The 56333-nt window shown below is 63.4% G+C and carries 54 protein-coding genes and 1 tRNA gene (2 of these 55 only partly in view); 28 read left to right on the forward strand and 27 right to left on the reverse strand.

The features are described from left to right. From NKI49_RS03870 to NKI49_RS03880, 3 genes are all read right to left on the reverse strand, one after another. Nucleotides 1-135 carry the beginning of a hypothetical protein gene (locus NKI49_RS03870; RefSeq protein WP_352599949.1) on the reverse strand. 783 nt of this gene lie to the left of the window's left edge, so only the first 135 of its 918 coding nucleotides appear in the window; the start codon lies at nucleotides 133-135; its stop codon lies beyond the left edge, outside the window. Between the two features lie 240 nt (nucleotides 136-375). Next, nucleotides 376-2847, reverse strand: a complete 2472-nt coding sequence (gene gyrB, locus NKI49_RS03875) for a DNA topoisomerase (ATP-hydrolyzing) subunit B (protein ID WP_352599951.1) — start codon at nucleotides 2845-2847, stop codon at nucleotides 376-378. 415 nt (nucleotides 2848-3262) lie between these two features. Next, entirely contained in the window at nucleotides 3263-3832 is a 570-nt protein-coding gene (locus tag NKI49_RS03880) for an NADPH-dependent FMN reductase (RefSeq protein ID WP_352599953.1), read from the reverse strand. A gap of 189 nt (nucleotides 3833-4021) precedes the next feature. Between NKI49_RS03880 and NKI49_RS03885 the strand changes: the two genes are divergently transcribed. Then, complete coding sequence (locus tag NKI49_RS03885; RefSeq protein WP_352599955.1) at nucleotides 4022-5395, forward strand: cytochrome P450; 1374 nt, start codon at nucleotides 4022-4024, stop codon at nucleotides 5393-5395. Nucleotides 5396-5531: 136 nt separating this feature from the next. Here NKI49_RS03885 and NKI49_RS03890 read toward each other — a convergent pair whose 3' ends face one another. The 7 genes from NKI49_RS03890 to NKI49_RS03920 all read right to left on the reverse strand — a co-directional run bounded on the left by NKI49_RS03890 (nucleotide 5532) and on the right by NKI49_RS03920 (nucleotide 12042). Continuing rightward, the gene (locus NKI49_RS03890; protein WP_352599957.1) at nucleotides 5532-6509 is read right to left on the reverse strand and encodes a complex I NDUFA9 subunit family protein; all 978 of its coding nucleotides are present in this window, start codon (nucleotides 6507-6509) and stop codon (nucleotides 5532-5534) included. Nucleotides 6510-6688: 179 nt separating this feature from the next. Next, complete coding sequence (locus tag NKI49_RS03895; RefSeq protein WP_352599959.1) at nucleotides 6689-7141, reverse strand: DoxX family protein; 453 nt, start codon at nucleotides 7139-7141, stop codon at nucleotides 6689-6691. Nucleotides 7142-7586: 445 nt separating this feature from the next. Then, the gene (locus NKI49_RS03900; protein ID WP_352599962.1) at nucleotides 7587-8588 is read right to left on the reverse strand and encodes an Ldh family oxidoreductase; all 1002 of its coding nucleotides are present in this window, start codon (nucleotides 8586-8588) and stop codon (nucleotides 7587-7589) included. A gap of 110 nt (nucleotides 8589-8698) precedes the next feature. Then, nucleotides 8699-9508, reverse strand: a complete 810-nt coding sequence (locus tag NKI49_RS03905; protein ID WP_352599964.1) for an ABC transporter permease — start codon at nucleotides 9506-9508, stop codon at nucleotides 8699-8701. Continuing rightward, nucleotides 9508-10221: an ABC transporter permease gene (locus NKI49_RS03910; RefSeq protein WP_352600150.1), complete on the reverse strand. Its 714-nt coding sequence runs from the start codon at nucleotides 10219-10221 to the stop codon at nucleotides 9508-9510. Before NKI49_RS03910 ends, NKI49_RS03905 begins: the two co-directional genes overlap by 1 nt. 152 nt (nucleotides 10222-10373) lie before the next feature. Further along, the gene (locus NKI49_RS03915; protein WP_352599966.1) at nucleotides 10374-11171 is read right to left on the reverse strand and encodes a transporter substrate-binding domain-containing protein; all 798 of its coding nucleotides are present in this window, start codon (nucleotides 11169-11171) and stop codon (nucleotides 10374-10376) included. 55 nt (nucleotides 11172-11226) lie between these two features. Then, nucleotides 11227-12042 (reverse strand): ABC transporter ATP-binding protein, encoded by an 816-nt coding sequence (locus NKI49_RS03920; protein WP_352599968.1) that lies wholly within the window; start codon nucleotides 12040-12042, stop codon nucleotides 11227-11229. 215 nt (nucleotides 12043-12257) lie between these two features. On the opposite strand from NKI49_RS03920, the gene NKI49_RS03925 reads away from it, so the two are divergent. The 3 genes from NKI49_RS03925 (at nucleotide 12258) to NKI49_RS03935 (ending at nucleotide 15610) form a co-directional block, all read left to right on the forward strand. Next, a complete protein-coding gene (locus NKI49_RS03925) occupies nucleotides 12258-13106 on the forward strand; it encodes a dimethylarginine dimethylaminohydrolase family protein (protein ID WP_352600152.1) in 849 nt (282 codons plus the stop codon). Next, nucleotides 13103-14695, forward strand: a complete 1593-nt coding sequence (locus NKI49_RS03930; protein WP_352599970.1) for a 5-guanidino-2-oxopentanoate decarboxylase — start codon at nucleotides 13103-13105, stop codon at nucleotides 14693-14695. The genes NKI49_RS03925 and NKI49_RS03930 overlap by 4 nt, the downstream gene beginning before the upstream one ends. Before the next feature lie 207 nt (nucleotides 14696-14902). Next, the gene (locus NKI49_RS03935; protein ID WP_352599972.1) at nucleotides 14903-15610 is read left to right on the forward strand and encodes an SDR family NAD(P)-dependent oxidoreductase; all 708 of its coding nucleotides are present in this window, start codon (nucleotides 14903-14905) and stop codon (nucleotides 15608-15610) included. A 116-nt stretch (nucleotides 15611-15726) separates the two neighbouring features. Here the strand turns inward: NKI49_RS03935 and rpsA are convergent, their stop codons facing one another. From rpsA to aroA, 3 genes are all read right to left on the reverse strand, one after another. Then, nucleotides 15727-17424, reverse strand: a complete 1698-nt coding sequence (rpsA, locus tag NKI49_RS03940; protein ID WP_352694190.1) for a 30S ribosomal protein S1 — start codon at nucleotides 17422-17424, stop codon at nucleotides 15727-15729. 204 nt (nucleotides 17425-17628) lie between these two features. Next, nucleotides 17629-18279: a (d)CMP kinase gene (gene cmk, locus NKI49_RS03945; RefSeq protein ID WP_027023825.1), complete on the reverse strand. Its 651-nt coding sequence runs from the start codon at nucleotides 18277-18279 to the stop codon at nucleotides 17629-17631. A 244-nt stretch (nucleotides 18280-18523) separates the two neighbouring features. Then, nucleotides 18524-19882, reverse strand: coding sequence for a 3-phosphoshikimate 1-carboxyvinyltransferase (gene aroA / locus NKI49_RS03950; protein WP_352599976.1), 1359 nt, complete (start codon nucleotides 19880-19882; stop codon nucleotides 18524-18526). A gap of 206 nt (nucleotides 19883-20088) precedes the next feature. Between aroA and NKI49_RS03955 the strand changes: the two genes are divergently transcribed. The 4 genes from NKI49_RS03955 to NKI49_RS03970 all read left to right on the forward strand — a co-directional run bounded on the left by NKI49_RS03955 (nucleotide 20089) and on the right by NKI49_RS03970 (nucleotide 21986). Continuing rightward, nucleotides 20089-20475, forward strand: coding sequence for a TIGR02300 family protein (locus NKI49_RS03955; RefSeq protein WP_352599978.1), 387 nt, complete (start codon nucleotides 20089-20091; stop codon nucleotides 20473-20475). Between the two features lie 172 nt (nucleotides 20476-20647). Next, a tRNA-Ala gene (locus NKI49_RS03960) sits at nucleotides 20648-20723 on the forward strand. Between the two features lie 307 nt (nucleotides 20724-21030). Then, complete coding sequence (locus NKI49_RS03965) at nucleotides 21031-21636, forward strand: cupin domain-containing protein (protein ID WP_352599980.1); 606 nt, start codon at nucleotides 21031-21033, stop codon at nucleotides 21634-21636. A gap of 161 nt (nucleotides 21637-21797) precedes the next feature. After that, complete coding sequence (locus NKI49_RS03970; protein ID WP_352584350.1) at nucleotides 21798-21986, forward strand: DUF3008 family protein; 189 nt, start codon at nucleotides 21798-21800, stop codon at nucleotides 21984-21986. Nucleotides 21987-22058: 72 nt separating this feature from the next. Here NKI49_RS03970 and NKI49_RS03975 read toward each other — a convergent pair whose 3' ends face one another. Both NKI49_RS03975 and NKI49_RS03980 read right to left on the reverse strand, forming a co-directional pair. Beyond that, nucleotides 22059-22985, reverse strand: coding sequence for an NADP-dependent oxidoreductase (locus tag NKI49_RS03975; RefSeq protein WP_352599982.1), 927 nt, complete (start codon nucleotides 22983-22985; stop codon nucleotides 22059-22061). Between the two features lie 182 nt (nucleotides 22986-23167). Continuing rightward, complete coding sequence (locus tag NKI49_RS03980; RefSeq protein WP_352600154.1) at nucleotides 23168-23524, reverse strand: SPW repeat protein; 357 nt, start codon at nucleotides 23522-23524, stop codon at nucleotides 23168-23170. Between the two features lie 216 nt (nucleotides 23525-23740). Here NKI49_RS03980 and NKI49_RS03985 point away from each other — a divergent pair, with 216 nt between their 5' ends. Then, on the forward strand, nucleotides 23741-24220 hold the full coding sequence (locus NKI49_RS03985) for a hypothetical protein (RefSeq protein ID WP_352599984.1): 480 nt from the start codon (nucleotides 23741-23743) through the stop codon (nucleotides 24218-24220). A 99-nt stretch (nucleotides 24221-24319) separates the two neighbouring features. Here NKI49_RS03985 and NKI49_RS03990 read toward each other — a convergent pair whose 3' ends face one another. From NKI49_RS03990 to NKI49_RS04020, 7 genes are all read right to left on the reverse strand, one after another. After that, the gene (locus NKI49_RS03990; RefSeq protein ID WP_352599986.1) at nucleotides 24320-24589 is read right to left on the reverse strand and encodes a DUF3606 domain-containing protein; all 270 of its coding nucleotides are present in this window, start codon (nucleotides 24587-24589) and stop codon (nucleotides 24320-24322) included. 76 nt (nucleotides 24590-24665) lie between these two features. Next, on the reverse strand, nucleotides 24666-25766 hold the full coding sequence (locus NKI49_RS03995) for a c-type cytochrome (protein ID WP_352599988.1): 1101 nt from the start codon (nucleotides 25764-25766) through the stop codon (nucleotides 24666-24668). Continuing rightward, entirely contained in the window at nucleotides 25766-26431 is a 666-nt protein-coding gene (locus NKI49_RS04000) for a cytochrome c oxidase assembly protein (protein ID WP_352599990.1), read from the reverse strand. Before NKI49_RS04000 ends, NKI49_RS03995 begins: the two co-directional genes overlap by 1 nt. After that, on the reverse strand, nucleotides 26428-26808 hold the full coding sequence (locus tag NKI49_RS04005) for a hypothetical protein (RefSeq protein WP_352599992.1): 381 nt from the start codon (nucleotides 26806-26808) through the stop codon (nucleotides 26428-26430). Before NKI49_RS04005 ends, NKI49_RS04000 begins: the two co-directional genes overlap by 4 nt. Nucleotides 26809-26815: 7 nt before the next feature. Next, nucleotides 26816-29332, reverse strand: a complete 2517-nt coding sequence (ctaD, locus tag NKI49_RS04010; protein ID WP_352599994.1) for a cytochrome c oxidase subunit I — start codon at nucleotides 29330-29332, stop codon at nucleotides 26816-26818. Continuing rightward, complete coding sequence (locus NKI49_RS04015; protein WP_352599996.1) at nucleotides 29329-30186, reverse strand: cytochrome c oxidase subunit II; 858 nt, start codon at nucleotides 30184-30186, stop codon at nucleotides 29329-29331. The genes ctaD and NKI49_RS04015 overlap by 4 nt, the downstream gene beginning before the upstream one ends. 257 nt (nucleotides 30187-30443) lie before the next feature. Continuing rightward, on the reverse strand, nucleotides 30444-31103 hold the full coding sequence (locus tag NKI49_RS04020) for a phosphoribosyltransferase (protein ID WP_352599998.1): 660 nt from the start codon (nucleotides 31101-31103) through the stop codon (nucleotides 30444-30446). A gap of 282 nt (nucleotides 31104-31385) precedes the next feature. Between NKI49_RS04020 and NKI49_RS04025 the strand changes: the two genes are divergently transcribed. Next, nucleotides 31386-31793: a DUF6496 domain-containing protein gene (locus NKI49_RS04025; protein WP_352600000.1), complete on the forward strand. Its 408-nt coding sequence runs from the start codon at nucleotides 31386-31388 to the stop codon at nucleotides 31791-31793. An 89-nt stretch (nucleotides 31794-31882) separates the two neighbouring features. On the opposite strand, the gene dgoD is transcribed toward NKI49_RS04025, so the two are convergent. After that, nucleotides 31883-33031 carry a galactonate dehydratase gene (dgoD, locus tag NKI49_RS04030; RefSeq protein WP_352600002.1) on the reverse strand — a complete coding sequence of 383 codons (1149 nt, stop codon included), beginning with the start codon at nucleotides 33029-33031 and terminating at the stop codon, nucleotides 31883-31885. 8 nt (nucleotides 33032-33039) lie between these two features. Then, nucleotides 33040-33729 (reverse strand): FadR/GntR family transcriptional regulator, encoded by a 690-nt coding sequence (locus NKI49_RS04035; protein WP_352600156.1) that lies wholly within the window; start codon nucleotides 33727-33729, stop codon nucleotides 33040-33042. Between the two features lie 256 nt (nucleotides 33730-33985). On the opposite strand from NKI49_RS04035, the gene NKI49_RS04040 reads away from it, so the two are divergent. From NKI49_RS04040 to NKI49_RS04060, 5 genes are all read left to right on the forward strand, one after another. Further along, nucleotides 33986-34975 carry an arabinose ABC transporter substrate-binding protein gene (locus tag NKI49_RS04040; RefSeq protein WP_352600004.1) on the forward strand — a complete coding sequence of 330 codons (990 nt, stop codon included), beginning with the start codon at nucleotides 33986-33988 and terminating at the stop codon, nucleotides 34973-34975. Nucleotides 34976-35044: 69 nt separating this feature from the next. Beyond that, entirely contained in the window at nucleotides 35045-36556 is a 1512-nt protein-coding gene (gene araG, locus NKI49_RS04045) for an L-arabinose ABC transporter ATP-binding protein AraG (protein WP_352600006.1), read from the forward strand. A gap of 11 nt (nucleotides 36557-36567) precedes the next feature. After that, nucleotides 36568-37518: an L-arabinose ABC transporter permease AraH gene (araH, locus tag NKI49_RS04050; RefSeq protein WP_352600008.1), complete on the forward strand. Its 951-nt coding sequence runs from the start codon at nucleotides 36568-36570 to the stop codon at nucleotides 37516-37518. Nucleotides 37519-37532: 14 nt separating this feature from the next. Next, nucleotides 37533-38423, forward strand: a complete 891-nt coding sequence (locus tag NKI49_RS04055; protein WP_352600010.1) for an aldose 1-epimerase — start codon at nucleotides 37533-37535, stop codon at nucleotides 38421-38423. Beyond that, the gene (locus tag NKI49_RS04060; protein WP_352600012.1) at nucleotides 38416-39195 is read left to right on the forward strand and encodes an SDR family oxidoreductase; all 780 of its coding nucleotides are present in this window, start codon (nucleotides 38416-38418) and stop codon (nucleotides 39193-39195) included. The genes NKI49_RS04055 and NKI49_RS04060 overlap by 8 nt, the downstream gene beginning before the upstream one ends. 40 nt (nucleotides 39196-39235) lie before the next feature. Here NKI49_RS04060 and NKI49_RS04065 read toward each other — a convergent pair whose 3' ends face one another. Further along, nucleotides 39236-39910, reverse strand: a complete 675-nt coding sequence (locus tag NKI49_RS04065) for a GntR family transcriptional regulator (protein WP_352600014.1) — start codon at nucleotides 39908-39910, stop codon at nucleotides 39236-39238. A 335-nt stretch (nucleotides 39911-40245) separates the two neighbouring features. Between NKI49_RS04065 and ssuD the strand changes: the two genes are divergently transcribed. The 13 genes from ssuD (at nucleotide 40246) to NKI49_RS04130 (ending at nucleotide 54293) form a co-directional block, all read left to right on the forward strand. Beyond that, nucleotides 40246-41418 carry an FMNH2-dependent alkanesulfonate monooxygenase gene (gene ssuD, locus NKI49_RS04070; RefSeq protein WP_352600016.1) on the forward strand — a complete coding sequence of 391 codons (1173 nt, stop codon included), beginning with the start codon at nucleotides 40246-40248 and terminating at the stop codon, nucleotides 41416-41418. Then, entirely contained in the window at nucleotides 41415-42869 is a 1455-nt protein-coding gene (locus NKI49_RS04075) for an FAD/NAD(P)-binding protein (protein WP_352600018.1), read from the forward strand. Before ssuD ends, NKI49_RS04075 begins: the two co-directional genes overlap by 4 nt. Nucleotides 42870-43036: 167 nt before the next feature. After that, a complete protein-coding gene (sfnG, locus tag NKI49_RS04080) occupies nucleotides 43037-44140 on the forward strand; it encodes a dimethylsulfone monooxygenase SfnG (protein WP_352600020.1) in 1104 nt (367 codons plus the stop codon). A 117-nt stretch (nucleotides 44141-44257) separates the two neighbouring features. Continuing rightward, nucleotides 44258-45193: an ABC transporter ATP-binding protein gene (locus NKI49_RS04085; RefSeq protein ID WP_352600022.1), complete on the forward strand. Its 936-nt coding sequence runs from the start codon at nucleotides 44258-44260 to the stop codon at nucleotides 45191-45193. Beyond that, nucleotides 45190-46089: a branched-chain amino acid ABC transporter permease gene (locus tag NKI49_RS04090; RefSeq protein ID WP_352600024.1), complete on the forward strand. Its 900-nt coding sequence runs from the start codon at nucleotides 45190-45192 to the stop codon at nucleotides 46087-46089. The genes NKI49_RS04085 and NKI49_RS04090 overlap by 4 nt, the downstream gene beginning before the upstream one ends. Nucleotides 46090-46092: 3 nt before the next feature. Beyond that, the gene (locus NKI49_RS04095) at nucleotides 46093-47133 is read left to right on the forward strand and encodes a branched-chain amino acid ABC transporter permease (protein ID WP_352600026.1); all 1041 of its coding nucleotides are present in this window, start codon (nucleotides 46093-46095) and stop codon (nucleotides 47131-47133) included. A 79-nt stretch (nucleotides 47134-47212) separates the two neighbouring features. After that, on the forward strand, nucleotides 47213-48550 hold the full coding sequence (locus tag NKI49_RS04100; RefSeq protein WP_352600028.1) for an ABC transporter substrate-binding protein: 1338 nt from the start codon (nucleotides 47213-47215) through the stop codon (nucleotides 48548-48550). Nucleotides 48551-48629: 79 nt separating this feature from the next. Beyond that, nucleotides 48630-49421, forward strand: coding sequence for an ABC transporter ATP-binding protein (locus NKI49_RS04105; protein ID WP_352600030.1), 792 nt, complete (start codon nucleotides 48630-48632; stop codon nucleotides 49419-49421). Between the two features lie 24 nt (nucleotides 49422-49445). Beyond that, the gene (locus NKI49_RS04110; RefSeq protein ID WP_352600032.1) at nucleotides 49446-50693 is read left to right on the forward strand and encodes an SfnB family sulfur acquisition oxidoreductase; all 1248 of its coding nucleotides are present in this window, start codon (nucleotides 49446-49448) and stop codon (nucleotides 50691-50693) included. Nucleotides 50694-50760: 67 nt separating this feature from the next. Next, a complete protein-coding gene (gene msuE / locus NKI49_RS04115) occupies nucleotides 50761-51321 on the forward strand; it encodes an FMN reductase (RefSeq protein ID WP_352600034.1) in 561 nt (186 codons plus the stop codon). Between the two features lie 117 nt (nucleotides 51322-51438). Further along, complete coding sequence (locus NKI49_RS04120; protein WP_352600036.1) at nucleotides 51439-51924, forward strand: hypothetical protein; 486 nt, start codon at nucleotides 51439-51441, stop codon at nucleotides 51922-51924. 277 nt (nucleotides 51925-52201) lie between these two features. Continuing rightward, complete coding sequence (locus tag NKI49_RS04125) at nucleotides 52202-53641, forward strand: aldehyde dehydrogenase family protein (protein ID WP_352600038.1); 1440 nt, start codon at nucleotides 52202-52204, stop codon at nucleotides 53639-53641. A 76-nt stretch (nucleotides 53642-53717) separates the two neighbouring features. After that, nucleotides 53718-54293, forward strand: a complete 576-nt coding sequence (locus tag NKI49_RS04130) for a DUF1349 domain-containing protein (protein ID WP_352600040.1) — start codon at nucleotides 53718-53720, stop codon at nucleotides 54291-54293. A 301-nt stretch (nucleotides 54294-54594) separates the two neighbouring features. Here the strand turns inward: NKI49_RS04130 and NKI49_RS04135 are convergent, their stop codons facing one another. Together NKI49_RS04135 and NKI49_RS04140 are read right to left on the reverse strand one after the other, a co-directional pair. After that, nucleotides 54595-56169 carry a glycosyltransferase gene (locus NKI49_RS04135; RefSeq protein WP_352600042.1) on the reverse strand — a complete coding sequence of 525 codons (1575 nt, stop codon included), beginning with the start codon at nucleotides 56167-56169 and terminating at the stop codon, nucleotides 54595-54597. Continuing rightward, nucleotides 56166-56333, reverse strand: partial view of a glycosyltransferase family 4 protein gene (locus NKI49_RS04140; protein WP_352600044.1) — the 3' end only. 1062 nt of this gene lie beyond the right edge of the window; 168 of the gene's 1230 nt are visible here — the last part of the coding sequence; its start codon lies off the right edge, out of view; the stop codon is at nucleotides 56166-56168. The genes NKI49_RS04135 and NKI49_RS04140 overlap by 4 nt, the downstream gene beginning before the upstream one ends.

The following is a 56333-nucleotide window of genomic DNA, read 5'->3' on the forward strand; positions in this document are numbered from 1 at the left end:
GGAGCCCAGAAGCATCAAAATGAAGGTCAGCGTCGAGGCCGCGAAAGCGCCGGCCACGATCGGTCCCCAACTGACGGCAGTGGCAGAGGATTCCGTCGAAACGGGATCATCGACAACCGATAGGGTCGACTGCATGGAAGCCCCCTATCGCATGAAAAGCAGGAGGAGAATGATAATCGGGATCGGAACCCCGAGCAACCAGAGCAAGATGCCGCGCCCCATGGCAGCCTCCTTTGCAAGAAATCGTGATCGATACTGTCACAATGCTTGAAAGGGTCTTCCGTTCCGGTCGGCCTTCAAATCACTTGCTGCGGCAGAAGAGATATTGGCGCCTCAACAAGGCGCGCCAATATCGCAAACTTCACCAGCGAGACTTCAAATATCGAGATTGGCAACCGATAGCGCGTTATCCTGGATGAATTCGCGCCTCGGCTCGACTTCGTCGCCCATCAGGCGCGAGAACAAGCTGTCGGCATCGGTCGCATCGCTGACCCTGACCTGGAGGAGCGAGCGCACATTCGGGTCAAGCGTGGTTTCCCAGAGCTGCTCGGCGTTCATTTCGCCAAGCCCCTTGTAGCGTTGCATCGTCAGGCCCTTGCGGCCGGTCGCAAAGACCGCGTTGAGCAGCGCCAGCGGCCCCGAAACGGTTTCGGAGACATCCTTGCGGCGCAGCACCGGTGGCGTCCCGTAAACCTCACTGAGGCGCTGTGCGTAGCGGTCGAGCTGGCGGGCATCGGCCGAATTGATCAGCGCCATGTCGAGATGGGCATATTCCTTGACGCTGCGCACCGTACGCTCGAAGACGTAGCCGCCGCTGCCCTCATTCGAGGTCGACATGCGGCCTGTCCAGCCGCGCTCGGTGTCCTCGGCAATGATGTCGAGGCGCCGTGCAACCCGCTCGGCCATGTCATTGGCGCGGCCGAGATCGTTAAAGACGTCTGGGTTGAGCCCGCCCGCGATCGCGGCCTGTTCGACGACGCCCCTGTTGTAGCGCGTGTGCAGGCCGTTGATGAGCTGGCGCACGGCCAGTGCATCGTCGATGGCGCCGCGCAGATCCTGTCCGGCGCGAACCTCGCCGGAGCCGAGCGTAAGCGAGGCCTCTTCCAGCCCCGAGCCAATCAGGAACTCCTCGAAAGCGCTCTCGTTCTTGATGTATTGCGAGCTCTTGCCGCGCGTGACCTTATAGAGCGGCGGCTGGGCGATGTAGAGATGGCCGCGCTCGATCAGCTCCGGCATCTGCCGGAAGAAGAAGGTCAAGAGCAAGGTCCGGATGTGGGCGCCGTCGACATCGGCATCGGTCATCAGGATGATCTTGTGATAGCGCAGCTTGTCGGCATTGAACTCGTCCTTGCCGATCGATGTGCCGAGCGCGGTGATCAGCGTCCCGATCATGTCGGAGCCGAGCATGCGGTCGAAGCGTGCCCGCTCGACATTGAGGATCTTGCCGCGCAAGGGAAGAATGGCCTGGTTCTGGCGCGAGCGGCCGCCCTTGGCCGAGCCGCCGGCCGAGTCACCCTCGACGATGAAGATCTCGGATTTCGCCGGGTCGCGCTCCTGGCAGTCGGCCAGCTTGCCGGGTAGCGAGGTGACGCCGAGCGAGCTCTTGCGGGTGATGTCGCGCGCCTTGCGCGCGGCTTCGCGCGCCGCCGCGGCCTGGATCACCTTGTCGATGACAATCTTGCCTTCGGCCGGATGCTCTTCCAGCCAGGTGCCGAGCGCCTCGTTGACCAGCCCTTCGACCACCGGACGGACCTCCGAGGAGACCAGCTTGTCCTTGGTTTGCGAAGAGAATTTCGGGTCGGGAACCTTGACCGAAAGCACGGCCGTCAGTCCTTCGCGGCAATCGTCGCCGATCAGCGACACCTTTTCCTTCTTGGTCAGGCCCGAAGTATCGCCGTATCCGGTGACCTGGCGGGTCAGCGCGCCGCGAAAACCGGCCAGATGCGTGCCGCCGTCGCGCTGCGGGATGTTGTTGGTGAAGGCCAGCACGTTTTCGTGGTAGCTGTCGTTCCACCACATCGCCACTTCGACGGTGATGCCGTCGCGCTCGGCCTTGATGGCGATAGGCTTCACGATCAGCGGCTTCTTGACCCGATCGAGATATTTGACGAATTCCTCGAGGCCGCCATCATAGTGCAATTCATGGCGCACGATGTCGGCATGCCGGGCATCGGTCAAAACGATGCGCACGCCTGAATTGAGGAAGGCGAGTTCGCGCAGCCGGTGTTCCAGCGTGCCGAAGTCGAACTCCACCATGGTGAACGTTTCGGCTGACGGAAAGAACGTGATTTCGCTGCCGCTGCGTCCCTCATAGGTGCCCGGCTGCTTGTTCTGCTCGTAGGTGCCGGTCACCTTCAGCGGCGCGTCGGCATTGCCGTGCGTGAAGCTCATCTCGAAGATCTGGCCGTTGCGGCGGATTTTCAGCCTCAGCCATGCCGAAAGTGCGTTGACCACGGAGACGCCGACGCCATGCAGGCCGCCCGACACTTTGTAGGAGTTCTGGTCGAACTTGCCGCCGGCATGCAGCTGCGTCATGATCACTTCGGCCGCCGAGATGCCTTCGCCGGTGTGGATATCGGTCGGAATGCCACGGCCATTGTCGATGACGGTCACCGAACCGTCGGGGTTGAGCGTCACGGTTACGAGGTCGGCGTGCCCGGCCAGAGCCTCGTCGATGGCGTTGTCCACCACCTCGTAGACCATGTGATGCAGGCCCGAACCGTCGTCTGTGTCGCCGATATACATGCCAGGCCGTTTGCGGACGGCATCCAAGCCTTTCAAAACCTTGATGGAATCGGCGCCGTACTCGGCTGCCGCGCCGTTGGCGTTCTCAGTCTGGTCGCTCATGAAAACCTGTTATCTAGATGCCGCTTGTGCTGCGCGAAAATTGGTCCCGAATCGGGCCTTTGATATTGCCTAGATATAGGCGCTAAAGGCGGTTTTTCCAAGGTTTGCAGGCATTTCCCCAGGACAACGAATCCGGGTTGACGGGTTGCTCCTGAGCGTTGGTTGAGAAGCATCAACCATGGATAGATATCTACCATGGCGGAGGTCACGAAGTCAAGGAAAAAAATCCTATTCATGAAAAGCTGCCGGTGCCGTCTGGCCTTTTTGCCAACCTGAGTTCGGAGCCCTGGGCATTTCCTACGGGACGGGCCGACTACGGAACGACGCGCGTCGATCTTCGCCAGCCGGTCCCTGAAAAACTTGATCATGAACTTGTATCTTGGCGCCAGCCGACCGCTGCGGTCGAGTTCCAGCGTCATATCGAGCGCATCGGTTTCAACGACTGGCTCCAGCGCGACAGTTCGTCCAGCATGGTCTTGGCACCGCCCCGCACGTGTTCGCTCGGCAGGAAAGAGCCGTCAGTCTCGAGCAGTTTCTGATAGAGCGGCAAGGAAACACCTTCAGGGATCGGCATTATTCCCACGGCGGTCAGCAGCGGCTTGACCGCTTGCGCGGCGCGCAGGCCGCCGGAGACACCGCCATAGCTGAGGATGGCGGCGGGCTTGTATTTCCATTCGCGTGCGAGATAGTCGATCGCGTTGACGATCGCAGGCGCCACGAAATAATTGTATTCCGGCGCCACGAACACAAAGGCGTCGGCGGCGTCGATCGCCTTCGACCAGGCCTTGGTGTGGTCGTTCTGGTAATTGCCGAGCCTCGGATGATGCGGCTCGTCCAGCACCGGCAGCTTGAAGGTGTCGATGTCGGTCAGCACCGGTTCGAATTTCCCGTGCTCGCGCGCGAATGCCTCCAGCCACTCGGCGAAAACCGGTCCGGCGCGGCCGGGCCGGGTGCTGCCGATGATGATGTTCAACTGGTGCTTCAAGGCTGGCTCCTTCGACTGGCGGTATCCGTTGGTAACTGTCACTACGGCAGCGCGTGCCGGTGGACAAGGTGCGACGTTCGGGGGAGCGGTCACGATCGGATGAACGGCCGTCCGCCTTCACATTTCGGCCTCGGTCGCATGGACGCCCGGAGTGCCAGTCACTACATTGGTGCATCAGCGGAGCACTCCATGGATACGCAGCCCGCCCCCTTCGTTCCTCCAGCGCCGAAGCCGCGCACATCGCCGCCTTCGACGCTGGAGATGATCCGCATCGTCTATCGCAATCCGCTCGAACTGTGGGGCGAGCCAACCTACAACGAGCCGTGGATTTCGGTGAATGGTGTTGGTGGGCATCTGGTCATTGCCAACGATCCCGGCCTTATCCGCCATGTGCTGGTCGACAATGCCAAGAACTACAAGATGGCGACGGTACGCCAGAAAATCCTGCGGCCGATCCTGCGCGATGGCCTGCTGACCGCCGAGGGCGAGGTCTGGAAGCGGTCGCGCAAGGCGATGGCGCCGGTGTTCACGCCGCGCCACATTTTTGGCTTTGCCCAGCCGATGTTGAAGCGCACGCTGGAGTTCGCCACCCGCTACGAAGACGGCGGCACGTCCGATATCGCCCAGGACATGACGCTGCTCACCTACGACATCCTGGCAGAGACGCTGTTCTCAGGCGAGATATCAGGCGAGCCGGGCAGCTTCGGCAACGAGATCGACCGTCTGTTCGAGACCATGGGCCGCGTCGATCCGCTCGACCTGTTGCGGGCGCCCGACTGGCTGCCGCGGCTGACCCGCATCCGCGGCCGCAAGACCATGGCCTATTTCCGCAAGATCGTCACCGACACGGTCAAGATGCGCGAAGCAAAGTTCAAGCGTGATCCCGATGCCGTGCCGCAGGATTTCCTGACGCTGCTGCTCAAGGCCGAAAGCCCCGACGGACTGACGCGGGCCGAGGTCGAGGACAACATCATCACCTTCATCGGCGCCGGCCACGAAACCACGGCGAGGGCGCTGGGCTGGACGCTTTACTGCCTCGCGGAATCCCCATGGGAGCGCGACAGGGTCGAGCGGGAGATCGACCAGGTGCTGGCGCGCGAACCCGATCCGACGAAATGGCTCGATGCGATGCCGTTGACCCGCGCTGCTTTCGACGAGGCGCTCAGGCTCTATCCGCCGGCGCCGTCGATCAACCGCGAGCCGATCGTACCGGAGATGTGGAAGGATCTTTATATCTCAAAACATGCTGCGGTGCTGGTGATGCCGTGGGTCGTGCATCGCCACCGTAAGCTGTGGGACAGGCCCGACGCCTTCCTGCCCGAACGCTTTCATCCGGGAAACCGCGAGAAGATCGACCGCTTCCAGTATCTGCCGTTCGGTGCGGGGCCGCGCGTCTGCATCGGCGCCAGCTTCGCCATGCAGGAGGCGATCATCGCACTGGCCATCCTGCTGTCGCGCTTCCGCTTCGATGTCACGGCCGAAACGAAGCCCTGGCCGGTACAGAAACTGACCACGCAGCCGCAAGGCGGTTTGCCGATGCGGATCACGCCCCGCCATCGCTAGAGCAATTCCAGGAAAAGTGTGAAACGGTTTTCCGTCCGGAATTGCGTAACAAAGAGATAGAGCGGTTCGGCGTTTCCGTGAAGCGGTGAACCACTCTAAGGCCTGCCATCGCTGAGAGTTGAGATCCCTGCTGGAACTACGCTGCGGGCCTGCGCTGCTGGAACTGGCCGGCGGCGCGGAAGCGCCAGAGGTAGCTCGGCAGGATGCTCCCGATCGACTGCGGCTGGATGCCCAGCCCCGCGAGTGTCCGGTTGGCCTTGTTGGCGGCATCCGAGACGATGTTGTGTACGCGCAGCTGCATCACTTGGTCCTTGGTCAGCAGCGGATTGGGCAACAGGCCGAGGATCGAGGCCTGGATGTTGGCCACCCACCACGGCACGGGCACCAGCAGGCGCTTGCGCTCGACCACGGCGAGCAGCTCTTCCATGCATTCCTTGAAGGTCAGCACCTTGGGGCCGCCGAGCTCGTAAATCTGGCCGCGATCGATCTTGCCATCGACCGAGAGTGCCACCGCTTCGGCGACGTCGCCGACATAGACCGGCTGGAATTTGGTCTGGCCGCCGCCGATCAGCGGCAGCACCGGCGAATAACGCGCCATGTTGGCGAAGCGGTTGAAGAAGCCGTCCTCCGGCCCGAAATTGATCGACGGCCGGAAGATCACGGCATCGCTGATCGTTTCCAGCACGGCCTTTTCGCCAAGCGCCTTGGTGCGGGCATAGTCGGATGGGGACTGAAGATCCGCCCCCAGCGCCGAAACATGGGTCAGGCCGGCGCCGACGGCGCGCGCCGCTTCGGCCACGGCCCGTGCGCCGAACTCGTGGACGGCGGAGAATTTCTGCCGGCCGCTCTCGTGCAGGATGGCGACAAGGTTGACGACATGGTCGGCACCTTGAACGGCGCGGTCGACGGACCAGCGCACGCGCACATTGGCTTGCACCGGCTGGATCTGGCCGACATTACCGAGCGGCTGCAGGTGCCCGGCGAGATCGGGCCGCCGGCAGGCGACCCGGATGCGATAGCCGCGCTTGGCCAGTGCGCGCACGACATGGCGGCCGACAAAGCCTGATCCGCCAAAGACGACGACGAGCTTCGGGGTCTGCAGGATTTCGGTCATGGCTGGCTCCGGCGCTCGCAAGCTTGGCTGAAGCCGTTTCATAATCCGTTTCGCGCCAAAGGCAAAGGGCGACGCGTGGTCGCTGCCATCCTCTGAGCAATTCCAGGAAAGTGCGAAGCGGTTTTCCCGGGAAAGCGCATGGCGCTTTCCCTTTGGAATTGCGTCAGGACAAAACCGGTTCAGAACGCCTTGCCGATCCGGGCGTCGACCGAGTGGCGGTTGCCGCCGCGAATGACGAAGAAGAGCAGGATCGCGGCCCACAGAAGCGACTTCTCGGCTCCTGAATAACCCTGACCCATCGTGACCCAGTGGAACCAGACGGTGACCAGCAGCACGAACAGGCCGGCAAAGGCGGCCGGGCGCGTCAAAAAGCCGATCGCGATGAAGATGCCGCCGAAGAATTCGGTGCAGGCCAAAAGCAGCGACCAGAAGGCGCCGGGATAAAAGCCGAGGCTTTCGACCATCTCGGCGGCGCCAAAGGGATTGGTGATCTTCTGCGAACCATGGATGGTGAGAAATCCACCGGCGAACACGCGGAGAATGGTTTCTCCACCATCGTGCAGGGCTGCGTAGAACCGGCCAAGGGGCGGGATGATGAGGCTGTTGCGGGGATTGTCCGTGCTTGCCGACATTGTGACTCCTCTGGTTGCCGATCGACTCAAAACGGCCGATCGGATCGCTCGAAGTCAAATAAACAAAAGTTGACCAGAATTGGCAGGTTTTGTTGACGCATATGGCGCGGAGGATCAGACGCAGAAAACCCCGCCGAAGCGGGGTTTTCCGGGTGACATCCATGCGAAGCCAGGGGCCGACGGAGCGGCCTGACCTGAGACGGTATCAGGAGGGCGTGAAGCAAGTACGCCCACCCCAGCCCTGAACATCCGACATGGTGCCGCCAACCTTCTTGCAGGCCGTGACGAAGTCGGCGCTGTGTTGGTCCTGGTGATTTTCCTTTTGCCCTGGACAAAGCTGGGTCGTCGCGACGCGCAAAAAGGTTCAGCGGCGCGGATAAAAAATCGCACCGCGCCGCGCCGCAGGCGGGCAGCCTTCAGGTAACCAGCTGAAATAATGGGTTATTCAGGCCGAATAGCGCTCGGCGAATTCGGAAATGCGCTGCACAACCGCTTTGGACGCGGTGATTCCGCGCGCTTGCGCCTTCTCGGCGGCTTCGGCGCGGGCACGACCGGGCACATGCACGCCGAAGCGCCGCCGCAGCCGGTCGAGCTGGTCCTTCATCCGCTGTTCGAAATCTGGATCGAGCAGCTTGGGTTCGACGGCAAGCACGAAAAGGCCGGTTCCAGGGCTATCTGTGCCGCCGCTGAACCATGGCGCGTCGAGTGACCAGTTGGCGCCCGACAGGCCGGCCGCCAGCACCTCGACCATCAGCGCGATGTTGGCGCCGCGCTGGCCGCCGAAGGCGAGCATGGCACCCTTCATGGCGGCCGCCGGATCGGTGGTCGGGTTGCCGCTGGCGTCCAGCGCCCAGCCTTCGGGGATCTTCTTGCCGTCCTCGGCCGCCTTGCGGATATTGACGAAAGCAGTCGCGCTCGACGACTGGTCGATGACCAGCGGCGCGCCGTCGGCGGCGGGTGCCGCAAACGACATCGGGTTGGTGCAGTAGACCGGCTTGACCGAGCCCGAACCGGCAAGGACGGCCGGGCCGTTGGTGGCGGCGAACGATACCAGCCCCAGAGCGGCCAGCCGTCCGGTGAAGTAGCCGAGCGCGCCGCATGTATAGGCGTTCTTCTGCGAGAAGATGGCGACGCCGAACAGCCTTGCGGCTTTGGCGAGGTCGTCGATGGTGCGGTCGAAGCCGGTATGCGCCAGCCCGCCGCGCGCGTCGGAGAGGTAGACGGCAAGCGCCGGCCTGGTGATGACCGGATCGGCATTGCCGTCGATGCGTCCGGCCTCGAGCGCTTCGAGATAGTCGATGAAATGCGACAGTCCGACGGTCGAAAGCCCTTCCGCCTCGGCTGCTATGATCGACGCAGTGAGCGATTGCGCCGCTTCCTCGTTGGCGCCGGCGCCAAGTGCCGCCATCCGGCAGAGCCCTTTTGCCTGATCGAGACTGAGTTGCATGGTCGTCCTGAATTCCTGAGCGAATAGCGAGTAGTCGGTGCGGGATGGGGAACAAGCATAGCAGCGAGCCGTTCGCTACTCACTACTCGCTATTCGCTATTCGCTAAACCCTAACCAATCTTATTCGGAATCCGCGCCTCGATCCTGCCGAAGGCGAAGACGAGGATGCCGGTGATCGTCATGTAGATCAGCGCCAGCAGCAGCAGGGGTTCGTAGGTGAGATAGGTGTCCTGCCGCACCTTGGACGAGACGGCGAAGATGTCGATGACGCTGATCGTCGCCACCAGCGGCGTCGATTTCAGTTGCAGCACGGTTTCGCCGGTCAGCGTCGGCAGCGCACGGTAGAAGGCCTGCGGCAGCCAGATGCGGCGGAAGATCTTCCAGCGGCTCATGCCAAAGGCACGGGCGGCTTCCAATTGCCCCTTCGGAACGCCGGCGAAGGCGCCGCGCATCACCTCGCCTTCATAGCCGGCGAAGGACAAGGTCAGCGCCAGCACGCCATACGGCCAGGCTTGCCTGAGATACGGCCACATCCAGGATTCGCGGACCCACGGATATTGCGGAAACAACGAGCCGAGCCCGTAATAGAGCAGCCACAACTGGATCAGCAGCGGCGTGCCTCTGATGACCGTGCAGAAGGCCTTGGCGGGTGCGGCGAACCAGAAGGAGCCGGTGGCCTGCGCCAGCCCCAGTGGCACGGCGAACAGGAAGCCGAGCGCGCAGGTGACGGCCAGGATCCACAGCGAGCGCCAAAGGCCGATCAACCCCATTTCGTAATATTGCGGCAGCCAGTCCCAGCGCATGAAAAAGGCGGCACCCAGAACAAGGCCGAGCGCGATCAGCATCAGCACGATCCGGTGCGGCTGCAGCCATAGCGATGTTCGTGCGACGACGTTGATGATGGCCGCTTCGTTCGCCATCAGCGCGCTTCCTTGAGCGAAGGCATGCCGCGCCGCGACCAGGCTTCGACCCGGCCGATGATGAGGTTGGAAAACAGCGACAGCAGCAGGTAGAGCACGCCGGCGGCGAAAAAGAAGGTGAAATAGGCTTTGGTGACGCCCGCGGCCTGCCGCGTTGCCAGCGCCAGTTCGTAGAAACCCACGACCGCCAGCAGTGCTGTGTCTTTGGTGGCGATCAGCCAGAGATTGGCGAGGCCCGGTATGGCGAAGGGCAGCATGGCCGGCAATGTTATGCGCCGCAGCATCAGGCCGGGAGACATGCCATACGCGCGCGCGGCTTCGATCTGGCCCTGCGGAATAGCCAGGATGGCACCGCGGATGACCTCGGTCGAATAGGCGCCCTGGACAAAGCCCAGAACGGCGATGCCCGCCGCTAGCCCGCTGACGTCGACGCGCTGATAACCCATGGCCGTCAGCGCCTGGTTGATCAGGTCGGTACCGGCATAATAAAGCAGCAGGATCAGCACCAGTTCCGGCACGGCGCGCACGATCGTGGTGTAGACCGCCAACAGGTCACGCACCACCGGCCCGCCATAGAGCTTGCCATAGGCGCCGCCGGTGCCGATCAAAAGGCCGAGGCACGTGGCGCCGAGCGCGATCTCGATCGAATGGAGCAGTCCGACCAAAAGAGTCCCGCCCCAGCCGGGCGGGTAGGGCGAGAGAAGTTGGATGATGCCGGCCGCCGAGGCCGAAAGGAATGCGTCGATCAGCGTCGCCCCCGAATTGCTGGCGTCGGCCGCAGACTAGCGGTCAGCGGCAGGCATGCGTTGCAAGGCCGTCAACGGAGGCAGGGCTGCGCCGTGCCTCCGTTGCTCGCGTGCGGGCGTCAGTTCGACTGCGTCGAACCACCATAAATGTCGAAATCGAAATACTTCTTCGAGATCTCGTCATATTTGCCGTTGGCGCGGATCGTTTTGATGCCGGCGTTGATCTTTTCCTTCAGCTCGGTGTCTTCCTTGCGCACGCCGGCGCCGACGCCCGGTCCGAGCACCTCGTCATCGGCAGCGACCATGCCCTTCAGGTCGCAGCAGGCCTTGCCCTGATCCGACTTGAGGAACTCGCCAAGCGCGATCGAATCGGCCTGCACCGCGTCGAGGCGGCCGGCGGCGAGATCCTGGTTTGCCTCGTCCTGCGTCTGGTATTCCTTGATCTCGGAAGCTGTGGCACCGAAGTGCTTCTTGGCGTAGACGGCGTGCACGGTCGATACCTGGACGCCAAGGATCTTGCCCTTGAGGTCGTCCGGGGTGGCGCCGAACTTTTGGTCCTTCGGTCCGATGATCGCCGTCGGCGTGTTGTAGTACTTGTCCGAGAAGTCGATCGTCTTCTCCCGTTCCGCGGTGATCGACATCGAGCTGACGATGAGGTCGATCTTCTTGGTCGTCAGCGCCGGGATGATGCCATCCCAGGCAACAGGCGTAATGACACAGTCGAGCTTCTCCTCGGCGCACACCGCGTCGATAAATTCGACTTCCCAGCCAACCCATTTGCCCGAAGCATCCGGCGAGGTGAAGGGCGGATAGGGTTCGGCGGCAATGCCGATCTTGACCGGATCGGCCTTGGCGACGCCCATCGCGGCGACGCCCAGCAGCAGCGCTGCGGCGAATGTCTTCAAAACGGTCTTCATTTCACGACTCCCAGTTTGTTGTAGGTTCCCGGTTTCTTCGTCCACTCTCGGTCTGCTAGCCGATATTGCGGATGAATTGCTTCAGCCTTTCGGATCGGGGCGCGCCGAAGATCTGCTCCGGCGGGCCTTCTTCCTCGACCAGCCCGTTGTAGAGATAGACCACGTGGGTCGCGACCTCGCGGGCAAACTTCATCTCGTGGGTGACCAGCACCATGGTGCGGCCTTCGCGCGCCAGATCGCCGATCACCTTCAGCACTTCGCCGACCAGTTCCGGGTCGAGCGCCGAGGTCGGTTCGTCGAACAGCATGACGCGCGGATTGATCGCCAGGGCACGGGCGATCGCGGCGCGCTGCTGCTGGCCGCCCGACAAATAGGCCGGATAGACGTCGCGCTTTTCGGCAAGTCCGACGCGCGCGAGCAGCTTTTCCGCCTGGGCGATCGCGTCGTCGCGCTTGACGCCCAGCACGTGCACGGGAACCTCGATGACGTTCTCGATCAGCGTCATATGGCTCCACAGATTGAAATTCTGGAACACCATGCCGAGCTTGGAGCGGATGCGTTCGATCTGCCTGCGGTCGGCCGGAACGGTGTGGCCGTGGCTGTCCGCCCGGAGCTTGATCTCCTCGCCATTGACGCGGATGATGCCGCTGGTCGGGTTTTCCAGGCAGTTGATGCAGCGCAGCAGCGTCGATTTGCCCGACCCTGAGCCGCCGATGATGGCTATGACCTCGCCGTCGCGCGCCGACAGCGAGACGCCCTTCAGCACATGCAACTCGCCGAATTTTTTGTGCAGGTTCTCGACATGAATGGCTTCGGCGGCGCCGTTATGCGCCGTGTGGTTCAATGCGGGTGCGGCGCCCTGCGCCGTCATCCCTTCGACGCTCCTCGGAGCGTCCGAGTCCATCGCTGCTGGATTGTTTTACCCATTACCCGTCACTGACAGAGTTCCCATTCTCAAGATGGACCGTTCCGCTTGCCTCCGTCAACCATGGTTTTTGGACCATTGATCACGGCTGGCTGTAGTGATTAGTGGCGCACAGGACATCTCAGGAGAATTTAGTGGGCAAAACATACGGGTCGCAGTCCATGGCCGGACCGTTGAAACGCGTGCTGATGCGGTCCGCGTCGAGTGCCATGCGCCGTGCCAGCGCGTCGGAGTGGCATTATGGCCCGGGTTTCGAGCCGCGCGCGGCCGCCGCCCAGCATGACCATTTGACGCAGCTGGTCGCGGCCGCGGGCGCCGAGATCGAATGGCTGACGGATGCCGATGACGGGCTGGCCGATTCCGTGTTCACGCACGACCCGTCGCTCGTGACCGATCACGGCGCGATCATTCTTGCCATGGGCAAGGCACTGCGCCGGCCCGAGCCCGGCCTGCATGAGGCCGCCTACAAGCGCATGGGCGTGCCGGTACTGGGCCGCATCGAGGATCCCGGCCAGGTGGAGGGCGGCGACTGCGTCTGGGTGGACGCAAACACGCTGGCCGTCGGCCGTGGCGTGCGCACCAACCAGGACGGCATCCAGCAATTGGCCAACCTGCTGGCGCCCAAGGGCATACAGGTCTTCGGCTTCGACCTGCCCCTGTGGCACGGAGAGGAGGCCTGCCTGCACCTGATGTCGGTGATCAGCCCGCTCGCCGACGATCTGGCGCTGGTCTACGCCCCGCTCTTGCCGGCGCCTTTCTACCAGATGCTGCGGGCGCGCGGCATCAAGCTGATCGAGGGCGATGCCGAAGAGTTCATGGCTTCCCACGGGCTGAGCCTCAACGTGCTGCCGACCGCGCCGCGCCAGGTGATCGCCGTTGCCGGTTTTCCCAAAACAGCGGCGGCCATGGAGGCGGCCGGCTGCACGGTAGCGACCTTCGAGGCGGACGCGCTCTGCATCGCTTGCGAGGGTGGCCCTACCTGCCTGACACGCCCGGTGTTGCGCCAATGACCGCCATCGGCACCACAGTCGGCGAAGCGCTCATTTCGCTGCTCGAAGCCCATGGCGTCGATATCGTCTTCGGCATTCCGGGCGTTCACACGGTCGAACTTTACCGGGGACTGGCGCGCTCGAAGATTCGCCACGTCACGCCGCGCCACGAACAGGGTGCCGGCTTTATGGCCGACGGCTATGCGCGCGCCAGCGGCAAGCCGGGCGTCGCCTTCGTCATCACCGGACCCGGGCTGACCAACACCATCACCGCCATGGGACAGGCGCGCGCCGATTCGGTGCCGATGCTGGTGATATCGGGGGTCAATGCCACGCCGACGCTGGGCAAGGGCCTGGGCCATCTGCATGAGCTGCCCGACCAGCGCGGCATGATGGAGAAGGTGGCGCTGGTTTCGCGGCGCGTCACCGAGGCCAGCGAATTGCCCGATGCACTGGCACAAGCCTTTGCGCTGTTTTCATCCTCGCGGCCCGGCCCGGTCCACATCGAGATCCCGACCGATGTCATGGTCAAGCCGGCTAACGGGGTCGCTGCCCTTTTGACGAATGCCGCACCTCCCGCGCCGGATGGCGTGGCGATCGCGATTGCGGCCGAACTCATCGCCGCCTCCCGTCGCCCGCTGATCCTGGCCGGAGGCGGTGCCAAGCGTGCCGAGGCCCCATTGCAGCGCCTGGCCGAGAAACTGGGTGCGCCGGTCGTCCAGACGACCAATGCGCGCGGCCTGCTGCACCGCCATCCGCTCTGCGTACCGGCAAGCCCGAGTCTGAAGGCGGTTCGGGCGCTGATGGCGGAGGCCGATCTGGTGATTGCCGCCGGCACCGAATTTGGGCCGACCGACTATGACGGCTATGGCGATGGCGGTTTCGTGCTACCCCCCAATCTGATCCGCATCGACATCGGGGCCGACCAGCTCGCCCGCCGCCCGGTGACGGTCGCCATCCAGGCGGATTGTGCCGAGGGGATCGAGGCCTTGCTCGCCTCGACGGGCCCCACTCACCTGGCGGCGTCGGACGGCCACAGCCGAGCTGCCGTGGCGCGAAAGGCGGCTTTGGCCGAGCTGAGCCCGGCCTATGCAACGCAGGTGCATGCAGTGGAAATGATCCGCGACGCCTTGCCGGGCGCGATCATCGTCGGCGATTCGACCCAGCCGGTTTACGCCGCCAACCTGTATTACGATCACGACCGGCCGGGCGGCTGGTTCAACGCCGCTACCGGCTTCGGTGCGCTTGGCTATGGTCCGCCGGCGGCGATCGGCGCGGCTCTCGCCACGCCCGGCGCCCCGGTTGTCTGCCTCACCGGCGACGGCGGTTTCCAGTTCACGCTGCCGGAACTGGGCGCGGCGCTCGATGCCGCGGCACCGGTCATCTTCCTGGTCTGGAACAATCGCGGCTATCGCGAGATCGAGACCTCGATGCTCGATGTCGGCGTGGAACCCGTCGGCGTGTCGCCGGCGCCGCCGGATTTCTGCAAGCTGGCTGAAGCCTACGGCATCGGCGCCGAACGCCTTGTCGACATCGATGCCTTGCCGCAGGCGCTGAAACATGCCCGGGCAACTGGACTGCCGCGCGTCATCGAGATCACGGTCGATTGATTTTTTCCAGCCTGCATCGGACCGCTCGCCGGCTTCGCTCTCGCAAGGCATGCGCCGCGAGGCCGGCGGAATGGCTGCCTGACGCATGCAAAGACGCAACACTGCCATGTCGAGATATCTGTTGAGTGATCGTGCGAAAGGCGCGACGCTTTGCGTCGGCGCGGCAAACAAGCGACATAATCATAAAAAAGGCAGGAGCGGTCCAGGATGACGGAAACACTTCAAGGCAGGCATATCGTCGTGACCGGCGGAACCGGGGCGCTCGGCGGCGCGGTAGTCGGCAAGCTGCTGGGTGAGGGCGCGATCTGCCACGTGCCGAATGCGCACGCCGCGGCACCCCAGCATTTCCCCTTCCCCGCGCATGAGAACGTCAAGCTGGCGCACAATGTCGATCTCTCGGATTCCGCCAAGGTCGAGGCTTTCTACAGCCAGGTCCCGGGCCTCTGGGGATCGATCCACCTCGCCGGCGGCTTCACCACGGCGCCGGTGGAAAAGATCGAATCGGCGTCCTTTGCCGAGATGATGGACACCAATGCACGCACCGCTTTCCTGTGCTGTCGCGCCGCGGTGCGCTCGATGCTGGCGTCAGACACTGCCGGCCGTATCGTCAATGTCACCGCGCGCGCCGGGCTCGACCCGCGGCGTGGCGCCGGCATGGTCGCCTATGCCGCCAGCAAGGCGGCGGTGGCGGCAATCACGGTGGCAATGGCCGAAGAACTGAAGAGCAAGGGCATCCTGGTCAACGCCGTGGCGCCGTCGACGCTCGATACGCCGGCAAACCGCGCCGACATGCCGGATGCCGATTTCGCCAAATGGGTCAGCCTTGAAGCGGCGGCCGAGGCCATCGCCTATCTCGCCTCGCCCGCCAATCAGGCGATGAGCGGCGCGCTTGTCCCGCTCTACGGACGCGCCTGAGCCATCGGCACAGTTCTTCAGTTTCCGACGTAAGCCAAAGAAAAAGACCCGCCGGATCGCTCCGGCGGGTCTTTTCGTGAGGCCGCACGCGAGGCGTGCTGCCGATGACTGAAGCCTTAGCTGCCCTGCTTCTTCAGCGCGGCACCCAGGATATCGCCCAGCGAAGCGCCGGAGTCGGTCGAGCCGTACTGGGCGACCGCTTCCTTCTCTTCGGCGATTTCCAGCGCCTTGATCGAGACCTGCAGCTTGCGGGTCTTCTTGTCGAAGGCGATGACGCGGGCGTCGACCTTCTGGCCGACGGTGAAGCGCTCGGGGCGCTGCTCGTCGCGGTCGCGGCTGAGGTCGGAGCGCTTGATGAAGGTCTCGATGCCGCTGTCGACCAGCCGCACTTCCAGACCGCCATCCTTGACGCCGATGACTTCACAGGTGACGACGGCGTTCTTGCGCAGTTCGCCCGAAGTCGACGCTTCGCCGACGGCATCCTTGGCCAATTGCTTGATGCCGAGCGAGATGCGCTCCTTGTCGATGTCGACGTCGAGCACCTGCGCCTTGACGATGTCGCCGCGGTTGTACTCTTCGATGACCTGCTCGCCCGGACGGGTCCAGTCGAGATCGGACAAGTGCACCATGCCGTCCACATCGCCTTCGAGGCCGATGAACAGGCCGAACTCGGTCTTGTTCTTGACCTCGCCCTCGACCTGGCTGCCGACCGGATGGCTGCTGGCGAAAGCCTGCCACGGGTTCTCGAGCGTCTGCTTGAGGCCGAGCGAGATGCGGCGCTTGGCCGGATCGACTTCGAGCACCACCACGTCGACTTCCTGGGTCGTCGACAGGATCTTGCCGGGATGCACGTTCTTCTTGGTCCACGACATTTCCGAAACGTGGATGAGGCCTTCGATGCCCGGCTCCAGTTCGACGAACGCGCCGTAGTCGGTGATGTTGGTGACGGTACCCTTGATCTTCTTGCCGATCGGGAACTTGGTGCCGATCTCGGACCACGGATCGCTCTCGAGCTGCTTCATGCCGAGCGAGATACGGTGGGTTTCCTGGTTGATGCGGATGATCTGCACCTTGACCGTCTGACCGATATTGAGGATTTCGGTCGGATGGTTGACGCGGCGCCATGCCATGTCGGTGACGTGCAGCAGGCCGTCGATGCCGCCGAGGTCGACGAACGCACCATAGTCGGTGATGTTCTTGACGACGCCTTCGACCACCTGGCCTTCTTCGAGGTTCTGCACGATTTCCGAACGCTGTTCGGCACGGCTTTCCTCGAGCACGGTGCGGCGCGACACCACGATGTTGCCGCGGCGGCGATCCATCTTGAGGATCTCGAAGGGCTGCGGGTTGTGCATCAGCGGGGAGACGTCGCGGATCGGGCGGATATCGACCTGGCTGCGCGGCAGGAAGGCCACGGCGCCGTCGAGGTCGACGGTGAAGCCGCCCTTGACCTGGTTGAAGATGACGCCTTCGACGCGTTCACCCTTGGTGAACTTCTCTTCGAGACGGACCCAGCTCTCTTCGCGGCGGGCCTTCTCGCGCGACAGCATCGCTTCGCCAAGCGCGTTCTCGATGCGCTCGACATAGACTTCGACCGTATCGCCGACCTTCAGTGTCGTGTCCTTGCCCTTGACGCCGAATTCCTTCAGCGGCACGCGGCCTTCGACCTTGAGGCCGACATCGATGATCGCCATGTCTTTTTCAATGGCGGTGATGATGCCCTTGACGACCTGGCCTTCGCCGGAATGGCCGGCGGTAAATGATTCTTCGAGCAGGCTCGCGAAATCATCGCGAGTGGGATTGGCAACTGACATTGTTTCTCCTGGAATGTCCCGCATCTCAAGCGGGACGGGCGCCGTGGGTTAGCGTTGCGTTGGCCTGCCGGCGTTCCGGGCTGCAAAAGCCCTGGCCGCCTAAAGCGGCTATTCCGGCGCATGAAGAATGCTGGCAGGCTGGTTCGTGCCCGATATGGGTATTTTCTTCGCTTCCGGCAACGGAAACACGATGGAAAACCCGGATCAGGCCTTGTTTCTCTTGGCCAGCACGTCGTCGATGATCGCTCTGGCTGCAAGAAACGCGGCTTCTATAGCCATTTCGCTGGTATCAAGCAAGTGCGCGTCGGAGGCCGGCTTCAGCGGAGAGTCGGCGCGGCCCATGTCGCGCTCGTCGCGCCGGACGATATCGGCGAGAATTTCGGTGAAATCAGCGGTGCCGCCGATGCTCTCGATTTCGGCCAGCCGGCGCTGAGCGCGCACCTCCGCGCTCGCGGTGACATAGAGTTTTATGTCGGCGTCCGGGCAGACGACGGTGCCGATATCGCGGCCGTCGAGCACGGCGCCCGGAGGCGCCTTGGCAAATGCGCGCTGCTTTTCGACCAGGATGCGCCGCACTGTCGGGAACACCGCGACTTTCGAGGCCGCTTCGCCGACGGCATGCGCCGACAACACCGCCCGGTCGAGCTTTGCCAGATCGACCTGGCGCGCGGCGGTTTCGGCCGCCGAGACGTTGTCGAGCGGCAATGCGTGCTGGATGAGCGCATAGGCCACCGCGCGATAGGTAAGGCCGGTGTCGAGCAGGTTCAGCCGGTAATGATCGGCCAGCCGCCGGGCTAGCGTGCCCTTGCCGGCGCCGGCCGGGCCGTCGATGGCGATTGTGAAGACGTGTGTCATTGGGGGACCACAATGAGGAACCCAGGCAAGCGCCGCGATCCTTCGCGCCCCCCTCTGTCCTGCCGGACATCTCCCCCACGAGGGGGGAGATCGGCCGTCATCGCGGCCTTGGCCAATTGTCTACGTTGCAGAATTGAGCGAAGCGCCAAAACTGCCAATCTCTCCCCATGTGGGGGAGATGTCCGGCAGGACAGAGGGGGGCGCTGTCCCGCCAACGTGCCAAGGTTATTGGTTGCCACGACCGTCACCCAATCTCCGCCCCGAGCCCCTTCATCAGCCCCATGAATTCCGGGAAGCTCGTCGCGATCATCGCCTGGTCGTCGATGGTCACCGGCTTTTCCGTCGCCAGCCCCATCACCAGAAAGCTCATGGCGATGCGGTGGTCGAGATGCGTCTGCACGGTCGTGTCCTGGCCGTTGGAGTGGCCGCCAAGGCCCTTGCCGCCCGGCCTGCCGCGCACTGCAAGCGAAGTCTCGGCCTCGGTGCAGTCGACGCCGTTGAGCTTCAGCCCGTTGGCGACGGCCGACAGCCGGTCGGATTCCTTTACGCGCAGTTCCTCAAGCCCCTGCATCAGCGTCTCACCCTCGGCGAAGCAGGCGGCAACTGCAAGCACCGGATATTCGTCGATCATCGACGGCGCCCGTTCGGGCGGCACGGTGACGCCCTTGAGTTCGGAGTAGCGCACGTGCAGGTCGGCGACATCCTCGCCGCCGGCATTGCGCGGGTTGAGGATGTCGATCCTGCCGCCCATCTCCTGCAGAGTGAGCAGAAGTCCGGTGCGGGTAGGGTTCATAAGCACATTCTCGATCAAGATGTCCGAACCCGGCACGATCAACGCCGCCACCAGCGGGAAGCCGGCCGAGGACGGGTCGCCCGGCACGGCGATCGTCTGGCCGGTGAGCTTGCCCTGGCCCTCGATGAAGATGTGGCGCACGCCGCGCTCGTCGGTTTCGACCGATAGATTGGCGCCAAATCCCTTCAGCATCTTCTCTGTGTGATCGCGCGTCATCACGGGTTCGATGACGGTGGTGATGCCGGGCGTGTTGAGACCCGCCAGCAGCACGGCCGATTTCACCTGCGCCGAGGCCATCGGCACGCGGTAGGTTATCGGGGCCGCGTGCTTCGGGCCATGCAGCGTGATCGGCATGCGGTCGCCCGGCGTCGCCTTCAGCACCTGCACGCCCATCTGGCGCAACGGTTCGAGCACGCGGCCCATCGGCCGGCCGGACAAGGAGGCGTCGCCGATGAAGGTCGTTTCCATGTCATAGGTGCCGACCAGGCCCATGGTCAGCCGCGAGCCGGTGCCGGCATTGCCGAAATCGAGCGGGCCTTCCGGCTGCAGCAGCGCGCCGTTACCGGTGCCGCGGATTACCCATTCGGTGCCGCGCTTCTCGATATGCGCGCCCATCGCCTTCATGGCAGCGCCCGTGCGCATCACGTCCTCGCCTTCGAGCAGGCCGGTGATGCGGGTCTCGCCGGAGGCCAGCCCGCCGAACATGAAGGAGCGGTGCGAGATCGACTTGTCGCCAGGCACGCGTGCCGTGCCGGAAAGGGCCTGACATTTGCGGGCGGTGGCCGGCTTGGGAGCGGCGGCGTGAGACATGGAATTTCCCTGGACGGATTGCCGGCGTGCCGGCACTTTTCATTTGTTGCGGCGGTCTCGTATCACGGCGGGCGGAAATGGTCATCCCCATGGTCGTCACTTGGCGCGAGGCCTTTCAGGGCTTGGTTTTGTGACGCCGGCTTTTCGCTTTGACAGCGCCGCAAACTGTGGTTAAGGGGACCACTCTTTTATTGACGAGGCTTGCCGTGGCAAAAACCGAACTTGGCACAAAACGCATCGACCCCGAAACGGGCCGAAAATTCTACGACCTGAACAAGGACCCGATCGTCTCGCCCTATACCGGCAAGACCTATCCGCGTTCCTATTTCGAGGAAGGCAAGGTCGCCGCCATCGAGGAGGAAGAGGAAGTGGCCGAGAAGGAAGTGGACGCCGAGGACGAAGAGGGCGTTGAAGTCGTCTCGCTCGAAGAGGCGGACGAGGACGCCAAGGGCGACGAGATTCCCGATCTCGGCGATGACGAGGACGTCGATCTCGGCGACGACGAGGATGATACCTTCCTTGCCGACGAAGAGGAAGAAGACGACGACGTCGCCGACATGATCGGCGTCGGCGACGATGACGACGAGGTCTGACAGGCCTGAGACGCAAGCGTCGGCGGGCTTTCTGCGCCTGCGAACAAAAAGCCCGCATTCAAGGCTTGATATTGGCGAAAGGCGGGGTTAGAAGCCGCCTGCACTAACGGCGCGGTCTCCAACCCGCGCCGGATCTCTTCGCCGGAAACGGCGCCGGCTGACTGCCGGAAGTGGGGCCATAGCTCAGTTGGGAGAGCGCTTGAATGGCATTCAAGAGGTCGTCGGTTCGATCCCGATTGGCTCCACCAAACAGTCTCCTGCAATTCGCGCCCTGCTTGCGCCCATATTGCAAATCCAATTCACAGCCTTAGGCCTACTGAGACTGCGTGGTCGTGAGGCGGTCATTTGGGCGCCCGCCTCCGTGACGGTGTCTTCGTAACCGCTTAACCTCCGAAATGATGCACCGGGTATCGCAACGATGCTGCGGCGAAGCTCCCTGCGAGACCGCGGCTTGACCGGGGCCGCACGGCAACGGGAACAAAGTGCGCTGCCGCTGGTTGAGATCCGTTGAACCAGAGCGGGGGCGGTGCCCACTGATCTCACGGGGAATTCGCCATGGGAATTCTTGAGGGCGTGAAGAAAGCTGCCGAGCAGGCGACGGGCATTGCGCGACCGGGAAAGCAAGAACTCGGCGAACTGGTAAAGCTGAAGAAGCCGCTTGAATTTCGGTTCAAGGATGATGGCCTCGTGCCGAACCACCCCTTCTGGCCGTTGGTCGTCTATCGTGGCGCCGTGAAGCCGATGGGGCAATTCGACCCCGCAGCCGTTCTGGAAGAACTTTTCGAGGCCAATGGCTGGCGTGACAGCTGGCGGGACGGCATCTACCACTACGTTCATTACCATTCCCGCATACATGAGGTGCTTGGCGTTGCGCGCGGAACCGGCAGGGTTCGGTTCGGCGGCAACAAGGGGCGTATACTGTCCTTGAAAGCCGGCGACGTGGCTGTTCTTCCGGCCGGCACCGGCCACCAATGCCTCTCCGAGACTGCCGATTTCCTGGTGGTCGGCGCCTATCCTGGATCCGGCACTTATGACGAATGCACGACTGCCGAGGAACGTGAGCGGGCATTGGGAACGATTCCCAGGGTTGGCCGGCCGCGGAAGGATCCGGTCTATGGAAGCAAAGGCCCGCTGCTGTCGGTATGGAAAAATGAAACTTGAAGCCGAAGTCGGTGCCATCTTGGCTTGCGCCTGCGCCGCGTCGTCGCAGTGTGCGCCGAGATGCTTCCAGCCGTTCAAGTGTTTGGCAGGGGAACGGAACGCAAGGCAGACCCACCGAGTTTAGGGTTTATAGTTTAGGGTCATAACGTTGGAGGTGCGATATGCCAGCCAAATCCAAGGCCCAGCAGATGGCCGCCGGCGCAGCCCTTGCGGCCAAGCGCGGTGAAAAGAAAAAGAGCGAGCTGAAGGGCGCGTCCAAATCGATGGTCAAGTCGATGAGTGAGAAGGAACTTCACGACATGGCGTCGACCAAACGCAAGGGCAAGGCGGAACACGCGTCCAAATCGTGACGCAGGTTCAGCAAAGCTCTACTGCTCGATTTGCCGGGTAGTGCCGCTTGGGTTGCGACCCAGGATTGCTGTTCAAGCGGCTATCCGAAGCACGATCTTGCCGCGCGCATGCTCCTTCTCGAGGCGCTCCTCGGCTTTGGCGACCTCCTCTAGGGGATAGGTCGCCTGCACGAATGGCTTCACCTTGCCGGCGTCGATGAGACGGCCGATCTCGGCAAGCTGCGCCGCGTTTGGCTGTGCGATATAGGAAGTGCCGCGTGCCTGATGCCGGCGGGCCTGTTCCGGCGAGGGCTCGGAGAGGGTGGAAACCAATCTGCCACCGGGTTTGAGCACTGTCCAGGAGCGGTCTTGCGTATCGCCGGCGACCAGATCGAACACCACGTCGACCTTTTCGACGACATCCTCGAAGCGCTGTTTCTTGTGGTCGACGATCTGGTCGGCGCCGAGCCGATGGACGAAATCGAAATCCTCGGCTGAAACGGTCGTGGCGACGAACGCGTCGGTGGCCTTGGCAAGCTGGATCGCCAAATGACCGACGCCGCCGGCGCCGCCATGGATGAGAACCCGTTGCCCCGGCTCGAGACCGCCATGGTCGAACAGGCCCTGCCATGCGGTAATCCCCGCAAGCGGCACGGCGGCTGCCTCCACGTGGCTTAGGCTTTCTGGTTTCGCCGCCGCTTCCGTCGCTTTGACGACGACATATTCGGCATTGCCGCCCCGATCGGGGCCAAGCATGGCAAACAGCGGATCGCCCTTCTTCAACGTGTGCGCCCGCGTGCCGCACAGTTCCACGACCCCGGATACGTCGCGGCCGAGTGTGACGGGCAGGTCTTCGCCCGATGTCCCCTCACGGATCTTATAGTCGACCGGATTGACGCTCGCCGCATAAACCTTGAGTGTGACCTCGTCATCACGTGGCTGAGGCATGGGCACCTCGTCCAGCGAAAGAACCTCCGGTCCACCGAAAGTGTGAACACGGACCGCCTTGATGGTCGCCATGGTTCTGCTCCTTGTCGGTTCATGATTCAGGCAGCTTCGGACGGTGCCCTGCGACGCCGGTTCCCGCCAGTTCGATAAAGTCCGTCGGCCCGTATCGGTGAGCCACTCCCGCGTGGTGCCGATACGTCAGCCATGCAGCCGGTGGCGCCTTGATCAGCCTTCAGAGCGCCGCTGCCCGCCTGCTAGGCGGCGGATTGCGTTGGCGGGTTCTGGTACATCATCCAGAGTTCGATTGCTGCCAGAACGGCGACCAGAATACCGATCACGACATGTACGGACATCGCCGTGGTCGCCTGGAAACCCAGCACCCAGGGAGAGGCGAGGACCCACAGGCCAACGATCAGGTTCACCCACTCCTCCCAAACGGCAAATGCCGCAAGGGCGGCCACGGAAAGCACGAAGATCACGATACCGCTGCCAAGGGCGTTTTGCGTCTGCGGGCCTGCCGCGAAGGCGAACATCCAGGGAGAGAAGAACAGAATTCCGCCAAGGATCAGGTTGGCTACGTCGCAGAGCCTGGCATTTGTCCACTGGTTCATGACATCCTCCATCAAAGAGCGGTTCTGGAGTTCCGCCAACGTCCGCGTGAAGCCGCTCATCTGCATCGTGGCCGGGCCAAACTTCCGCATCGGCGGTCCAATCCAAGCTATCTAACTGAATTGCAGGGGTTTTGTTCCAATCGGAGGGGATAGCTGGATCACTTGGCGGTGATCCAAACGGCATCAGCCGTGCTTCCGAGTGAGAATGATCGGCGCATGGCCGGATTCCTGCAAAGGAACATAGCGCGCTGGAACTACATCGCCGAGGCGCTGAACTTGCCGCCAGGCAAGCTTCAAGTCAGGCGCTTATTCGGCGCTCTGCTGCGCAAACCTCACCTGTTCGTGCCGAGCTGTGATCGCGCCGGTGGGTTCCGCTTGAAAATACCTGCGCATCGGAGGCCGCCAGGAAACCGTGTGAAGCGGTTCCACGCGTCGTGCGAAACTAACGATTGGCACGCGAGCAATTGTGTGCGTTCATATGGAATGCGCCGCAAACTGGATGACAAGCTCGATTGCAAGGCATGTGGGACGATCCTGATGGACATCCCGGAAAACGCCACGGAATCGACGCCGATTCACTGCAGCAAATGTGGTGCTTATCTTGGCGAGTGGGGTGAGCTGCAGGATGATTTCTACAGGCAAGCCCATGGCACCGGCGCTTTCGACCTAAACCACGGAAACATCCTCAAAAAGTAGCTCAACGGCGCAGCCCTGAGGGTGCTGCTCGACTATTGTGCTGACCGGCTTTTAAAATTGGTGTGCCTGACGCCGGATATTGTTTATCCGACGTCGCCTTCATCCGCTTCGGGATTTCGGATTTCCGAGATGCATCTCGGTCCTTTGCTGGCGTGCATCCTGGGTGACATCGTCGGACGAATTGGGGCGGTCGCGCAAGGTTTTCGCAGCCTGTTCCAGTACATCGCGATTGGTTCCGTACTTGCGGATGAGTTCGCGCACCTCATCGGGTGTCATGTCATGCCGGTTCGCAAAATGACGCAATTCATAGTCGTCTTCGGCCGAGACATGCGGGGGGTCTTGAACGTCGCGTCTGGTGTCGTCAGGCATCGGTTTTTACCTCGGATTGTCCAGCCGTAATGCAAACAGAATCGATGCGGATTTGTTCCGAGCGGCGAGGGTGCCCTCATCTCGGTGACTGACTGCCCCGGATCGGCAAGGAACCGGACGGCGCGCTTGAGAAATGGGCGGCCAGCGCCCGCATGTCGGCATCGCTCAGGCCCTTCGCCACATTGGCCATGAGGCGATGATAGGCCGTGCCGCCGCGTTTTCCTTCCCTGAAGAGCATCAGCTGGTTCATGATATATCCCGCCGGCTGTCCGGTGATATCCGGATAGAGCGGATTCCGCTTCGATCCTCCGTGGCAACTCAAGCATGCCGGCACGTTCTTCGCCGGGCGGCCATGTCTCGCAATGTCTTCGCCGTCGGCGGCCGCGGTCACATCCTTGGTGGGGGTAGCAGGCCGCGCCGGGGGCAGAGTTGCAAAATGCCGGGCGAGCGCCGGCCATTGGTCGGGCTCGACGGCGGTCGTCGCCATGGCCATGATCCCGCTCGCGCGGCGGCCTTCCGCATAGGCCCTCAGGCTCTCCAGCAGATAGGCCTCGTTCTGTCCGGCGATGACCGGAACCGCCGGGCTGCGTCCCCGTCCGTCCTTTCCGTGGCAGCGCTCGCATTCGGCCATGGCCTGTTCGAGGTCTGCTGGCTGCGCCGGCGTCGCGCTTCTTTCGCCATAGGCGAGGTTGCGATAGGCTGCGGCATCCATTGTCGGCAGCTCGCGCAGGAAGGCGACCATGGCCCAGACCTCGTCGTCGCGGTCCTGGGTCGGCCATGCCGGCATGCCGGTGAAGCGGACGCCATGCTGGACGATGCGAAACAGTTCGGCGTCGGTCCATCCACTGACGACTGTCGCAAGATCGGGTGGCCTGGGCAACATCTCCATGACCGTCGGCGAGCGTGGTTCGCCTGGCTCGCCATGGCAGGTGGCGCAACCCAGTGCATAGTGCCCCGCCGCCGGCTGGATGGCATAGCGCGGTAGCTTCTCCGGCGGCTCTACGGCAAGCGCATAGGTTCTGATTGCCGAGCGCATGGCGAAATGCAGGAACCATTCGGTGATTTTCCAGTGGCCGGTGGAGGCGCCGACGTTGAAGAAGCCGATCCACGCGACGAAGATGGCTGCGAAGGGCAGGACGGCAAACGCGGCGGCAATATGCTTCCAGTTGACATGCATCAGCGGGCAGCCTCCCGACCGTGCACCTGGATAGCGCGTCCGAGAAGCACGACACCGCCGGCGAGATAGACCACTGCGCCTATCGACAGCATGATGACGCCACCGAGCACCTGATCCTCTTGCGGACCGAGTTCGAGGCCGAGACAGGTGGTCGTTGTCAGGCCGTAAAGCGGGCGCGGAGCAAGCGCCAGAAGCGCGCCGAGCAATGTCATGTGGATCGAGGTCAGCAGCAGGCCGAAAGCCCCGGCAATGCCTCGATGCGTCGAGCCCTTTGCGCCTGTGCCGATGCATGCAAGCCACAGGAACAGCCCGGCCGCGAGGAAACTCGCTTGCTCCAGGATCGCCGCCAGGACCGTCGCCTGTGCGAGCGAGCGCATGATTGGAGCGTGCCAGGCCCAGACGATCATCAGCTCCACCAGGGAAGCAAGGATCGGCAGGGCGAATGCCGCTGTTCGGTCGGCACCCGCTCGATCAGGCAGCAAAGCCCGGCAAAAGTCCAGACGCGTGCCGCTGATTCCCACCGCCAGAAGCGGCGCGGCGATTGCGACCACTCCCATATGCGACAGCATGTGGGCGGCAAAAGAGCCTCGCGATGGGCCCAGCAGCGGTCCAGCCCAGATGACGGCGAGCAGGCCGATGCCTGACAGGAGGGCAAGGCGCTTCATCGCAGGCATTCCGTCATGAAAAGGGCAGGCAGAGCGACGAAGATCACCGCGACGAAGCTCAGCCCGCAGAGCAGAAGCGTGGCGAAGCCCTGGAACAGGCGCCGGTCCCGCCGCGTCGCATCGTCATGCGGCGGGTCCTCCGCGCCGAAACCCCATTGCCGCCAGGCAAGCCATGCCGAAAGCAAAATGAGAACAAGCGCGACTGCGGTCAGGGCGCCGATGCCGCCGCGCACGGCCCCGAAGCCGAAACCGAACAAGCCAGGCTTGGCGCAATAGATCGCGGCGCCGACATAGCAGACCAGGAAGTGAACCGCCCAGATGATTGGCGCCGTGAATAGCGTCCAGAGGGTTTCCATTTCCCTGGGCAAGAGACGCATCGCAGCCTCACATCGCCATCGGGAAAAGGCCGACGACGGTCAGGACCGTCGCCGCGGTGACCAGCAGGAAATGCCAATAAAGCACCACGTTGTGGAGGTCCATGTCGTGCTCCGGCGTCAGTCGCCCCGCGACGCTGCGTGCCAGGCAGTAGAACTGCATGACCGCGCCCAGTGCGGCGTGGACGAGCACCCAGAGGACAAGGATCCAGACGATCGCCGGATAGACATGCCGCACAGGATCCATGTCGTACGACCACGGGGCATAGGCGGCGGCGGCCGAAGCCGCGATTGTGAGCGCGCCCGATAGCGCCAGGCAGGTCCGCAGGGCCGTCGTTGCGCCGCGGCTGTTCATGGCTCGCGCTGCGAGCATCAGCAGCCATGCGGCCGCGAACAGCACCAGCGCCGCCATCGGCCAGAATGCACCTGGCCCGGCAATGCCGGCGGTGAAGTCCGGATGGATCGTCCAGTAGAAGAAATAGCCGAAGATCAGGCTGGCGAGCGCGGTTCCGTCACCGGTCATGGTGATGAACATAGCCCACCAGCCAGCCGACGCCGGGCCGGAGGAATAGAGCGGCAGCGTCAGCCCAAGCCCGACGTTCTTTTCCGGCTTTTCAGGGATTTCCCCGGTTCCGGTCCACAGCCAGTAAACGATCGCGCAGAAGGCGATGATCCCGCAAGCGAGCGTCGCGAGCCACCAGTGGAAGGTCAGCGCGATGAACACGGCGCCGAGCGAAAAAGCCGAGACGATCGTCACATAGGCGGTGCCGCCGACCCTGAGCACCTGGAGCGGGTTAGCATCGAGCACGGATGTGACCAGGCCCTCGCGTCGGCCTTCCTCGGCATCCGGAAGATAGAACCGGCCGAGGTTGACGTCGCGCGCCAGCGTTTTCTGATCCCACAGGGGATAGCGGCTTTCGACCTGGGGGATGGAGCGCACGCCCCAGTTCTCCTCCGGCTCGGTGATCCATTCCAGCGTGCCCGCGTTCCACGGATTGACCTCTCGGCGCGGCTCCCGGTGCTTCGGCCGCAGCACGTCGACGACGACGATAAGCACGCCCGTGGCGAAGATAAACGCACCGAGCGTCGAGATCAGGTTGAGCCAGTCCCAGCCGAGCCCGGCAGGGTAGGTGAACACGCGGCGCGGCATTCCGCGCAAGCCGGATATGTGCATGGGGAAGAAGGCGATGTTGAAGCCGGCGAACATCAGCCAGAAGGCGATCGTGCCGAGCCGTTCCGACAGCTTCCTGGCATCGAGAAGCGGGTAATAATAATATACGCCGGCAATGACCGGGAACAGCATGCCGCCGACCAGCACGTAGTGCAGGTGCCCGACGACGAAATAGGTGTCGTGCGCCTGCCAATCGAACGGCGCCAGCGCCACCATGACCCCGGTCAGCCCGCCGATGATGAAGATAGCGAGCCCTCCGGCTCCGAACAGCATCGGTACCGAGAAGATCACACGCCCGGCGAGCATGGTGGCGATGAAGACGAATATCTGCACGCCGGTCGGGATCGCGACCGCCTCCGATGCGGCTGAAAAGAAAGCCAGCGAAATCTGCGGCAGGCCGGTGGCGAACATATGGTGCACCCACAGGCCGAACGACAGGAAACCGGTGCCGACGGCTGCGAGCACGATCCATGAATAGCCCACGATCGGCCGCTGCGCGAATGTCGGAACGATCATCGCCATCAGGGCGATCGCGGGCAGAAAAATGATGTAGACCTCCGGGTGCCCGAAGATCCAGAACAGGTGCTGCCACAGAAGCGGATCGCCGCCCCGTGCCGCGTCGAAGAACGGCCAGTCGAACATCCGTTCCATCTCGAACAGGAGATCGCCGGCGATCAGCGGCGGAAAGGCGAACAGGATCATGCCGGCGACGATCAGCAGATACCAGGCAAACAGTGGCATCAGGTTGATGCGCATGCCCGGCGCGCGGCATTTCATGATGCCGACGATAAGCTCGACCGCGGCGGCGATCGAGGCGATCTCGATGAAGGAAAGCCCGAGCAGCCAGATATCGGCGCCAATACCGGACAGTTCCTTGTCGGTGGAGAGCGGCGGATACATGAACCAGCCGCTCGAAGGCGCGGCGCCGAAAAAGATCGAACCGCAGACGAAGATCCCGCCAACAAGAAAGCTCCAGAAGCCGAAGGCGCCGAGGCGCGGAAACGGCAGTTCGCGCGCGCCAAGCATGGGCGGCAGCAAAAAGATCGCCACCGCCTCGAAAATCGGCACGGCGAACAGGAACATCATTACCGTGCCATGCAGCGTGAAGGCTTGATTGTAGAAATTGGCGGACAGGAAATCGTTCTCCGGGACCGCCAGTTGCAGCCGCACGAGCAGCGCCAATATGCCGGCGAACAGCATGAAGCCAAATGCGGCCGAAGCGTACCAGAGCCCGACCTGATAGTTGTTGACGGAAGTCCAGTAGCGCCAGCCGGTCGGATTGGCCCAGACCGAGCGCAGCCGCTTCGTCTGCGCCTCGTGCCGGCCGGTCGCAGGCTTTGTGTCGACGGCGCTCATTCAAGGCCCTTGAGATATGTTGCGATGGCGCGGATGTCCTCGGGCGGAAGCATGCGGAAAGCGGGCATCTTCGAGCCCGGTTTGATCACATCCGGCTCGGAGATGAAGCGAGCGATCGCCGCCGCGGTGTTGGGCAGGATGCCGGCGCCGATGGTTTCGCGCGAGCCTATGTGGGACAGGTCCGGCCCGATGAGCCCCTGCGCCTCGGTGCCGTTGATCCGGTGGCAGGAGGCGCAGCCATGCTTCATGAACAGGTCGATGCCGTCCCCTTCCGAGGCATCGGACGGCGCTGCCTGCTGGGCGAGCCAGCTCCGAAAGCCACCCGGCTCCATGGCGACAGCGGAGAACGCCATCAGCGCATGCGATGGCCCGCAAAATTCCGCGCACGGGCCGCGATAGTTGCCGGCCTTCGTGGCGACGAGCGATAGCCGGTTGGTCCGGCCGGGAACCATGTCCATCTTGCCGCCGAGTGCGGGGATCCAGAACGAATGGATCACGTCCGCACTGTTCAGCGTCAGTTCGACGCGCTGGCCGACCGGAAGCCTGATTTCATTGGCCGAAATCACGGACGTCCCGTCGTCCAGGTGATAAGCGACGCGCCACCAGAACTGCTTGCCGGTGACTTCGATGCGCAAGGGTTCTTCCCCTGCCGCCAAAGCCGCCGGACGCAGCCCTGGCATCAGCCATAGCGCGTATGCAAGCAGGATCAGCAGCGTTGCCGACGGGAAGACCGCGCCGCCCCACACGATCAGCCGGCGTGCACCCGTTTCGCCGAGCGGCGACCGTCCCGGCCGAGCGGCATGGAGCAGCACGCACATGACCGCCGACCATATGACCAGGCCGCCTGCCGCCATCGCCCAAAATAGCTTGGCGATCTCGGCCGCCTCGTCGCCGGCGGGATCAAGCGATGACTGTATTCCGGAACAGGCCGAGAGAACGAGTGGACAGGATGCAGCAAAAGCGAGCGGCCAAGAACGAGCGACACCGGAGCTTGGCGCTCCTCGATCCGGCCGTGACTTTTGCAGGCTCAAAAGAGCGAACGCCATGTCGCGCCAATCGCTGGAGTTAGCGTAGGTGGCATGAAGTCGATCCTTGTGGGTCCGTCAGGCAGTCAGATTTCCTCCGCGGCATGAAGCAACTCGACGACCTCCTCGTCGGAGGTCTGTTCGAAGTCGACGTAGTAGGAGCCAACGGTTTGAAATTGCGCCGGCGTGCTGAGGCAGACCACCTCATCCGCTTCGGCACGCAGCGTATGGATTACCTCCGGTGGAGCGACCGGAACAGCAAGCACCGTCCGCGCTGCCCCGGATTTCTGCACGGCCTTCAGCGCCACGGCGGCAGTGCTGCCGGTGGCGATGCCATCATCGACGACAATGGCGGTTCGATGCTCTACCGGGATTGCGGCACGTCCCCCGAGGTAGCGCTCCCGCCGCCTTTCGATCTCGTGCAACTGGCGAGTTTCTTCCTTTTCAATGTAGTCTGACGAAATGCCGAGCATCCGCAGTGCATCGTCGTTCAGAAGGAGCTGCGGGTCGTTGCCGTCGACCACGGCGCCCACACCGAACTCCGGATGCTCTGGAGCGCCAATTTTGCGAACGAGCAGAATATCCAGCGGTGCATGGAGGGCCTTTGCAATTTCGAAGGCAACCGGAACACCGCCGCGCGGCAGCGCCAACACGATCGGATCGGCCCATTTGGTCTTGGCGAGTTCGTTTGCGAGCCTTCGGCCTGCCTCACGTCGGTCGAGAAACCCGCCCTCAATCGCGAGCATTTGGCTGACTCCTCCGTTGAGAGACCTTTCCGGCCCACAGTGCCGGTCGCGCATTCCTGCGGACTTCGAGATGGACCCAACGGAGGAAGGCGCGGATCGTTCCGCACGGACTGCAATCACCAGCACTGGAACATTCGCGATTGGCTGCGGTTAGGTCGTCCGCTGCCGGAACCCGCGAAAAATCGGAATCGCGCGGCTCCGCATGGTCGGCGCCGAACGCGGCGCAGAAGGCGAAGTGCATGTGTATCGAAGATCCGACCATCCGAGCAAAGGAGGCTGGTCATGCCGAAGCAATCCGAAACCCAGAAGGCGACCGTCGGGCGCGTCATGCATGAATACAAGCACGGCGAACTCAAGATCAGGGGCAGCGGTCCTAAGGTGAAGAATCCCAAGCAGGCGATTGCAATCGCGCTGCACGAGGCGGGTGCCACAAACCAGGAAAGCCCGAAAAAGAATAGGCAGAACCTGCGCAGGACCAAGGCGAAGGAGCAAAGAGGCGAAACCGCTGAAGCCGAGAAGGAAGGAAAGGCTGCCCAGAACCGCACCATGAAGGCGGCGACGACGCGCGGGCGCTCCTCATCCGACGGCGGCAAGAGCAAGCAGGATCTCTATGCGGAAGCCAGGCGCCGGGACATTCCCAACCGCTCGAAAATGTCCAAAGCCCAGCTCGAGCGGGCGTTGAGCCACTGAGCCGTTGGAATTCCCCGGCTCGCAGGCGCCACGCGGGCTTGCCGCACAACCCGAGCCGACTCTGCCTCTGTCGACGGCAGCTGCGGCGATCACCACTCGGCGAAAGAGCCGTCCTTGTGGCGCCAGACCGGGTTGCGCCAGCGGTGGCCTTCCCTTGCTCGCTCCTTGACATAGTCCTCGTCGATCTCGACGCCGAGGCCCGGGCCGTCGGGAATGGCGACATAACCATCCTCGTAGCGAAAGACGTTCTTGTTCGCGGCGTAGTCGAGCAGGTCGTTGGCCGCGTTGTAGTGGATGCCGAGGCTCTGCTCCTGGATGAAGCAGTTGTAGCTCACCGCATCGAGCTGCAGGCATGCGGCGAGCGCGATCGGTCCCAGCGGGCAGTGCGGCGCCACGGCGACGTCATAGGCCTCCGCCATCGCCGCTATCTTCCGGCATTCGGTGATGCCGCCGGCATGCGACAGGTCGGGCTGGATGATGTCGACGACGCCTTCCTCGAACACGGACTTGAAATCCCAGCGGCTGTAGAGGCGCTCGCCGAGCGCGATCGGGGTCGAGCCAAGCGCGGCGATCTCTTTCAGCGCCTCGCGGTTTTCGCTGAGCACCGGCTCCTCGATGAACATCAGCCGGTAGGGTTCCAATTCCTTGACCAGGATACGCGCCATCGGCCGATGCACGCGGCCGTGGAAATCGACGGCGATGCCGATGTCGGGTCCGACCGCCTCGCGCACCATGGCGACGCGCTCCACCGCGGCGTCTATTTTGTCGTGACTGTCGACGATCTGCAATTCCTCGGTGCCGTTCATCTTGAGTGCGAGGAAGCCGCGTGCGACCACCTCCTTGGCGCCCGCCGCGACCTCTGCCGGCCGGTCGCCGCCAATCCATGAATAGACCTTGATGGTGTCGCGCAGCTTGCCGCCGAGTAGCTCATGCACGGGAACGCCGAGCGCCTTGCCCTTGATGTCCCACAGCGCCTGGTCGATGCCGGCAATGGCGCTCATCAGGATCGGCCCACCGCGATAGAAGCTGCCGCGATGCATCACCGTCCAATGATCCTCGATCAGGCGAGGGTCCTTGCCGATGAGATAGTCGGCCAGTTCCTTGACCGCCGCCTCGACGGTCAGAGCCCTGCCTTCGACGACCGGCTCGCCCCAGCCGGTGACGCCGGCGTCGGTCTCGATCTTCAGGAACAGCCAGCGCGGCGGAACGATGTAGGTGGTGAGCGCGGTGATTTTCATGCGATGTCTCAGTTGTTCTTGAGTTTCTTGGCGCTGACGAGATCGCGCGCCGCAAGGTCGAGAATTTTATTCGCCGCGCCACGCGCGGCTTCGGCATTGCGCATGCGCAACGCCTCCACCACCTCGCGATGCGCCGCCACGGCTTCCATGCGCCGGCTGAGCGAGATGGTTGCCGTCGCCTCCAGCGAGAATTTGAGCCCGGTATCTATCAAATTGCCGATCTGGCGAAAAATCGGGTTATGGCTTGCGGCATAGAGGATCTGGTGAAAGGCGATGTCGCTGCGCGAGAAGGTGACAAGGTCCTCGCCGGCGCCCGCCATGCCTCGCCACGCTGCTTCGAGGTTGGCGATCTCCTGCAGCGTCGCGCGGTTGGCGGCCAGTTCCGCGACCAGCGGTTCGATGGCGCGGCGCGTTTCGAGGATGGCATCGAACAATTTGTCGTCCAACGCATGCGGCGCATGCCACGCCAGCACTTGCGGGTCGATGATGTTCCAGTCGTCTTCGTTGCAGACGGTGGTGCCGACACGCGGCCGCGACAGCACCAAGCCCTTGGCTGCCAGCACCTTCAGGGCTTCGCGAATGACGGTGCGGCTGACGCCATATTCGATCCCAAGATCGTTTTCGGTGGGCAAGGAGGAGCCGGCCGGATAACGACCGGAAAAGATATCCGAGGCGATCGCCTTCGTCACGTCAGGCATGACGCGCGGGCGTCGAGCGGTGGTATCGCCTTGCGCCTTCTTCAAACTTTCGGTCACCTCAGCCCTCCTCCAAGGCGGCGAACCGCTGGTCTCGCACCACCGGCCCGGCCTTACCGGATGCGGGTGATTTGCGCCAGGGTCACTGGTCAGTGCATGTATCTCAATTATCATACCAGATCAATTGACGAGTATGATAAAAACAATTAGAGACTCCGGTGCCCGGGCTGAGTGTCCGGCCTATCGCTGGGAGGTAATCATGCGACTTTTGAAGACCGCGCTCGTCGCGGGCGCACTCGCCGTGCTGTCCGTCACGACCATCGCTGCATATGCTCAGGACGCCAAGATCGGCTTCATCGTCAAACAGCCAGAGGAGCCGTGGTTCCAGGACGAATGGAAGTTCGCCGACCAAGCCGCCAAGGAGAAGGGTTTTACCCTCGTCAAGATCGGTGCCGAGGACGGTGAGAAGCTGATGTCGGCAATCGACAATCTCGGTGCGCAGGGCGCCCAGGGCTTCATCGTCTGCACGCCGGACGTAAAGCTCGGTCCTGGCATCGTCGCCAAGGCCGCTGCCAACAATCTCAAGCTGATGACCGTCGACGACCGCCTGGTCGGTGCCGACGGCAAGGCGCTGGAAGACGTGCCGCATATGGGCATCTCGGCAACCAAGATTGGTGAGGCCGTCGGCCAGGCGATCGTCGATGAAATAAAGGCGCGCGGCTGGAAGGCCGACGAGGTCGGCGCGATCCGCGTCTCCTATGACCAATTGCCGACAGCGGTCGACCGCGTCGAAGGCGCCATCTCGGTGCTGAAGGCGAACGGCTTCAAGGCCGAGAACATCTTTGACGCCCCGCAGGCCAAGACCGACACCGAGGCTGCCCTCAATGCCGCGACGGTGGTTCTCAATGCTCATGCCGGCATCAAGAAGTGGGTGTCCTTCGGTCTGAACGACGAAGCCGTGTTGGGCGCCGTGCGCGCCTCCGAAAGCGTCGGCATTCCGGCCGACGGCATGATCGGCGTCGGCATCGGCGGCGCGGATTCGGCGATCAACGAGTTCAAGAAGCCGACCGCTACCGGCTTCGTCGGCACGGTGATCATCTCGCCGAAGCGCCATGGCTACGAAACGGCGCTCAACATGTACGACTGGGTTGCCAACAACAAGGAACCGGAGAAGCTGATCCTGACTTCCGGCGCGCTCGCCAAGCGCGACGACTATCAGAAGGTCCGGCAGGGCCTCGGCATCGAATAGTCCTCCCTGTAAAAACAGGCGGCGGCTCAGCCCGCCGCCTGTTTTCGTGGCACTAGAAGGATCGAAGCGGTGTCCTTTCTCGAATTCTCGCACATCACCAAGACCTATCCGGGCGTCAGGGCGTTGTCGGACGTCTCGTTCGGCGTCGACAAGGGCGCGGTGCATGGCCTGATGGGCGAGAACGGCGCCGGCAAATCCACCTTGATCAAGATCCTGTCGGGCGACCAGCATGCCGATGAAGGCGAAATCCGCATCGACGGCAAGGTCCAGGCCTATGCCTCTACCAGGGATGCCTTCGACAATGGCGTCATCGTCATTCACCAGGAACTGCAACTCGTCCCGGAACTGACCGTTGCCGAGAATCTCAGCCTCGGTCGCTTTCCCGCCAGCGCCGGCATCATCGCCGGCCGCAGGATGCTGGAAGACGTCGGCGCCAAGCTGAAATCGGCCGGCATCGACATCGACATGCGCCGCAAGGTCAAGACGCTGTCGATCGGCGAACGCCAGATGGTCGAGATCGCCAAGGCGATCATGCTGGACGCGCGCGTCATCGCGCTGGACGAGCCGACCTCCTCGCTGTCCTCGCGCGAAAGCGAGATACTGTTCGCCCTGATCGACCGCCTGCGCGGCGAGGGCAAGGTCATCATCTACGTCTCGCATCGGCTCGACGAGGTGTTCCGGCTCTGCGACAGCCTGACCGTGCTGCGCGACGGCAAGCTCGCGGCGCACCACGCTTCGCTTGAGCACGTCACCCGCGACCAGGTCGTCGCCGAAATGGTCGGCCGCGAAATCTCCGATATCTGGGGTTTTCGCCCGCGCAAGACAGGAGACGTCCGCCTGAAGGTCGACAATCTCAGCGGCGCCAAGCTGAAGACCCCGGCCAGTTTCGAGGCTCGCGCCGGCGAGATCGTCGGTTTCTTCGGCCTGATCGGCGCCGGGCGCTCGGAACTGATGCGGCTGGTCTTCGGCGCCGACCCGCGTTCGGGCGGCGTCATCAGCGTTGACGGCAAGATGGTCCATGCCACCGATCCGCACGGGTCGATCCGGGCCGGCATCGTGTTGTGCTCGGAGGACCGCAAGCATGACGGCATCATCCAGGGCCGCTCGATCGAGGAGAACATCAACATCTCGTCGCGGCGCCACCACACCCGCTTCGGCGTGCTGAACCGAGCCAGCGAGATCGCGACCGCCGAAACCTTCATCAGCAAGCTCAAGGTGCGCACGCCCTCGCGCAAGCAGGACATCATCAATCTCTCCGGCGGCAACCAGCAGAAGGTCATCCTGGGCCGCTGGCTGTCGGAGCAGGGCGTGCGGGTCCTCATTGTTGATGAGCCGACGCGCGGCATCGACGTCGGCGCCAAATCCGAGATTTATGAACTGCTCTACCAGCTTGCGGAGGACGGCATGGCGATCGTCGTCGTCTCGTCCGAATTGCCGGAAGTGATGGGCATCTGTGACCGTATCCTGGTGATGTGCGGCGGCCGCATCGGTGCCGAACTCACGCGTGACCAGTTCGCCGAGAAGGCGATTCTGGCGGCGGCCCTTCCCGACAAGAAAACCCCCGACGCGATCGCATCCTGAGGACATCCGCCATGACCGTTCAGTTGAGGAAGATCCTGCTCGGCGAACAGGGACTCGTCGTCATCTTCGTCGTTGCCTTCGCGGTTGTGTCGCTGCTGGTGCCGAATTTCCTGACCGACCGCAACATGCTCGGCTTGCTGCAGTCGGTGGTCACCGTCGGCATCGTCGCCTGCACCATGATGTTCTGCCTCGCGGCGCGCGATTTCGACCTGTCGGTGGGCTCGATCGTGGCGTTCGCCGGCATGATCGCGGTGATGGCGTCGAACTTCACCGGATCGATCGTGCTGGGACTCCTGGCGGCAATCGCCTGCGGCGGGTTTGTGGGTTTCATCAATGGCGTCGTCATCGCCAAATTCCGCATCAATGCGCTGATCACCACGCTTGCCACGATGCAGATCGTGCGCGGCCTGGCTCTGATTGCGTCCGACGGTCGCGCGGTCGGCATCAACAGCCCGGATTTCTACCAGCTGGCGCTGTCGAAATTCCTGGGCATACCGACGCCGGTCTGGGTGCTCGCCATTCTCTTCGGCATCTTCGGCTTCGTCTTGAACCGCACGGTTTTCGGCAAGAACACGCTGGCCATCGGCGGCAATCCGGAGGCCTCGCGTCTTGCCGGCGTCAGTGTCGACCGAACGCGCATCTGGATCTTCGCGCTGCAGGGCGTCGTCTGCGGCATTGCCGGCATCCTGCTGGCCTCGCGCATCACCTCGGGCCAGCCCAACGCAGCGGTCGGGCTCGAGCTTTCGGTCATCTCGGCTTGCGTGCTCGGCGGCGTCTCGCTTGCTGGTGGCCGCGCCACCATGTCGGGCGTCATCGTCGGCGTACTCATCATGGGGATAGCCGAAAACGCCATGAACCTGCTCAACATCCCGGCCTTCTACCAGTATATCGTGCGCGGCGTGATCCTGCTGCTCGCCGTGCTGCTCGACAATCTGCGCTCGTCGGCATTGGGCCGCCGCTGAGCCGGGCGAGGCAAATGTCGTCCTGGATCCGCATTGACAGCGATCGGTTGAGCGTCTCCATCAGCCCGCTCGGAGGCGCGATCGTCGGGGGCCATACAGCCGAGGGTGTGCCATTCCTGCGTCCCTACGGGAGCAAGGCCGAATTCGATGTCGCGAATTGCGCCTGCTTCCCGTTGGTGCCGATCGGCAACCGCGTCGAAGGCAACGCCTTCTCCTGTGGCGGCCTTACATTCCACTTCGCCCGCAACACCGCCGACCCCTTGTACATTCATGGCGATGGCTGGCTTGGCGCCTGGACGGTGGAGCAGAGCAGCGCCGACAAGGCCGTGCTGGCCTTCGACAAGCCGGAGAGCGCGGGTTCGCCCCATGCCTATCGCGCACGGCAGTCTTTCCGGCTCGCCGGCCCGCGCCTGGACCTCACTTTGTCCGTTGCCAACACCGGCGAAACGGCTTTGCCGTTTGGCCTCGGTTTTCACCCGTTCTTTCCGCGCACGCCGCTGACGACCCTCCTGGCGCCGGCAAGCGACTGGTGGAGCGAACGTGGCGGGCATCTGCCCGGCGAGCGGATCGCCCTTGCGGACGACGTCGACTTCTCGACGCCGCGCCGATTGCCGGACCGCTGGCTGAACAATGCATTCGAAGGCTGGAGCGGTGTTGCGCGCATCGTCTGGCCCGAACGAGCACTCGGGCTCGATATCGAGGCAAGCCAGGCGCTCCGCCGCTACATGCTTTATGCGCCGGATGGCGAACGCGACTTTTTCTGCTTCGAGCCGATGAGCCATACTCCCAATGCGCTGAGGCATTTCGGGACCGATCCCATGGGGCTGCGCATACTGAACCCCGGCGAAAGCTTCAGCGCGGGGTTCGCAATGAGCGTTGTAGATTGGAGTGATCACGATGGCTGAGCGCCTGTCCGGCAAACGCATCTTCCTGACGGGTGCCGCGCAGGGCATCGGGCTCGCCATCGCAGAAGCCTGCCTTGCCGAAGGCGCAAGGCTGTTCCTGGTCGATCGCGACGGCGCGCTGCTGGACAAGACCGTCGCCGGCTTGGCGGCAGCGCAAGGTCATGTCGGACATGTGGCAGCCGACATCAGTGATGGGGCGGCGATTGCCGCTGCCGTCAAGCAGGCCGATAATGAGATCGGTCCGGTCAACGCTCTGATCAACAATGCGGGGATGAATGTGTTCTCGACGCCGCTGGATGCGACCGAGGAGGAGTGGAACCGCAATTTCGACGTCAACGTCAAAGGCGCGTGGATTTGCAGCAAGGCGGTGCTGCCGGGTATGCGCGCGAGCGGCGGCGGCGCCATCCTCAACATCGCTTCGACGCACAGCTTCACCATCATTCCGCACACCTTTCCCTATCCCGTCGCCAAGCACGCGCTGCTCGGCCTGACCAAATCGCTGGCGCTCGAATATGCCGGGCAAGGCGTCCGCGTGAACGCACTCGCGCCAGGCTATGTCGAGACGCAAAAGGTGACGGACTATTGGAACAGCTTTGCCGATCCGGCGGCAGCGCGCGCCAAGACGATGGCGCTGCATCCCGGCGGCCGCATCGCTTCGGCGCGCGAGATCGCGCTGGCCGCGGTGTTCATGATTTCCGACGAATGCCCTTTCATGAATGCGGCTTGCCTGGTCGTCGATGGCGGGCTTAGCCAGCTGCAGCACCCCGCCTGAACATTGGGAAAACCATGATCGTGTCCGGCAGTTCGCGAGCTTAGCCGAGAAGGTCGGCGGCGACTTCGAGCGTGTTGCGGAACGACGTCTCGAGATGGTTTTCCATCGCTTGCGCCGCACCTTCGGCGTCGTGACGTTTCAGCGCGTCGAGAATGGCCTCGTGCTGCTCGATCGTCTGTTCGCCATAGCCGGGCCTGGGGATGGCGAGATAGCGGCCACGGTCCATCTGTGCCTTGGAGATGTCGACCGCCCGCCAGATCATCGGCAGGCCGCAGATCTCGGCGATGGTGCGGTGAAAGACGTCGTCGAGCTGGATCGCGGTGGCATAGCGGCCGCGCGATATGGCCAGCCGGTGCGCCGTCATATTGTCTTCCAGCAATTCGCTGGCAGCGGGCGTGAGCTTTGCGGCCGCGCGCCTGGCGCTCTCCATCTCAAGGGCCCGGCGGATGACATAGGCTTCCTCCAGATCGGCCCGGCTGATCGGCGCGACATAGGTGCCCGTCTGTGCCAGGATCTTGACCAAGCCTTCGTCGCTGATGCGCTTGACGGCTTCGCGCACCGGTGTGCGGGAGACGCCGAGGGCCTCCGCGATCGCCACCTCGTTGATCACTTCCCCTGGCTTCATCTGTCCGACGACGATCAGGTTGCGGATCTTATGATAGATCTGATCGCGCAGCGGCAGAGCCCGATTGAGGGTCGAAGGATCCAGGTCCATGGCAAATCCGTGGCTTCGTTCACCAGAAATGGTCGGATCATATTAGAGGGTAAATTGGAATGGATCCAATGCGGCGGTATCGGCGGCAATTGGTTGATTCCAGAGGTCGCCTGGAATCCAGCTTGCTAGGACAGGCCCATCGGCCTGAGGAGAGAATTTCTAATCGCGCCATCGGATTTGGAATAAACTAACACTACAGAGTCTATAGAATAAGCAATCTGCATCGGCGATCTGGTTTTCCCCGGACAGGACCACGCCATGCCTATCCCTTTGCGCTCGCCTTCAATTCCGTCACGCATGATCAGCCATAGCCGCGACGCGGCGGGGGACAGACCATGACTCGAGACGTTCCCGACCGCATCAAGGTACTCTGGTTTCTGCCGACGCATGGCGACAGCCGTTACCTCGGCACGTCCGAGGGCGGCAGGGCCGTCGATCTGCCCTATCTGACGCAAGTGGCGAAGGCGGCCGACACGCTGGGCTACTATGGCGTGCTGTTGCCGACCGGCAGGGCCTGCGAGGATTCCTGGGTGATCGCCTCGGCGCTGGCGCCGCTGACCGAGCGGTTGCGCTTCCTCGTCGCCGTGCGGCCCGGTCTGCAGTCGCCGACGCTCGCCGCGCGCATGACCGCCACGCTCGACCGCATCTCCAACGGTCGGCTGCTGATCAATGTGGTTACCGGTGGCGATCCGCTGGAGAACAAGGGCGACGGCATCTTCCTGTCGCATGCGGAACGCTATGAGGTGACTCAGGAATTCCTGCAGATCTACAAGCGCGTGCTGAGCGGCGAGACGGTCGAGCACGAAGGCAAGCATTTCCGCATCGAGGATGGCCGGCTGCTGTTTCCCCCGGTGCAGACGCCTTACCCGCCGCTCTATTTCGGCGGCTCGTCCGATGCGGGGTCGACGGTAGCGGCACAGGAGATCGACAAATACCTGACCTGGGGCGAACCGCCCGCCGACGTCGAGCGCAAGCTGGACGGTGTGCGTGAACTGGCCGAGAAGGCCGGCCGCAAGCTTTCCTTCGGCATTCGCCTGCATGTCATCGCGCGCGAAACCACCGAACAGGCCTGGGCCGCGGCGGACAGGCTGATCAGCCGGCTCGACGATGCGACGATCGCATCGGCGCAAAAGGTCTTTGCCCGCATGGATTCGGTCGGCCAGGCGCGGATGAGCGCGCTGCATGGCGGCAACCGCGCCAAGCTTGAGATCGCGCCCAATCTCTGGGCCGGTGTCGGCCTGGTGCGCGGCGGCGCTGGGACCGCGCTTGTCGGCGACCCCGACACGATCGCCGAACGCATCGACGAATACCGGCGCCTCGGCATCGATACTTTTATCCTCTCCGGCTATCCCCATCTGGAAGAAGCCTATCGTTTCGGCGAGTTGGTGCTGCCGAAGCTGCCGACAGATCACCCGGTCAAATCAAGCGGTTCGTCGGTCAACACCGGTCCGTTCGGCGAGACCATCGCCGGCGACCATCGGCCGAAGTCACTCACCAGCGCCTCGTGAACGCGTTCCCTCCGGCCCGCCGATTGCGCGTCGCCATAGTCGGCGGCGGCTTTTCAGGCGCTGCGGTGGCCTGGCACCTGGCGCGGGCCTATTCGCCGGAGCGCCTGTCGATCTCGGTGATCGAGCCGCGACCGGCGCTTGGCGGCGGCCTTGCCTATTCCAGCGAGGAGCCGTCGCATCGGGTCAACGTTCCGGCTGTCAGGATGAGCATGGCTCCCGACGACCCGCAGCACTTTGCGCGCTGGCTGATTGGCGACGGTGAACTTGATCGCGACACGGATGCGATCTGGAAGAATGGCGACGCCTTTCCACGCCGGCGCGTGTTCGGCCGCTATGTTGCCGAGCAACTGGCGCCCTATGTCGCTTCGGGCGCGGTTCGTCACGTCGCCGGCCTCGCCACAGCGGTCGTGCCTGATGCGACCGGTGCGGGCTGGACCGTTCACACTCCCTCCGAACCGGTCGCCGCCGACATCGTCGTCCTGGCGGCGACGCATCCGCAACCCGGCGTCCCAGCCGCGCTAGATCCGCTCGCGGACGCACCAGGATTCGTCGCCGATCCGTATGCCACGTCCGCGCTTTCCGGAATCGGGCCGGACGCGTCGGTGCTGATCGTCGGCTCCGGGCTGACCTCGGCCGACATGGTCGCCGAACTCGATCGCCGTGGTCACCGCGGCCGTATCCTGGCGCTGTCCCGCCGCGGGCTGCGCTCGCGCGGCCACCCGGACGTCAGGGGCGAGCCCTTCGGCGACTTTGCATCATCGCCGGCCACGACGGCGCTTGGGTTGCTCAAGACCATCCGCGCCACGCTGGCGGCGGCGCGTGCGGCCGATAGCAACTGGCAATCCGTTTTCGACCAGTTGCGCCTGCAAGGGCCGGTGATTTGGGCGGCACTTGCCGCGACGGAGCGCGCGACGCTGGTTCGCCAGCTGCGCGTGTTCTGGGACGTGCATCGCTTCAGGATCGCACCGCAGGTCGCGGCCGTGCTGGATCGCCGTCAGGCAGCCGGTACTTTCGACAACATCGCCGCCAGGCTCGTTGCATCGAACGACGAGGGCGACAGTCTGGCGGTCAGTTTTCAGCGGCGCGGCCAGACCGGGATCGAGACCGCGCGCTTCGATGCCGTCATCAACACCACGGGGCCGGCTCACGGGCAAGCGCTGCGGCTGAACCCAGCGCTGCGCTCGCTGGCCGATGCCGGACTGGTCAGGGCCGACCAGTACCTCCTGGGTATCGAGACAGGCCTCGACAGCCGCGCCATTCGCCGCGATGGCAAGGCGGCCGCCACACTCTTCGTCGCCGGTCCGCTGGCGCGCGGGACGTTCGGTGAGCTCATGGGCCTGCCGGAGGTCGCCCGCCATGCGCAGACGGTCGCGACCGAAGTTGCAAAGCTGCTCGCGCTCCCGTTCGGAACTGCCGACGCCAACGCCGCGCCGGGCCTGGCCGCGCGCTGACAAAATCGGAAGCCGGCGCGGTCCCGGCAAAATTGGTATTTCCGTCCGGCGAATGCCCCAAAAACGGAAAATCCTTCTTTGTATATATATTCTATAAACATAATAAATATGGGGAAATCTGGTGCCGCCGGATCGATCAACGACACAGCCTGGATGGGAGACAGTTCATGGCACACGCACAAACCGACGCGATCAAATTCGCCTACTGGGTGCCGAATGTTTCGGGCGGCCTGGTGATCTCCAACATCGAGCAGCGCACCAACCATTCGGCTGAGTACAACCGCAAGCTGGCGCAGGTCGCCGAGAAGGCCGGCTTCGATTATGCGCTGAGCCAAATCCGTTTCACCGCCGGCTACGGCGCCGACGAGCAGCATGAATCGGTGGCCTTCAGTCACGATCTGCTGGCGGCCACCACGACGCTCAAGGTCATCGCGGCGATCCTGCCCGGACCGTGGAATCCGGCGCTGGCGGCCAAGCAGATCGCCACCATCAGCTACCTGACCAATGGCCGTGTCGCGGTCAACCTCGTCTCCGGCTGGTTCCGTGGCGAGTTCCACGCCATCGGCGAACATTGGCTGGACCATGACGAGCGCTACCGCCGCTCGGAGGAATTCATCCGTGCGCTGCGCGGAATATGGACGCAGGACAGCTTCACCTTCCGCGGCGATTTCTACCGCTTCAACGAGTATTCGCTGAAGCCGAAGCCTCTGCAGCCGCTGCCCGAAATCTTCCAGGGCGGCTCGTCGCGCGCCGCGCGCGACATGGCATCGCGCGTCTCTGACTGGTACTTCACCAACGGCAACACGCCGGCCGAAATCGCCAAGCAGGTGGACGACATCCAAGCCAAGGCGAAGGCCAACAACCATGCCGTCAAGGTGGGCGTCAATGCCTTTGCCATCGTCCGCGAGACCGAGGAAGAGGCCAAGGCGGTGCTTGCCGAGATCATCGGCAAGGCCAATCCCGAGGCGGTCAATGCCTTCGGGCACGAGGTCAAGAATGCCGGCAAGGCCTCGCCGGAAGGCGAGGGCAATTGGGCGAAGTCGTCCTTCGACGATCTGGTGCAGTACAATGACGGCTTCCGCTCGAATCTCATCGGTACGCCGAGGCAAGTCGCCGAGCGCATCGTCGACCTGAAGCGCGCCGGCGCCGATCTCATCCTGCTCGGCTTCCTGCACTTCCAGGAAGAGGTCGAGTATTTCGGCAAGCATGTCATCCCGCTCGTTCGCGAGTTGGAGAACGCCGAGGCGGCAGCGTCGCTGGCGGCGGAATAGTCACCCAGCGCCGGCCGGATTCCGGCCAGCACACGAATGGCAATGCCGGGGCGCGCTCGATCCGTCGAGCGGCGATGAGGACTTGCACGCCTGCCGAAGCAATCGAGGACGATTTGAATGCCGTTGCCCAGCTATGCCCTTGGAGTGATGGAGGCTTCGGTCTACGCGCCGGAGGTCTTTGCGCGCGGGCTGCCGTCAAACCGGCGGCCGCAGAATCCGCCGGAAGACCGCGTCGAGCCGGCAAGGGTCGTCGCGGGGCCCGCCGCCCCGCTGCTTTCACTTCAGGGCATCGGCCTATCGTTTGGCGGCGTCGTAGCGCTCGCCGATATCGATCTGTCGGTCAATCCCGGCGAAATCCGGGCGATCATCGGCCCGAACGGCGCCGGCAAAAGCTCGCTGATCAACGTCATCAGCGGCGTCTACCGGCCGGATCGTGGCCATGTCGGACTCGACGGCATCAGCTATGCCCAGATACCGACACAGCGGCTGGCGCATCTCGGCGTCGCCCGGACCTTCCAGAACCTTGCTCTGTTCAAGGGCCTCAGCGTCCTCGACAACGTCGCCTCCGGCCTCGCCTACAAGGTCCGCTCCAATTTCGCCGGCCAGGTGCTCGGTGTCGGCCGCTCGCGCGGCGAGCAGCGCGACTCGCTGAGCCGCGCCGACCAGGTCCTCGAATTCCTCGACCTCACCGCTGTCCGCGATCGCCTTGCCGGCACGCTGCCCTACGGGTTGCAGAAGCGCGTCGAGCTCGCCCGCGCGCTGGTTGCCGCGCCGCGCCTACTTTTGCTCGACGAACCGATGGCCGGCATGACCGCGGGCGAAAAGAGCGAGATGGCGGCCTTTGTCCGCGCCGCGCGCGACCGCTTCGCCACCACCGTCGTCCTGATCGAGCATGATGTCGGCGTCGTCATGGGTCTGTCCGACCGCATTGCCGTTCTCGACTACGGCCGCAAGATCGCCGACGCCACGCCCGACGAGGTCAGGAACGATCAGCGCGTCATCGATGCATATCTCGGCGTCGCCTCCGACAATGAGGACGGTGCAGGCATATGATCGCCGATTTCGACTACCAGTTCTTCATCGAAGTGCTCGTCGGCGGCCTGCTGTCCGGCGTCATGTACTCCTTGGTCGCGATCGGCTTCGTGCTGATCTACAAGACCTCGGGCGTGCTCAATTTCGCGCAAGGCGCGCTGCTCCTGTTCGCCGCACTGACCTTCGTCAGCCTCGTCGAGCGCGGCGTTCCGTTCGCGCTGGCGCTGGCGGTCACCTTCGCCATCATGGTGGCGATCGGCGTCGCGATCGAGCGCACGGTGCTCAGACCGCTGACCAACAAGCCGCCGATCACACTGTTCATGGCGACGCTCGGCCTATCCTACATCATCGAGGGCGCCGCCCAGCTGATCTGGGGCACGCAGGTTCACGGTCTCGATCTCGGAATCGAGGACGTGCCGCTGGAAGTCGGCGGCGTGCTGATCAGCCAGTTCGACATCTTCGCCGCGGTGGTTGCCGCCGGCATGGTTGTCCTGCTGTCGCTGTTCTTCCGCTACACCCGCATCGGCCTCTCCTTCCGCGCCGTCGCCGACGACCAGTTCGCCGCCCTCGCGGTCGGCCTCAGGCTGCCGTTGATCTGGGCGACCGTGTGGGCTGCCGCCGGCCTCGTCGCGCTGGTGGCCGGGCTGCTCTGGGGCGCGCGCCTCGGCGTGCAGTTCTCGCTGTCCCTCGTGGTGCTGAAGGCGCTGCCGGTGCTGGTGCTCGGCGGCTTCGATTCCATCCTCGGCGCCATTGTCGGCGGGCTGCTGATCGGCGCCAGCGAGAAGCTCGCCGAGGTCTATATCGGCGACTATTTCGGCGGCGGTATCGAGAGCTGGTTCGCCTATGTCGTCGCGCTCGTTTTCCTGCTGGTCCGTCCTTCCGGCCTGTTCGGCCAGAAGCTCGTGGAAAGGATCTGAGCCATGACCGCGATATCAGGCGATTTCTTCGCGGAACCCGTGCTGCCGAAATGGATCGCGCCCATGCTGTTGCTCGCCTTCGCCTATGGCGTCGTGCCGCTGATCGGCAGTTCCTATCTGTTCGAGGCCATTCTGCTGCCCTTCCTGGCGCTCAGCCTTGCCGGCGTCGGGCTCAACATCCTTACCGGCTATGCCGGCCAGGTTTCGCTTGGGAGTGCGGCCTTCATGGCGGCGGGCGCCTTTGCCGCCTATAATTTCAACCTGCGCGTGGAAGGCCTGCCGCTGGTCGGCAGCATATTCCTGGCCGGCATTGTCGCGGCGACGATCGGCATCGTCTTCGGCCTGCCGAGCCTGCGACTGAAGGGTTTTTATCTCGCGGTCTCGACGCTTGCCGCACAGTTCTTCGTGCAATGGGCGCTGACAAAATTCAGCTGGTTCTCCAACGAATCGGCGTCCGGCGTCATCGATGCGCCAAGATTGTCCATAGCCGGCTTCGCTCTCGACGACGCCGTCGGCCGTTATCTCTTCGCGCTGACCATCGTCGCCGTCCTCACCGTCCTCGCTTACCGGCTGGTCTCATCTCAGACCGGGCGCAATTTCATCGCTATCCGCGACAATGAAACCGCCGCCCGCATCATCGGCATCCCGGTGCTGAAGACCAAGCTGCTGGCCTTCGCCATCTCGTCCTTCATTATCGGCGTCGCCGGCGTCATCTGGGCCTTCGCCTATCTTAGAACCGTCGAGCCTGACGGTTTCGATCTCGATCGGTCCTTCCAGATCCTGTTCATCATCATCATCGGCGGCCTTGCTTCGATCCGCGGCGCGTTTTTCGGCGCTGCCCTCATCGTCGTCTTCCCGCTGGCACTGTCCCGCCTCGGCGGCTTTCTGCTCGGCGACGTCTTTGACTCGGGCGTGCTCGACATGAGCCAGCGCATCGTGCTGGGCGCACTCATCATCCTGTTTCTGATCCTGGAACCCGACGGGCTGGTAGCGCTGTGGGACAGGATCCGAAGACGGTTCCTGTTCGTCTGGCAGCCGGCCTGAGCCCCATGATCCATTCCAAATTGATATTTTGAAAATGAACCAGAGCCGAACAGACGGCTCATATCGGAGTACAACGAAAATGACTTTCCTCAACGCAATCAAGGCGGCGGCGCTTTCCGCTGCTATGGTCGTGTCAGTGGCCTTGCCCGCTGCCCACGCCGACGAGCAATATTTCCCGCTGCAGAGCTATCGCGTCGGGCCCTATGCGGCCGGCGGCACCGGCTTCTTCGGCGGCTTCATCGACTATCTCAACCTCATCAATATCCGTGACGGCGGCGTCAACGGCGTCAAGCTGACCTGGGACGAATGCGAGACCCAGTACGAGGTCGAGCGCGGCGTCGAATGCTACGAGCGGCAGAAGAGCCACACCGGCGCCGCCGCCTGGAACCCGCTATCGGTTGGCATTGCCTACGCCATGATCGACCGCATCACCGCCGACAAGGTGCCGCTGATCACGGTCAACCATGGCCGCACCGACTCCACCGACGGAAGGGTGTTCCCTTACGTCTTCCCGCTGCTGCTCAATCCATACAGCGAGACTTCGGGCATCGTGAACTACATCGCCTCCAAGGAAGGCGGCATCGACAAGCTCAAGGGCAAGAAGATCGTCGTGCTCTATCACGGCTCGCCCTACGGCAAGGAGACCATCCCGATCTATGAGCTGCTGGCGCAGAAATACGGCTTCACCGTGCAGCAGATCGAAGTGCCGCATCCTGGCAACGAGCAGCAGTCGCAGTGGCTGACCATCCGTCGCGCCAAGCCGGACTTCGTCGTCCTGCGCGGCTGGGGCGTGATGAACCCGGTTGCGCTGAAGACGGCGGTCAAGGTCGGCTATCCCGTCGACCATATCGTTGGCAATGTCTGGTCGAATTCGGAAGAGGACGTCATCCCGGCCGGCGACGCCGCCAAGGGCTACACTGCCATCACCACGCAGGCTTCCGGCAACTCCTACCCGGTCGTGCAGGAGATCGTGAAGACGGTCTACGACGCCGGCAAGGGCAACCTTGAAGACAAGTCGCGCATCGGCTCGGTCTACCACAATCTCGGCATCGTCAACGGCATCCTCAATGTCGAGGCGATCCGCGTTGCGCAAGAGAAATTCGGCCACCGCACGCTGACCGGCGACGAGGTCCGCTGGGGCTTCGAACACCTCAAGCTCGATCCGGCCAAGGTCGAGGCGCTCGGCGCCAAGGACCTGTTCCATTCGATCAATGTCAGCTGGGACAATCACGAGGGCGAAGGCTACGTGACCTTCCAGCAATGGGACGGCAAGAAGTGGAACGTCGTCTCCGACTGGATCGCGCCGGACTGGGCATTGCTGCGGCCGATCATCGAAAAATCGGCCGAGGCTTACGCTGCGGAGAAAGGCATCAAGCTGCGCACCGCCGATGATGCCGACACCGTGACCACCAACTGACCAGAATAGCGCCGGGCGTCGCGGATCGGTTCCGCGGCGCCTCGCCGGCTTCGGTCCGCGAAACACGGAAGAAGAGCCCATGCCGAACGACGACGCCATTCTTGCCGTGGATGCGGTCCATGCCACCTACAACCACGCCATCACGGCGCTGCACGGCGTCAGCTTCGAGCTCAGGCGCGGCGAGATCCTGGCGCTGCTTGGCGCCAACGGCGCCGGCAAGACCACCACGCTCAAGGCCGTTTCCAACCTGCTGCCGGCGGAGCGTGGCCAGGTTAACGCCGGCACCATCCGCTATGACGGCGGCGACGTCTCGCGCCGCAAGCCTGGCGATCTGGTGCGAGCCGGGCTGGTCCAGGTGCTGGAGGGCCGCCACTGCTTCAAGAGCCTCACCGTCGAGGAAAACCTGATTGCCGGTGGTATCGGCCGCAGCGGCCGTCGCGCCGAGATCAGCCACGATCTTGAGCGGATTTATGCCTTCTTCCCCCGCTTGACGGAAAAACGCCGGACGCTAGCTGGCCTGACTTCCGGCGGCGAACAGCAGATGACGGCGATCGGCCGGGCGCTGATGTCGCGGCCGCTTCTGCTGGTTCTCGACGAACCATCGATGGGGCTCGCCCCGCTCATCGTCCAGGACATCTTCCAGGCGCTCAGAAAACTCAATCGCGAGACCGGCCTGTCGATCCTGGTTGCCGAGCAGAACTCGGCGGTCGCACTTCGATACGCCGACCGTGCCACTGTGCTCGAAAACGGCGTCTCCGTTCTCTCCGGCGCGGCGGCCGAGCTTCGCCAGCGCGAGGATATCAGGGCCTTCTATCTCGGGCAGCAGGCATCGCCAGCCGCCAAGTCAGTCCATCTCCATGCCGTCGCCTGAAACGAAATCCGAAGGAGCAGTGAAATGACCGTCTCGACCGTCAAGACAGACCAGGCTTCCGCCGCCGTGCCCCCAGTCGCAAGGCCGGCGGCACCGGCGCACATCATCAGGGACGACGCCGAGGCGATCGCGATCGCGCATGCGCTCGCCGCCGAATTCGTCAAGGGATCCTCCCAGCGCGATCGTGAGCGGATCTGGCCGGTCGCCGAACTCGATGCGTTTTCGCAAAGCGGCCTATGGTCTATCAATGTGCCGAAGGCCTTCGGTGGCCCCGGCCTGTCCTACGTCACGCTCGCCAAGGTGATCGAGATCATCTCGGCGGCGGATTCCTCCATCGGCCAGGTGGCGCAGAACCATCTTGGTGTCGTCGCCGCCATCCGCACCGTATCCGACAAGGATCAGCAGAAGCTGCTGTTTGCCGAAGCACTCAAAGGCACGCGGTTCGGCAACGCCTTTTCCGAGTTCGGCTCCAAGCGCGCCGCCGACTTCGAGACCCGCTTCACCGATGCCGGCGACCATGTGGTCGTCAACGGCCGCAAATTCTATTCGTCCGGCGCGCTGCTCGCCCATCTGGTGCCGATCGTGGCGCTCGATGACGAGGGTCGCGCCTGGTATGCGATCGCCGACCGTGGCGCGCCCGGCTTGACGGTCATCGACGACTGGTCGAGCTTCGGCCAGCGCACGACGCTGTCCGGCACCGTCATCATCGACAATGTCAAGGTGCCGAAGACGCATCTAGTGCCTGGCTACAAGGGCTACGACAGGCCGACCGCTGACGGTGCCATCTTCCAGATCATCCAGGTGGCGGTGGACACCGGCATCGCCCAGGCGGCGATCGACGAGACGGTCAGTTTCGTCAGGACCAGAAGCCGCGCCTGGATCGACAGCGGCGTCGACAATGCCTGGGACGATCCCTACACCATCCAGGCCGTCGGTGACCTCACGTTGCGCCTGCACGCGGCGCAGGCGTTGCTCGAAAAGGCCGGCCACGCCATCGACCGGGCAGTGGCCGAACCGACGGCGGAGACGGTCGCGCACGCCCAGATCGTCACCGCCGAGGCAAAGATCCTGTCGACCGAGATCGCCATCGCCGCCACCAACAAATTGTTCGAACTGGCCGGCACGCGCTCGACACTCGCCGAGCACAATCTCGACCGGCATTGGCGTAATGCCCGCACCCACACGCTGCACGATCCGGTACGCTGGAAATACTCGATCCTCGGCAAATATTTCCTCAATGGCGAAAACCCGCCGCTGCACGCCTGGAGCTGATTCCCGCCGGCTGGCCGAAGGCTCGCCACATCCAATTTCGCTATCCGCCTTCAAGAGGTCTACTGCCATGTCAAACCCAACAGTCGTCGGCTTTTCCGGCAACATCACCCGGCCGTCAAAGACACGCGCCTTCGTCGACCTGGTCGCCAGGGACATCGCCGCCCGGCACAGCCTGTCGGCGAGCACCTATGATGTGGAGGATCTCGGTCCTTCGCTCGGAACGGCGAAATGGGCCCGCGATCTCGACGGCCAGGCGCGTGCCATCCTGGAGGAAGTCCTCGCCGCCGACGTGCTCGTCGTCGGGTCGCCGACGTATAAAGGCAGCTACACCGGTCTGTTCAAGCACTTCTTCGACCTGATCGATCCGGCCGCGCTGCGCGGAAAGCCCATCCTTTTGACGGCGACCGGCGGCGGCGAGCGCCACGCTTTGATTGTCGAGCACCAGCTGCGGCCGCTGTTCGGCTTCTTCGAGGCTTTCGCCCTGCCGACCGCCGTCTACGCGACCGACAAGGACTTCACCGACGGCGTTTTGCGCTCGGAAGTCATCCTGAAGCGTGCGGCACAAGCGGTGGATGAGGTGGGCTTCGTACTGGCCAACCGCTCGGCGGGCAGGATCGCCGCCGAATAAATTCTCGCCCACGGATCGGTTCGATCGAAATCCGTGTGGCGTGCGACCACGCTTACGCGCAATTTACGACCGCGGACTACAAACGTTCCTGTCTGATTCGTCTGAGACAGGAACATCATGAGCAAAGCCCTCACATCCTTCGCACTGGTCGCGGTGCTCACCGCCTTGCTCATGGCGTTGAGCCTGGCAGTGGCCAGGCACGGCTATCCCTACGGCGCGATCGGCGTCAGACGCCTCGACGGCATCGCCGATGCCGGGACATTCATTCCGCTAGCCGCCGTCTATTTTTTCAGCGCGCTGTTGATGATGATCCTGCCGATCAGGGCGGCCAGTGTTGTCCTGACCAATGCCGCCGATGCGATCTTCTGGACGGTGATCGTGCTGCTTGCCACCATCGTCGGCGGCCTTCTCGCCAGATGGGCCTTCGGCCAGAGCAGCGCCCTGTGGGCGCTCCTGAACTGGCGGTTCCTGTTTGCCGTGGCGATCGTGGGCTGTCACTTCGTCATGAACGGACTGCGCCGCAACGTGCTGCTGCGCAGCCTGTTCTTTGTCATTTTCGCCGCCGCGACGCTGGCCTGCCTGTTCTGGTCGTTCACGCTCTGAACAGATCGTCCTGTCGCCGGTTGGTCGTAGCAGCTGTTGTCAATGGCTGCGGGCAAGCGTCTTCTCGACATAGCCCGCCGAATGACGTCTCATCGATATGCATTGGAACAAGGGCGGCTGTGCCGCTGTTGTAGACGCGCCATGGGCTTGTCCGCATAGAGGGGATTTTTGTCGCGGCTGCCGGCCCGATGCGTGCTTTCCCGCAAGGCAATTGTCTGGCAAATACAAATTCAGACCGGATGCCGCCGCGCGGCCAACAGCCAAGGAAGACAGGATCATGACAATGTTTCGGAAAAACCTCATCGATGGCGAGTGGATCGGCGAGGCCGGTTCCCGCAACATCAACCCTTCGGATACCGGAGACATCGTCGGCGAATACGCCTCGGCGGGCGTCGAACAGGCCGGCCAGGCGATCGCGGCGGCCAAGGCGGCCTTCCCGGCCTGGTCCCGCTCAGGTCCGCTGGCGCGCCATGCGGTGCTGAAGAAGGCGTCGGACGAGATCATGGCGCGCAAGGACGAACTCGGCCGCAACTTGGCGCGTGAGGAGGGCAAGACGCTGGCCGAGGGCATCGGCGAGACCATTCGCGCCGCCCAGATATTCGATTTCTTTGCCGGCGAAACATTGCGCCTGACCGGAGACATGGTGCCAAGCGTGCGACCAGGCGTCGGTGTCGAGATCACGCGCGAGGCGGTCGGCGTGGTCGGCATCATCACGCCCTGGAACTTCCCGATCGCCATTCCGGCCTGGAAGATCGCCCCGGCGCTGGCCCATGGCAACACCGTCGTCTTCAAGCCGGCCGAACTGGTTCCGGAGAGCGCCTGGTCCATCGTCGACATCCTGCACCGCGCCGGCCTGCCGAAGGGCGTGCTCAACCTCGTCATGGGCAAGGGCTCGGTGGTTGGTCAGGCGATGCTCGACAGTCCCGACGTCAATGCCATCTCCTTCACCGGCTCGGTCGGCACCGGCAAGCGCGTTGCCGCCGCAAGCGTCGAGCACATGCGCAAGTTCCAGCTCGAAATGGGCGGCAAGAACCCATTCGTGGTGCTCGACGACGCTGATCTCGGCACGGCCGTCGAATGCGCGATCAACGGCGCCTTCTTCTCGACGGGCCAGCGCTGCACGGCCTCGTCAAGGCTGATCGTCACGAACGGCATTCACGACCGCTTCGTCGAGGCGCTCAAAGAACGGTTGGGCAAGCTGGTCGTCGGCGACGCTCTCGACGCGCAGACACAGATCGGTCCGGTCGTCGACGCGACACAGTTGAAGCAGGATGAGGACTACATTGCCATCGGGCGCGCGGAAGGCGCCGAGCTTGCCTTCGGCGGCGAGCGGCTCGAACGCAAGACGCCGGGTTTCTACCTGCAGCCGGCGCTGCTGACGCAAGCCACCAACTCCATGCGCAGTTCGCGCGAGGAGATCTTCGGGCCGGTGGCCAGCGTCATCCGCGTCGCCGACTATGACGAGGCGCTGGCCGTCGCCAACGACACGCCTTTCGGGCTGACCTCGGGCATCTGCACGTCGAGCCTCAAGCATGCCACGCACTTCAAGCGCAATTCTGAGGCGGGCATGGTGATGGTCAACCTGCCGACGGCGGGTGTCGATTTCCACGTCCCATTCGGCGGACGCAAGGGCTCGAGCTACGGCCCGCGCGAACAGGGCCGTTACGCCATGGAATTCTACACCACGGTGAAGACCGCCTATACATTCGCAGGCTGATCGGCGCAGGTTGATCGGGCGCCGGCTGTTCGGGCCGGCGCCGCCACACATGTCAAGATTGGACCGGTGCAGCGCGATGGCATTGCTGGACATGACCTGGCTCAATCCGCCGCCGCACCATTCCGTCGACGGCGACGCCATTCGCGTGCGCACCGGAAAGGAGACCGACTTCTGGCGCGAGACCTTCTACGGTTTCTGGCGCGATAACGGCCATTTCCTGCATCGGCCGGTCGTGGGCGATTTCACCGCCGAGGTCACCGTCAAGGGCGATTACAAGGTGCTTTACGATCAGGCTGGGCTGATGGTCCGGCTCAGCGAAACGCATTGGATCAAGGCCGGCATCGAATACACGGATGGTCTTTCCTATTTTTCCGTCGTGGTCACCAACGACACGTCCGACTGGTCGCTAGCTCCCATTCCCGCCGATCCGAACGGAGTCAGGATCCGCCTGACCCGTCATGCCGAGACAATCCGCGTCCAGTATCTGGATGGCTCGGACGGTCATTGGAAGCCGGTGCGGCTTGCTTATTTCCCGACATCCGGGTCGGTCGACGTCGGCATCATGTGCTGTTCGCCGCAGCGCGAGGGTTTTGAGGTCACGTTCTCCGGTCTTTCCATCGGTCCGGCGATTTCGCGGGCTTTGCACGATTGAAGCGTGCCTGCTGGACCGATAATCTGCCGCTCGACATGTGAGCCAACGCGACGACTGGCGCGAGGTCAGGGATCCCGAGGCTCCGGGATGCTGGATCAGCCAGGTCGGGCATCCGACGGAGCGCGGCTATTTGTGGCGACGTCTGCGGCCGCAGACCTATCTCGAACCACCCAGGCTAAAGCAATCCCAGGAAAACTGTGAAACGGTTTTCCGTCCGGAATTGCGTAAAAACAAAGAGATAGAGCGGTTCGGCGTTCCCGTGACACGGTGAACCGCTCCAGAACTTCGGCAAGCCGCGGCCCTACCACGGCACATGTAGGATCTCCAGCTTGGGCAGGCCGACCGGCTGAATGCCGAGATCGTTGGCGAGCACGCCGAAGGCTTCGGTCTCGATGAGATCCCGGTAGGGAATTTCTGGGAAGCGAAGGCCGCCGCGGTGCAAGGCGGCATCGACCAGCAGCATGGTTCCGCCAACGGCATCGAGGCCGACGATGTCGAGATGCCTGAGATCGCTGAGATGATATCTGACTGGCGTGCCTGCCGGAGGCTGATGAAGACCGCCAGATATCTCGCGATAGTAGCGGTAGTCCTTTCGGTGCCGTCTCACGACGAAGCTGTTGAGATCGAAGCTGTCGCCGCCGGCGATCTTCACGCAATTGGGCACCGCGATGCGACGTCCGGTGGCGATCAGCCGGTTCAGCACATCGCCGGGGAAGCGCCAGACGTCGATATCGATCCACAGCGCCCAGTCGTCGTCCTCGCTCAAGCCATGGTCGATCAGGTAATTGCGCACCTTCGCAATCGCGCCTCTCCTGACGCGTTGCATGCGTGGCCTTGCCCGCTTCGCCCTGTCGAGTCTGGTGCCGACATGGCTCTGCAGCAGGATGATATCACGATATTTGCCGGCTAACGTTGCGGTTGCCGCCTGCAGCCTCTCCCAGCTTCCGTCCAGGCTGTCGCCTTCGCAGAACACCAGCTTGATCCTGTCTTTTGGGTAGTCGAGTGTATCAAGCGCGTCGAGAAACGGCTGGATGAGATCGGCCGCGTCGCGAAGCGGCACGAGAACGGTGACGTTCCGGCCTGGCGGCAGTGCCGCTGACAGGGCCGCCTTGCTGACGCTTGCTTGCGTTTTAGCCTCATCCAGATGCGCGCCGCGCGTCAGATGATGCCAAAACCGGTAGGCTTGGCTGCGGATCCTGGTGCGCCACCGCGGCGGCGGCTCCGCCGTCCACCATGTGCCGGCCCAGTGATGGATCGAAAGCGCCCCCGTCCCGTCGCCGGTCCCGCGTTCCATGCTTCCGGCGGATGTCACCGGCGTGAACAGGCTGGAGGGGTGGATGGCGAAGGCATGCTGATCCCCATAACCGCGCTGGGCCGAGGTCAGCAGGCAAGGGCCCGTCGCGTCGAGCACGTCCTTGGCGTGGGCGACCCCTGGCATCATGGACAGAAGGCACAGCCAGAACGGGTGACGAGGCGGGCTCGCTATCGTGCCGTTGAACAGGAGATAGGGTAGACCCCGGAAATCGGCCTGGACGAGCGTGTGCGAGGCCGGTTCCTTGCAGAGCACGATCCGGCTCTCGTTCATGATCGGATCGAAGGATGCGACGCATTCGCAATCGATGTCGGCGTAGATCCCGCCAAAATGATGCAGAAGCATGTAGCGGGCCGCATCCGAGCGCTGGACCCCGTGCGTATAATTGCAGAACATCGGCAGGAAGTCCGGATAGTGCTGAGAGACGAATTCGAGCAGCATCCGGTCGCTCCAGAACATCACCGTCCAGTCTGGATTGTGCCGTTTCCAGCTATCGACATAGCCTTGGAAGCGGGCTGGAACGGTGTCGCTCTTCCATGTCTGGTGCAGGATTTTCGGGATCATGCGGCAGCCTCGTCCAGCCCGAGCCCGTCACGAACGGCGTTGCCGATGGCTTGCGGACCGAACCTTGCCCATACCGCCTGATGTGCGCGAATGCGCTGCCGCGCTCTGCGTTCGGGGTCGAAGCAGAGCCCGATGGCCAGCTCTGCCAGTCCTTCGTCGGTGAC

It is taken from the genome of Mesorhizobium sp. M0587, assembly GCF_040320945.1.
In the GTDB taxonomy this organism is placed as follows: Bacteria; Pseudomonadota; Alphaproteobacteria; order Rhizobiales; family Rhizobiaceae; genus Mesorhizobium.

Excerpts from the sequence above, each read along its gene's own strand:
- gyrB (WP_352599951.1), bottom strand. The coding sequence starts at position 2,847 with ATGAGCGACCAGACTGAGAACGCCAACGGCGCGGCAGCCGAGTACGGC.
- NKI49_RS03885 (WP_352599955.1), top strand. The coding sequence starts at position 4,022 with ATGGATACGCAGCCCGCCCCCTTCGTTCCTCCAGCGCCGAAGCCGCGC.
- NKI49_RS03890 (WP_352599957.1), bottom strand. The coding sequence starts at position 6,509 with ATGACCGAAATCCTGCAGACCCCGAAGCTCGTCGTCGTCTTTGGCGGA.
- NKI49_RS03895 (WP_352599959.1), bottom strand. The coding sequence starts at position 7,141 with ATGTCGGCAAGCACGGACAATCCCCGCAACAGCCTCATCATCCCGCCC.
- NKI49_RS03900 (WP_352599962.1), bottom strand. The coding sequence starts at position 8,588 with ATGCAACTCAGTCTCGATCAGGCAAAAGGGCTCTGCCGGATGGCGGCA.
- NKI49_RS03905 (WP_352599964.1), bottom strand. The coding sequence starts at position 9,508 with ATGGCGAACGAAGCGGCCATCATCAACGTCGTCGCACGAACATCGCTA.
- NKI49_RS03915 (WP_352599966.1), bottom strand. The coding sequence starts at position 11,171 with ATGAAGACCGTTTTGAAGACATTCGCCGCAGCGCTGCTGCTGGGCGTC.
- NKI49_RS03920 (WP_352599968.1), bottom strand. The coding sequence starts at position 12,042 with ATGACGGCGCAGGGCGCCGCACCCGCATTGAACCACACGGCGCATAAC.
- NKI49_RS03925 (WP_352600152.1), top strand. The coding sequence starts at position 12,258 with ATGGCCGGACCGTTGAAACGCGTGCTGATGCGGTCCGCGTCGAGTGCC.
- NKI49_RS03930 (WP_352599970.1), top strand. The coding sequence starts at position 13,103 with ATGACCGCCATCGGCACCACAGTCGGCGAAGCGCTCATTTCGCTGCTC.
- NKI49_RS03935 (WP_352599972.1), top strand. The coding sequence starts at position 14,903 with ATGACGGAAACACTTCAAGGCAGGCATATCGTCGTGACCGGCGGAACC.
- rpsA (WP_352694190.1), bottom strand. The coding sequence starts at position 17,424 with ATGTCAGTTGCCAATCCCACTCGCGATGATTTCGCGAGCCTGCTCGAA.
- cmk (WP_027023825.1), bottom strand. The coding sequence starts at position 18,279 with ATGACACACGTCTTCACAATCGCCATCGACGGCCCGGCCGGCGCCGGC.
- aroA (WP_352599976.1), bottom strand. The coding sequence starts at position 19,882 with ATGTCTCACGCCGCCGCTCCCAAGCCGGCCACCGCCCGCAAATGTCAG.
- NKI49_RS03965 (WP_352599980.1), top strand. The coding sequence starts at position 21,031 with ATGGGAATTCTTGAGGGCGTGAAGAAAGCTGCCGAGCAGGCGACGGGC.
- NKI49_RS03970 (WP_352584350.1), top strand. The coding sequence starts at position 21,798 with ATGCCAGCCAAATCCAAGGCCCAGCAGATGGCCGCCGGCGCAGCCCTT.
- NKI49_RS03975 (WP_352599982.1), bottom strand. The coding sequence starts at position 22,985 with ATGGCGACCATCAAGGCGGTCCGTGTTCACACTTTCGGTGGACCGGAG.
- NKI49_RS03980 (WP_352600154.1), bottom strand. The coding sequence starts at position 23,524 with ATGAACCAGTGGACAAATGCCAGGCTCTGCGACGTAGCCAACCTGATC.
- NKI49_RS03985 (WP_352599984.1), top strand. The coding sequence starts at position 23,741 with ATGGCCGGATTCCTGCAAAGGAACATAGCGCGCTGGAACTACATCGCC.
- NKI49_RS03990 (WP_352599986.1), bottom strand. The coding sequence starts at position 24,589 with ATGCCTGACGACACCAGACGCGACGTTCAAGACCCCCCGCATGTCTCG.
- NKI49_RS03995 (WP_352599988.1), bottom strand. The coding sequence starts at position 25,766 with ATGCATGTCAACTGGAAGCATATTGCCGCCGCGTTTGCCGTCCTGCCC.
- NKI49_RS04000 (WP_352599990.1), bottom strand. The coding sequence starts at position 26,431 with ATGAAGCGCCTTGCCCTCCTGTCAGGCATCGGCCTGCTCGCCGTCATC.
- NKI49_RS04005 (WP_352599992.1), bottom strand. The coding sequence starts at position 26,808 with ATGCGTCTCTTGCCCAGGGAAATGGAAACCCTCTGGACGCTATTCACG.
- ctaD (WP_352599994.1), bottom strand. The coding sequence starts at position 29,332 with ATGAGCGCCGTCGACACAAAGCCTGCGACCGGCCGGCACGAGGCGCAG.
- NKI49_RS04015 (WP_352599996.1), bottom strand. The coding sequence starts at position 30,186 with ATGGCGGCAGGCGGCCTGGTCATATGGTCGGCGGTCATGTGCGTGCTG.
- NKI49_RS04020 (WP_352599998.1), bottom strand. The coding sequence starts at position 31,103 with ATGCTCGCGATTGAGGGCGGGTTTCTCGACCGACGTGAGGCAGGCCGA.
- NKI49_RS04025 (WP_352600000.1), top strand. The coding sequence starts at position 31,386 with ATGCCGAAGCAATCCGAAACCCAGAAGGCGACCGTCGGGCGCGTCATG.
- dgoD (WP_352600002.1), bottom strand. The coding sequence starts at position 33,031 with ATGAAAATCACCGCGCTCACCACCTACATCGTTCCGCCGCGCTGGCTG.
- NKI49_RS04035 (WP_352600156.1), bottom strand. The coding sequence starts at position 33,729 with ATGCCTGACGTGACGAAGGCGATCGCCTCGGATATCTTTTCCGGTCGT.
- NKI49_RS04040 (WP_352600004.1), top strand. The coding sequence starts at position 33,986 with ATGCGACTTTTGAAGACCGCGCTCGTCGCGGGCGCACTCGCCGTGCTG.
- araH (WP_352600008.1), top strand. The coding sequence starts at position 36,568 with ATGACCGTTCAGTTGAGGAAGATCCTGCTCGGCGAACAGGGACTCGTC.
- NKI49_RS04055 (WP_352600010.1), top strand. The coding sequence starts at position 37,533 with ATGTCGTCCTGGATCCGCATTGACAGCGATCGGTTGAGCGTCTCCATC.
- NKI49_RS04060 (WP_352600012.1), top strand. The coding sequence starts at position 38,416 with ATGGCTGAGCGCCTGTCCGGCAAACGCATCTTCCTGACGGGTGCCGCG.
- NKI49_RS04065 (WP_352600014.1), bottom strand. The coding sequence starts at position 39,910 with ATGGACCTGGATCCTTCGACCCTCAATCGGGCTCTGCCGCTGCGCGAT.
- ssuD (WP_352600016.1), top strand. The coding sequence starts at position 40,246 with ATGACTCGAGACGTTCCCGACCGCATCAAGGTACTCTGGTTTCTGCCG.
- sfnG (WP_352600020.1), top strand. The coding sequence starts at position 43,037 with ATGGCACACGCACAAACCGACGCGATCAAATTCGCCTACTGGGTGCCG.
- NKI49_RS04085 (WP_352600022.1), top strand. The coding sequence starts at position 44,258 with ATGCCGTTGCCCAGCTATGCCCTTGGAGTGATGGAGGCTTCGGTCTAC.
- NKI49_RS04090 (WP_352600024.1), top strand. The coding sequence starts at position 45,190 with ATGATCGCCGATTTCGACTACCAGTTCTTCATCGAAGTGCTCGTCGGC.
- NKI49_RS04095 (WP_352600026.1), top strand. The coding sequence starts at position 46,093 with ATGACCGCGATATCAGGCGATTTCTTCGCGGAACCCGTGCTGCCGAAA.
- NKI49_RS04100 (WP_352600028.1), top strand. The coding sequence starts at position 47,213 with ATGACTTTCCTCAACGCAATCAAGGCGGCGGCGCTTTCCGCTGCTATG.
- NKI49_RS04105 (WP_352600030.1), top strand. The coding sequence starts at position 48,630 with ATGCCGAACGACGACGCCATTCTTGCCGTGGATGCGGTCCATGCCACC.
- NKI49_RS04110 (WP_352600032.1), top strand. The coding sequence starts at position 49,446 with ATGACCGTCTCGACCGTCAAGACAGACCAGGCTTCCGCCGCCGTGCCC.
- msuE (WP_352600034.1), top strand. The coding sequence starts at position 50,761 with ATGTCAAACCCAACAGTCGTCGGCTTTTCCGGCAACATCACCCGGCCG.
- NKI49_RS04120 (WP_352600036.1), top strand. The coding sequence starts at position 51,439 with ATGAGCAAAGCCCTCACATCCTTCGCACTGGTCGCGGTGCTCACCGCC.
- NKI49_RS04125 (WP_352600038.1), top strand. The coding sequence starts at position 52,202 with ATGACAATGTTTCGGAAAAACCTCATCGATGGCGAGTGGATCGGCGAG.
- NKI49_RS04130 (WP_352600040.1), top strand. The coding sequence starts at position 53,718 with ATGGCATTGCTGGACATGACCTGGCTCAATCCGCCGCCGCACCATTCC.
- NKI49_RS04135 (WP_352600042.1), bottom strand. The coding sequence starts at position 56,169 with ATGATCCCGAAAATCCTGCACCAGACATGGAAGAGCGACACCGTTCCA.